53 protein-coding genes, 3 pseudogenes and 1 riboswitch (1 of these 57 running past the window's edge) are annotated in these 57,671 nt (G+C 37.8%); of the genes and pseudogenes, 38 read left to right on the top strand and 18 right to left on the bottom strand.

Annotated features, from left to right (window positions below):
* On the bottom strand, positions 1 to 436 hold the 5' end (the start) of the coding sequence (locus BTR25_RS12580; RefSeq protein WP_075688414.1) for a chloride channel protein. It extends 866 nt beyond the left edge of the window; only the first 436 of its 1,302 coding nucleotides appear in the window; its start codon is at positions 434 to 436; its stop codon lies beyond the left edge, outside the window.
* A 411-nt stretch (positions 437 to 847) separates the two neighbouring features.
* Here BTR25_RS12580 and BTR25_RS12575 point away from each other — a divergent pair, with 411 nt between their 5' ends.
* The 6 genes from BTR25_RS12575 (at position 848) to BTR25_RS12550 (ending at position 5,771) form a co-directional block, all read left to right on the top strand.
* The gene (locus BTR25_RS12575) at positions 848 to 1,945 is read left to right on the top strand and encodes a Fe(3+) ABC transporter substrate-binding protein (RefSeq protein ID WP_075688413.1); all 1,098 of its coding nucleotides are present in this window, start codon (positions 848 to 850) and stop codon (positions 1,943 to 1,945) included.
* A 120-nt stretch (positions 1,946 to 2,065) separates the two neighbouring features.
* Complete coding sequence (locus BTR25_RS12570; protein ID WP_075688479.1) at positions 2,066 to 3,688, top strand: ABC transporter permease; 1,623 nt, start codon at positions 2,066 to 2,068, stop codon at positions 3,686 to 3,688.
* Positions 3,688 to 4,425, top strand: coding sequence for an ABC transporter ATP-binding protein (locus BTR25_RS12565; protein ID WP_075688412.1), 738 nt, complete (start codon positions 3,688 to 3,690; stop codon positions 4,423 to 4,425). Before BTR25_RS12570 ends, BTR25_RS12565 begins: the two co-directional genes overlap by 1 nt.
* A 199-nt stretch (positions 4,426 to 4,624) precedes the next feature.
* Positions 4,625 to 4,852 carry a helix-turn-helix domain-containing protein gene (locus BTR25_RS12560; protein WP_075688411.1) on the top strand — a complete coding sequence of 76 codons (228 nt, stop codon included), beginning with the start codon at positions 4,625 to 4,627 and terminating at the stop codon, positions 4,850 to 4,852.
* Positions 4,853 to 4,863: 11 nt separating this feature from the next.
* Positions 4,864 to 5,058 carry a hypothetical protein gene (locus tag BTR25_RS12555; RefSeq protein ID WP_075688410.1) on the top strand — a complete coding sequence of 65 codons (195 nt, stop codon included), beginning with the start codon at positions 4,864 to 4,866 and terminating at the stop codon, positions 5,056 to 5,058.
* A 188-nt stretch (positions 5,059 to 5,246) separates the two neighbouring features.
* On the top strand, positions 5,247 to 5,771 hold the full coding sequence (locus BTR25_RS12550) for a type 1 glutamine amidotransferase domain-containing protein (protein ID WP_075688409.1): 525 nt from the start codon (positions 5,247 to 5,249) through the stop codon (positions 5,769 to 5,771).
* 206 nt (positions 5,772 to 5,977) lie between these two features.
* On the opposite strand, the gene BTR25_RS27970 is transcribed toward BTR25_RS12550, so the two are convergent.
* The 3 genes from BTR25_RS27970 to BTR25_RS12540 are packed head-to-tail and all read right to left on the bottom strand — an operon-like array spanning position 5,978 to position 6,666.
* Positions 5,978 to 6,187, bottom strand: a complete 210-nt coding sequence (locus tag BTR25_RS27970) for a PIN domain-containing protein (RefSeq protein ID WP_217696969.1) — start codon at positions 6,185 to 6,187, stop codon at positions 5,978 to 5,980.
* A gap of 24 nt (positions 6,188 to 6,211) precedes the next feature.
* On the bottom strand, positions 6,212 to 6,415 hold the full coding sequence (locus BTR25_RS27965; protein WP_217696968.1) for a PIN domain-containing protein: 204 nt from the start codon (positions 6,413 to 6,415) through the stop codon (positions 6,212 to 6,214).
* Positions 6,412 to 6,666, bottom strand: a complete 255-nt coding sequence (locus BTR25_RS12540) for a type II toxin-antitoxin system Phd/YefM family antitoxin (RefSeq protein WP_254842703.1) — start codon at positions 6,664 to 6,666, stop codon at positions 6,412 to 6,414. Before BTR25_RS12540 ends, BTR25_RS27965 begins: the two co-directional genes overlap by 4 nt.
* Positions 6,667 to 7,012: 346 nt before the next feature.
* On the opposite strand from BTR25_RS12540, the gene BTR25_RS12535 reads away from it, so the two are divergent.
* Positions 7,013 to 7,741 carry an oxygen-binding di-iron domain-containing protein gene (locus BTR25_RS12535; protein ID WP_139311231.1) on the top strand — a complete coding sequence of 243 codons (729 nt, stop codon included), beginning with the start codon at positions 7,013 to 7,015 and terminating at the stop codon, positions 7,739 to 7,741.
* 293 nt (positions 7,742 to 8,034) lie between these two features.
* On the opposite strand, the pseudogene BTR25_RS28625 reads toward BTR25_RS12535, so the two are convergent.
* Positions 8,035 to 9,065: pseudogene (locus BTR25_RS28625) on the bottom strand (sodium-dependent bicarbonate transport family permease).
* Between the two features lie 450 nt (positions 9,066 to 9,515).
* On the opposite strand from BTR25_RS28625, the gene BTR25_RS12525 reads away from it, so the two are divergent.
* A complete protein-coding gene (locus BTR25_RS12525; protein WP_075688406.1) occupies positions 9,516 to 10,427 on the top strand; it encodes a beta-propeller fold lactonase family protein in 912 nt (303 codons plus the stop codon).
* Between the two features lie 163 nt (positions 10,428 to 10,590).
* Here the strand turns inward: BTR25_RS12525 and solA are convergent, their stop codons facing one another.
* The 4 genes from solA to BTR25_RS12505 all read right to left on the bottom strand — a co-directional run bounded on the left by solA (position 10,591) and on the right by BTR25_RS12505 (position 14,359).
* Positions 10,591 to 11,733: an N-methyl-L-tryptophan oxidase gene (solA, locus tag BTR25_RS12520; protein WP_075688405.1), complete on the bottom strand. Its 1,143-nt coding sequence runs from the start codon at positions 11,731 to 11,733 to the stop codon at positions 10,591 to 10,593.
* Between the two features lie 63 nt (positions 11,734 to 11,796).
* Positions 11,797 to 12,633: a MetQ/NlpA family ABC transporter substrate-binding protein gene (locus tag BTR25_RS12515; RefSeq protein ID WP_075688404.1), complete on the bottom strand. Its 837-nt coding sequence runs from the start codon at positions 12,631 to 12,633 to the stop codon at positions 11,797 to 11,799.
* Positions 12,634 to 12,666: 33 nt separating this feature from the next.
* On the bottom strand, positions 12,667 to 13,329 hold the full coding sequence (locus tag BTR25_RS12510; protein WP_075688403.1) for a methionine ABC transporter permease: 663 nt from the start codon (positions 13,327 to 13,329) through the stop codon (positions 12,667 to 12,669).
* Positions 13,319 to 14,359: a methionine ABC transporter ATP-binding protein gene (locus BTR25_RS12505; RefSeq protein WP_075688478.1), complete on the bottom strand. Its 1,041-nt coding sequence runs from the start codon at positions 14,357 to 14,359 to the stop codon at positions 13,319 to 13,321. The genes BTR25_RS12510 and BTR25_RS12505 overlap by 11 nt, the downstream gene beginning before the upstream one ends.
* 75 nt (positions 14,360 to 14,434) lie before the next feature.
* Positions 14,435 to 14,538, bottom strand: a riboswitch (SAM riboswitch).
* 388 nt (positions 14,539 to 14,926) lie between these two features.
* Between BTR25_RS12505 and BTR25_RS12500 the strand changes: the two are divergent.
* From BTR25_RS12500 to BTR25_RS27960, 4 genes and pseudogenes are all read left to right on the top strand, one after another.
* Positions 14,927 to 16,814: pseudogene (locus BTR25_RS12500) on the top strand (bifunctional metallophosphatase/5'-nucleotidase); the annotation flags it as partial.
* 192 nt (positions 16,815 to 17,006) lie between these two features.
* Positions 17,007 to 17,093 (top strand): LPXTG cell wall anchor domain-containing protein, encoded by an 87-nt coding sequence (locus BTR25_RS28760; protein ID WP_254842704.1) that lies wholly within the window; start codon positions 17,007 to 17,009, stop codon positions 17,091 to 17,093.
* A 271-nt stretch (positions 17,094 to 17,364) separates the two neighbouring features.
* The gene (gene hprK, locus BTR25_RS12490; RefSeq protein WP_075688400.1) at positions 17,365 to 18,297 is read left to right on the top strand and encodes an HPr(Ser) kinase/phosphatase; all 933 of its coding nucleotides are present in this window, start codon (positions 17,365 to 17,367) and stop codon (positions 18,295 to 18,297) included.
* A gap of 552 nt (positions 18,298 to 18,849) precedes the next feature.
* A complete protein-coding gene (locus BTR25_RS27960; protein WP_075688399.1) occupies positions 18,850 to 20,658 on the top strand; it encodes an HD domain-containing phosphohydrolase in 1,809 nt (602 codons plus the stop codon).
* A gap of 167 nt (positions 20,659 to 20,825) precedes the next feature.
* On the opposite strand, the gene BTR25_RS12480 is transcribed toward BTR25_RS27960, so the two are convergent.
* Together BTR25_RS12480 and BTR25_RS12475 are read right to left on the bottom strand one after the other, a co-directional pair.
* A complete protein-coding gene (locus BTR25_RS12480) occupies positions 20,826 to 22,256 on the bottom strand; it encodes a carbon starvation CstA family protein (protein ID WP_075688398.1) in 1,431 nt (476 codons plus the stop codon).
* Positions 22,257 to 22,710: 454 nt separating this feature from the next.
* Complete coding sequence (locus BTR25_RS12475; protein ID WP_075688477.1) at positions 22,711 to 23,412, bottom strand: Dps family protein; 702 nt, start codon at positions 23,410 to 23,412, stop codon at positions 22,711 to 22,713.
* A 746-nt stretch (positions 23,413 to 24,158) separates the two neighbouring features.
* Between BTR25_RS12475 and BTR25_RS27590 the strand changes: the two genes are divergently transcribed.
* From BTR25_RS27590 to BTR25_RS12460, 4 genes are all read left to right on the top strand, one after another.
* A complete protein-coding gene (locus BTR25_RS27590) occupies positions 24,159 to 24,308 on the top strand; it encodes a hypothetical protein (protein ID WP_175596770.1) in 150 nt (49 codons plus the stop codon).
* Between the two features lie 671 nt (positions 24,309 to 24,979).
* Positions 24,980 to 26,224, top strand: coding sequence for a TerD family protein (locus BTR25_RS12470; RefSeq protein ID WP_075688397.1), 1,245 nt, complete (start codon positions 24,980 to 24,982; stop codon positions 26,222 to 26,224).
* A 553-nt stretch (positions 26,225 to 26,777) separates the two neighbouring features.
* Positions 26,778 to 28,010, top strand: a complete 1,233-nt coding sequence (locus BTR25_RS12465) for an endo-1,4-beta-xylanase (protein WP_075688396.1) — start codon at positions 26,778 to 26,780, stop codon at positions 28,008 to 28,010.
* Positions 28,011 to 28,676: 666 nt separating this feature from the next.
* Positions 28,677 to 31,490, top strand: a complete 2,814-nt coding sequence (locus BTR25_RS12460) for a DEAD/DEAH box helicase (RefSeq protein ID WP_075688395.1) — start codon at positions 28,677 to 28,679, stop codon at positions 31,488 to 31,490.
* A gap of 18 nt (positions 31,491 to 31,508) precedes the next feature.
* On the opposite strand, the gene BTR25_RS12455 is transcribed toward BTR25_RS12460, so the two are convergent.
* Positions 31,509 to 31,907 carry a (deoxy)nucleoside triphosphate pyrophosphohydrolase gene (locus tag BTR25_RS12455; protein ID WP_075688394.1) on the bottom strand — a complete coding sequence of 133 codons (399 nt, stop codon included), beginning with the start codon at positions 31,905 to 31,907 and terminating at the stop codon, positions 31,509 to 31,511.
* Between the two features lie 489 nt (positions 31,908 to 32,396).
* On the opposite strand from BTR25_RS12455, the gene BTR25_RS28440 reads away from it, so the two are divergent.
* A complete protein-coding gene (locus tag BTR25_RS28440; RefSeq protein WP_303046830.1) occupies positions 32,397 to 32,519 on the top strand; it encodes a hypothetical protein in 123 nt (40 codons plus the stop codon).
* Between the two features lie 34 nt (positions 32,520 to 32,553).
* On the opposite strand, the gene guaC is transcribed toward BTR25_RS28440, so the two are convergent.
* Complete coding sequence (gene guaC, locus BTR25_RS12450; protein ID WP_075688393.1) at positions 32,554 to 33,543, bottom strand: GMP reductase; 990 nt, start codon at positions 33,541 to 33,543, stop codon at positions 32,554 to 32,556.
* Positions 33,544 to 33,805: 262 nt separating this feature from the next.
* On the opposite strand from guaC, the pseudogene BTR25_RS12445 reads away from it, so the two are divergent.
* From BTR25_RS12445 to BTR25_RS12355, 19 genes and pseudogenes are all read left to right on the top strand, one after another.
* Positions 33,806 to 34,755, top strand: a pseudogene (locus BTR25_RS12445) (alpha/beta hydrolase).
* A 114-nt stretch (positions 34,756 to 34,869) separates the two neighbouring features.
* Positions 34,870 to 35,241: a hypothetical protein gene (locus BTR25_RS12440; RefSeq protein WP_083652351.1), complete on the top strand. Its 372-nt coding sequence runs from the start codon at positions 34,870 to 34,872 to the stop codon at positions 35,239 to 35,241.
* Positions 35,242 to 35,609: 368 nt separating this feature from the next.
* Positions 35,610 to 36,665, top strand: a complete 1,056-nt coding sequence (locus tag BTR25_RS12435) for a TRAP transporter substrate-binding protein (protein WP_075688391.1) — start codon at positions 35,610 to 35,612, stop codon at positions 36,663 to 36,665.
* Positions 36,666 to 36,762: 97 nt separating this feature from the next.
* Positions 36,763 to 37,251: a TRAP transporter small permease gene (locus BTR25_RS12430; RefSeq protein ID WP_075688476.1), complete on the top strand. Its 489-nt coding sequence runs from the start codon at positions 36,763 to 36,765 to the stop codon at positions 37,249 to 37,251.
* Positions 37,248 to 38,522, top strand: a complete 1,275-nt coding sequence (locus BTR25_RS12425) for a TRAP transporter large permease (RefSeq protein WP_075688390.1) — start codon at positions 37,248 to 37,250, stop codon at positions 38,520 to 38,522. Before BTR25_RS12430 ends, BTR25_RS12425 begins: the two co-directional genes overlap by 4 nt.
* A gap of 74 nt (positions 38,523 to 38,596) precedes the next feature.
* Positions 38,597 to 40,228 (top strand): PucR family transcriptional regulator, encoded by a 1,632-nt coding sequence (locus BTR25_RS12420; RefSeq protein ID WP_075688389.1) that lies wholly within the window; start codon positions 38,597 to 38,599, stop codon positions 40,226 to 40,228.
* 69 nt (positions 40,229 to 40,297) lie between these two features.
* Positions 40,298 to 41,590 (top strand): Zn-dependent hydrolase, encoded by a 1,293-nt coding sequence (locus BTR25_RS12415; RefSeq protein ID WP_254842700.1) that lies wholly within the window; start codon positions 40,298 to 40,300, stop codon positions 41,588 to 41,590.
* The gene (locus BTR25_RS12410) at positions 41,548 to 42,330 is read left to right on the top strand and encodes a dihydroorotate dehydrogenase electron transfer subunit (protein WP_075688388.1); all 783 of its coding nucleotides are present in this window, start codon (positions 41,548 to 41,550) and stop codon (positions 42,328 to 42,330) included. The genes BTR25_RS12415 and BTR25_RS12410 overlap by 43 nt, the downstream gene beginning before the upstream one ends.
* A gap of 2 nt (positions 42,331 to 42,332) precedes the next feature.
* Positions 42,333 to 43,253, top strand: coding sequence for a dihydroorotate dehydrogenase (locus BTR25_RS12405; RefSeq protein ID WP_303046829.1), 921 nt, complete (start codon positions 42,333 to 42,335; stop codon positions 43,251 to 43,253).
* Between the two features lie 16 nt (positions 43,254 to 43,269).
* Entirely contained in the window at positions 43,270 to 44,670 is a 1,401-nt protein-coding gene (allB, locus tag BTR25_RS12400; RefSeq protein ID WP_075688386.1) for an allantoinase AllB, read from the top strand.
* Positions 44,670 to 45,968: a CapA family protein gene (locus BTR25_RS12395; RefSeq protein ID WP_075688385.1), complete on the top strand. Its 1,299-nt coding sequence runs from the start codon at positions 44,670 to 44,672 to the stop codon at positions 45,966 to 45,968. The genes allB and BTR25_RS12395 overlap by 1 nt, the downstream gene beginning before the upstream one ends.
* An 89-nt stretch (positions 45,969 to 46,057) precedes the next feature.
* Positions 46,058 to 46,249, top strand: a complete 192-nt coding sequence (locus BTR25_RS12390; RefSeq protein WP_075688384.1) for a hypothetical protein — start codon at positions 46,058 to 46,060, stop codon at positions 46,247 to 46,249.
* Positions 46,250 to 46,972: 723 nt separating this feature from the next.
* On the top strand, positions 46,973 to 47,176 hold the full coding sequence (locus BTR25_RS12385) for a hypothetical protein (protein ID WP_075688383.1): 204 nt from the start codon (positions 46,973 to 46,975) through the stop codon (positions 47,174 to 47,176).
* A 334-nt stretch (positions 47,177 to 47,510) separates the two neighbouring features.
* On the top strand, positions 47,511 to 47,678 hold the full coding sequence (locus tag BTR25_RS12380; protein ID WP_075688382.1) for a YezD family protein: 168 nt from the start codon (positions 47,511 to 47,513) through the stop codon (positions 47,676 to 47,678).
* Positions 47,679 to 47,896: 218 nt separating this feature from the next.
* On the top strand, positions 47,897 to 48,979 hold the full coding sequence (locus tag BTR25_RS12375; protein ID WP_075688381.1) for a sulfate ABC transporter substrate-binding protein: 1,083 nt from the start codon (positions 47,897 to 47,899) through the stop codon (positions 48,977 to 48,979).
* Between the two features lie 93 nt (positions 48,980 to 49,072).
* Positions 49,073 to 49,906 carry a sulfate ABC transporter permease subunit CysT gene (gene cysT, locus BTR25_RS12370; protein ID WP_075688380.1) on the top strand — a complete coding sequence of 278 codons (834 nt, stop codon included), beginning with the start codon at positions 49,073 to 49,075 and terminating at the stop codon, positions 49,904 to 49,906.
* Positions 49,907 to 49,921: 15 nt separating this feature from the next.
* Complete coding sequence (cysW, locus tag BTR25_RS12365) at positions 49,922 to 50,809, top strand: sulfate ABC transporter permease subunit CysW (RefSeq protein WP_075688379.1); 888 nt, start codon at positions 49,922 to 49,924, stop codon at positions 50,807 to 50,809.
* 1 nt (position 50,810) lies between these two features.
* Entirely contained in the window at positions 50,811 to 51,881 is a 1,071-nt protein-coding gene (locus BTR25_RS12360; protein WP_075688378.1) for a sulfate/molybdate ABC transporter ATP-binding protein, read from the top strand.
* A 163-nt stretch (positions 51,882 to 52,044) separates the two neighbouring features.
* Positions 52,045 to 52,404: a hypothetical protein gene (locus BTR25_RS12355; RefSeq protein WP_075688377.1), complete on the top strand. Its 360-nt coding sequence runs from the start codon at positions 52,045 to 52,047 to the stop codon at positions 52,402 to 52,404.
* Positions 52,405 to 52,469: 65 nt separating this feature from the next.
* Here the strand turns inward: BTR25_RS12355 and BTR25_RS12350 are convergent, their stop codons facing one another.
* Positions 52,470 to 53,030, bottom strand: coding sequence for an HAD hydrolase-like protein (locus tag BTR25_RS12350; protein ID WP_254842699.1), 561 nt, complete (start codon positions 53,028 to 53,030; stop codon positions 52,470 to 52,472).
* Positions 53,031 to 53,158: 128 nt separating this feature from the next.
* On the opposite strand from BTR25_RS12350, the gene BTR25_RS12345 reads away from it, so the two are divergent.
* Positions 53,159 to 53,866 carry a DUF421 domain-containing protein gene (locus tag BTR25_RS12345; RefSeq protein WP_075688375.1) on the top strand — a complete coding sequence of 236 codons (708 nt, stop codon included), beginning with the start codon at positions 53,159 to 53,161 and terminating at the stop codon, positions 53,864 to 53,866.
* Between the two features lie 9 nt (positions 53,867 to 53,875).
* Here BTR25_RS12345 and BTR25_RS12340 read toward each other — a convergent pair whose 3' ends face one another.
* The 4 genes from BTR25_RS12340 to BTR25_RS12325 all read right to left on the bottom strand — a co-directional run bounded on the left by BTR25_RS12340 (position 53,876) and on the right by BTR25_RS12325 (position 56,585).
* The gene (locus tag BTR25_RS12340) at positions 53,876 to 54,322 is read right to left on the bottom strand and encodes a ferritin-like domain-containing protein (RefSeq protein WP_075688374.1); all 447 of its coding nucleotides are present in this window, start codon (positions 54,320 to 54,322) and stop codon (positions 53,876 to 53,878) included.
* A gap of 213 nt (positions 54,323 to 54,535) precedes the next feature.
* Entirely contained in the window at positions 54,536 to 55,516 is a 981-nt protein-coding gene (locus BTR25_RS12335) for an alpha/beta hydrolase family protein (protein ID WP_075688373.1), read from the bottom strand.
* Between the two features lie 279 nt (positions 55,517 to 55,795).
* A complete protein-coding gene (locus tag BTR25_RS28755) occupies positions 55,796 to 56,212 on the bottom strand; it encodes a hypothetical protein (protein ID WP_175596769.1) in 417 nt (138 codons plus the stop codon).
* A 118-nt stretch (positions 56,213 to 56,330) separates the two neighbouring features.
* Complete coding sequence (locus tag BTR25_RS12325) at positions 56,331 to 56,585, bottom strand: DUF3949 domain-containing protein (protein ID WP_075688372.1); 255 nt, start codon at positions 56,583 to 56,585, stop codon at positions 56,331 to 56,333.
* A gap of 172 nt (positions 56,586 to 56,757) precedes the next feature.
* Here BTR25_RS12325 and BTR25_RS12320 point away from each other — a divergent pair, with 172 nt between their 5' ends.
* Positions 56,758 to 57,288, top strand: coding sequence for a YcxB family protein (locus BTR25_RS12320; RefSeq protein ID WP_254842698.1), 531 nt, complete (start codon positions 56,758 to 56,760; stop codon positions 57,286 to 57,288).
* The last annotated feature ends 383 nt before the right edge of the window (positions 57,289 to 57,671 follow it).

The raw sequence follows: 57,671 nt of genomic DNA, 5'->3' as shown, positions 1-57,671 counted from the left end.
TATCGAGTTGATTGACTTTAAAAAATTTAATCACTGCTGAAGCGACACTACCTCCCATTTGGACAGCTGCTCCTTCTCTTCCTGTAGAACCTCCAAATAAGACTGTAAGAAAAGTACCAAAATAGACAATCAGTCCCATTCTCCGTGGTACCATTTTTTCCCCATGAACGGAGTCAATCACGAGATTATTTAATTCTGCAGAATCGTTTAATATGTTATTCACGAATACCTTTCCGTAGTTCATATAAATGTATCCTATAATGATTCCAGCAAAGGGGAGAAAGAGGAATAGCCAATCCCTTTTCATCCTTACATCCCCAAGATAATCATTTGTTTCCAAAAGGAAAGTAGTGGTCGAACCAACGATGATACCAATTACGCTTCCGAGAAAAATCCATTGCCCAAGAATTAAAATAAAGTTTTTATATCTACCCATTTTGCAAACCTCAATTTCTGATTTTTGGAGTTATCTAATTTATTGTTTCCTATTGTCTTAAAATGATTATTAAAATAACTAAACAAAAGGGAAGTGGGCTGTCCAGGTTACATCATCTATGAAAAAATATTTCAGAGATGAAACTAGTTAGTATAATCTATCAAAAAACTTCGTCCATCCTTGTGTTTTAAAAATGATTTGGAGGTGAAGAGGATTGGAGTGTTTGTTCTATTGTTAATATCATTTGAGTTTCGTGACCAATTTTTCACCTGACATTTTAAATATTAACAATTTGTGAACGTTAGTATTTTTAATTAACTTCATTATCAGAATTTCGTTGACTTGAGAATGATAATCATTAATAATAGTAGATGAGAGTGATTCTCATTATTAATTAAAACGGGGTGCAATATGAGAAAGAAATTAATTAGTTTAGGTCTTATCTTATTATTATCAATAGTAGCATTGGTTGGCTGCTCCAGTTCTGAAACACAAAACAAGACAACAACAGGATCAGAATCCAACGCTTCGAAAGAAGAAGTAGAAAAAAAAGAGCCAGGTGTTGTTAATCTATATACAAGCCGTCATTATGAGTCAGATGTTGAATTATATAAAATTTTTGAAGAGCAAACTGGTATTAAAGTAAATGTTGTTGAAGGAAAAGGCGACGAGTTAATGGAACGTTTAAATATTGAGGGAGAATCAACAGAAGCTGACCTATTCTTTACAGCTGATGCAGGTAATTTACATGTTGCGAAAGAATCTGATTTACTTCAATCTGTAAAAAGTGATGTTATCACCAAGAATATTCCTGAAAAATTACGTGATGAGGACAATACATGGTTCGGTATGGCAAAAAGAGCACGTGTGCTTGTGTACGCAAAGGACCGTGTAAATCCTTCTGAATTGTCCACTTATGAGGCGTTAACACAGCCTGAATGGAAAGGTAAAGTTGTTTCTCGAACTTCTGAGAATATGTACAACATTTCATTATTGTCTTCCTTTATTGAAGTGATGGGTGAGGAAGGCGCTAAAGAATGGGCACAAGGCTTTACAGATAACATGGCAAGAGAGCCGCAAGGAAATGATCGTGACCAAGCAAAGGCAGTTGTGGCTGGTGAAGCAGATGTGGCAATTATGAATACGTACTATATTGGTCTAATGTTGAATTCTGAAGACCCTGAAGAAGTAAAAGTAGCTGAAAATGTTGGCGTGTTCTTCCCTAACCAAGAGACAACTGGGACACACATTAATGTAAGTGCAATCGCCGTTACGAAGCATGCGAAAAATGTAGATAATGCAATTAAATTTATAGAGTTTTTATCAAGTGAACAAGCGCAAGGCCAATTTGCTGAGGTAAACTATGAATTCCCAGCTAACCCAAATGTAGAAGCCTCTGATTTACTGAAATCTTGGGGTAAGTTTAAAGAACAAGATATTAAACTATCAGTCTTAGGTAAAAACCAACAGCAAGCCATCAAAATTTTTAATGAAGTTGGTTGGAAATAGAATTGCTCTAACAAATACTTGTACCGTATCATAATTGATGATACGGTACATATTTATTCATATCCCAATAGGTAAATAAATATAAAATAGGATGTGCTAGCATTGAAAATTATCCGTCAGATGAAACAGCAACTAAATATATGGTCAATGCTTAGCCTCCTACTCGTTACGATCATTTTAATCCCCAACCTGCTAATAGGTTTCCAATTATTTACAGAGCCAAATGAAAATTGGCAGCATATTAAAGAATTCTTAATGAGAGATTATATAGGTAACACCGTCACGATCATACTATTTACAGCTATTGGAACGACAATAATCGGCACAAGTCTAGCATGGTTAGTAACGATGTATCTATTCCCATTTAGGAATTTTTTAAAATGGACATTGATCTTACCCTTGGCCGTACCTCCCTATATCGCAGCATACACCTACCATGGAATCGTTAACTATACAGGGACGATCCAATCAACCTTAAGAAATTCCTTTGATGTTCAAGTAAACCAGAGCTACTTTAATATTATGACAATTCAAGGTGCAATATTTATTTTCTCCATGTGCTTATATCCCTATGTATACACGATTACGAAAAGCTTTCTGCAAAATCAGTCAGCATCGGTTATTGAAAATGCCACGCTGCTTGGGGCAAGTCCATTCGGAGTCTTTTTTCGGGTTGCCTTGCCGATTTCAAGAGGTGCGATTGTCGGAAGTGTAACTTTGGTTATTCTCGAGGTTTTGAACGATTATGGCGTTGTCAGTTACTTTGGGATCCAAACCTTCAGTACTGCTATTTTTCGTACATGGTATGGAATGAAGGACCTCGATTCTGCGCTAAGATTAGCAGGTACATTAATGGTTATTGTTATAACCGTATTAGTGTTAGAAAAAATAATTAGAGGACGGAAACGCTTTAGCTACTCTACAACGAAGGTGAGGCCAATCCAACCGAAAAAATTAATAGGAATAAAAGCTTGGTTAGCATTCGCTTATTGTTTTGGTATCTTCAGCATCGCCTTTATTGTTCCGCTATTGCAATTACTGAAGTGGGCAATGATGACGTACGAGAAGGTTTTCAATAGAGGTTTTATCACACTGGCATTCAATTCAATCTTTGTGGCTTTAGTTGGGACAGTCTTTATCGTGCTGATTTCTTTAATTATTTCTAACTATACCCGTCTTCATCAAGGAACGATGACGAAGGTTATTTCAAGAATTACAACTCTCGGCTACTCTATACCCGGTGCGGCGATTGCCATTGGAGTCATTTCACTCTTTTTAGCACTAGACAGCTATATTTTTAATATTTTGGCAAAGTTCAATTTAGAGCCAGGTCTTGTATTGAGAACAAGTCTGGTAATGTTAGTGTCTGCTTATATTATCCGCTTTTTGGCCATTGGCTATAATTCTATTGAGTCAGGCTTTGAAAAAGTCGGAAGCAATTTTTCAGAAGCATCGAGAATGCTAGGTTCATCAAGCGTTCAAACCTTCTTTATGATCGATATACCGATGTTAAGAGGGGCGATCTTTAGTGGTTTTATTCTTGTATTTGTCGATATTTTAAAAGAATTACCGTTAACCTTGTTTTTACAGCCGTTTAACTTTTCAACCTTGGCAACGCAGGCCTTTAAGTATGCTAATGATGAAAGAGTACAAGAAGCTTCCATAGCATCTCTTATGATCATTTTAATAAGCGGCCTTTGTATTTTTGTTTTCCATAAAGTACTAGAAAGGGAGTATAGCTAATGTTTGTACAAATACAAAATTTGCTGTATAAATACCGAAATACAAAAGAAGCTACGATTAAGGATTTTTCATTAGATATTGCAAATGGTGAGATTATTTCCATTCTAGGTGAAAGCGGAAGTGGAAAAAGCACTATTTTAAGATTGATCGCCGGGTTAGAAACACCTAATAATGGTTCGATTATGATTAATGGCAGGGTTGTGGTGAATGATCTTCATTTTACTCCGCCAGAAAAAAGGGGAGTCGGAATGGTTTTTCAAGATTATGCTCTATTCCCTCATATGACAGTCGCTAAGAATATTACATTTGGGTTGAGAAAAATGAGCCGAAAGAAAAAGGAAGAGCATCTTGAAGAAATGTTGACGCTTATCAACTTAACAGATTACAAGGATCGGTATCCATATGAATTAAGCGGAGGGCAGCAACAACGGGTGGCGCTCGCTAGAGCACTTGCACCAGAGCCTTCGTTATTACTATTAGATGAGCCATTTAGTAACCTTGATGCCAATCTGCAGGAAAAGATTAGAGATGAACTGAAAACCATCCTAAAAAAGACAGGGATTACTTCCATCTTTGTAACTCATGATCATGCTGATGCAGAAGCTTTGGCAGACAGGATTGTGTATATCGAAAATGGGAAGGCTAGCAATGTCATCATAAATGCTTATTCTCAAATATTAAAAAGTAAAAGCAAAAGGTCTAAAACAAGTAGTAATAAAATTAGCAGTACATTTTAAATGGGAAAAGTACCTTGAAGAACTAAATCCTATTAATAAGAAGTCACTAATTCCAATTGGTGGCTTTCTTTGTGGTTAAAATCATCATATATGCTGCATCATCTATGAAAAAATATTTCAGAGATGAAATTACTTAGTATAATCTATCAAAACTTTGTCCATCCTTGAGCTATAGAAAGATACTTGGAGGTGTAGGAATTTGGAATGGTTTGGCCTGGGGAAAGAGCGATCAAAATTAGGCCAGTTTATTGATCAACGCGGGATCAGTCAAAAGGAATTGGAGAAATCAGGTGTTAGTCCTGCCACCATAAGCCGTTTATGTTCAGATGACGGCCATCAACCCACAATGAGCACAGCCAAGAAAATCATCCATTTTCTGAAAAAATTTGATCCAAATATAAACTACGATGACTTTTTTGATATGTAGGAGGATGAACGATGGGGAAAGAGGAGTTAACTAAGATTATAGCAGTAAAAAAGATGGATTTAGAGGAATGCGAATTGGAACTTAACAGCCGTTATTACCCTTCAATAGTAAGAATGGCGATGATGAATTATATAAAAGTCCTACAAGCACAATTAGCGAGGTATAATAGCGATCTCATTAATTTGAAGAGAATGGGCTCTCATTAGTGGACATTGAAAGTTAAAACCACAATGAATTAATATGATCGAAGCGCTAGGGGAAGCACCGCTTTGTTTTTGAGAGGCAGGGCGGTTGCAAAATCCTACAGATTAGACTATTTTGTCTTTAAGGCCATGCTTAAAAAATGGACTTTCTAAGGTAGAGTTTTACAATTGTTTAGAAGGGAATTGATTTTATGAGATTAGAAGGAAAGAAAGTGATTAGCCTAGTACATCATGATTTTGAAGACTTAGAGCTTTGGTATCCTATTTACCGACTTCGGGAAGAAGGAGCCGTCGTCCATCTTGCAGGAGAAGTGGCCGGCAAAGAATATATAGGGAAATATGGAGTTCCCGCCCAATCTGATTACGCTTATTACGATGTAAAAGCTGATGATTACGATGCGATTTTAGTACCAGGGGGATGGGCTCCGGATAAAATCCGTCGTTTTCCAGAAGTACTTTCACTTTTACAGGAAATGAATGCAAGTGAAAAGGTAATTGGTCAAATTTGCCATGCTGGCTGGGTGCTCATTTCTGCAAAGATTCTTAATGGTAAAACCATAACAAGTACACCTGGAATCCGGGATGATATGGAAAATGCAGGAGCGACTTGGTTAGACGAGCCAGTAGTAACAGACGGACACCTAGTATCAAGCCGCCGTCCGCCGGATCTCCCTGATTATATGAGAGAATTCATCAGTGTATTAGAACAAAGATAAATGTGTGAGTACGTCACTGCAGGAAATCTGTAGTGACCGTACATTATTTTGAGAAACGTGTAACACAAGGGCCCCCCCTATTTCTAATCAAACGGTTAATTAGTAACAATGTAAGGTAATCAAACGTTTAATTAGATATGCTGAATCGGCTGCTATGTAAGGCTTTGGTCCACCTCTTTAGAATAAACTTTGTAATATAGTTGGTATTATAAATCACGATAGGCCTCATCCCATGGGTTAAAAACAGGAGCGTGACAACGCTCGATATCATTTACCTTTCGTGTGACAACTGTTAGATTATGAGCTATTGCCGTTGCTGCTATCAAACTATCCATTACAGGAAGTTTTATTCCGCTCTTTTCTGAAATCCCTTGGACTCTCCCCCATGTGAAAATAACATCCAAATCTATAGGCAAAATACGTTCCTTAAAACCAGTTCTTCAATCCTGATCTACCCATTTTTTTATCCGTTCAGCCCGAGCTTTATCGCTTAATTTACTAATGCCTTTCTGAAACTCACCAAATGTAATCACGCTCAAAAACAAAGAGGCTTCATCACGGTCATCAATCCAGTGTAATACGCCCGGATGAGGATCCTTTTTTACGAGCTCTGAAATGACATTGGTGTCTAAAAGATATCTCATAATTCAACCTCTCTTACTCGATCAGCACTTCTTTCTAAATCAAGTTCAATATTTTGTATTGGAGATTCCTTAAAGAAATTCGTCAGCCGGGTTTTGGGTTTGGTCAACCGCTGATATCCATCTACTGACAAGACAACAGCAGCAGGCTTTCCCCGTACACTAATAATTTGTGGCCCTTCATCCGTTGCTTTTTTAACTAAGTGACTCAGTCGATTTTTTGCTTCTTGAATTTGCCATTGCATACTCATCATAATTCCTCCTATTCATCCGGACTGTCTAGCTAGAAAATTATAACCATCATGCTACTATACGTCCATTTTACATGAATTTTCTGCTAAAGCCCTTTTATTAAAATTGGACGCAAGGGAAACAATTTATTTCAAAAAGCAGGATCCAAACGACACCGGAAGAATGACAAGTCGCCTTCACGAATATGATGGAAATCGCATTGGAGCTTGCCGGTATGTGAGGTGCGGTGAACCGTATCATAGTGAGGACTAAAGGCTTAGATAAAATGTATTAGTTTAAGCATTTCCCGAATATTATTTTAATGTTGATTAGTTATTCAACTAAAAACTAGTTAAGGGGATGTTGTATTTGGCACGAATTGAAGAAATAGCACCGGATATTTATCGGATTTCTATTTTTGCTCAACAGGTGGGTATGCAATTCAATCATTTTTTAGTAAAAGATGATGAACCACTTTTATACCATGCGGGGTTAAGAGCGATGTTTCCAGAAATGAAAGAAGCTCTGTCTCGTATTATCAACCCAAGTACCCTGCGCTGGATCGGCTTTAGTCATTTTGAATCAGATGAATGTGGTGCGTTGAATGAATGGTTGACAATCGCACCGAATGCGACAGCAGTAACGGGATTGGTTGGTGCTCTCGTCAATGTAAATGATTTTGCCTTACGTCCTGCACGTATACTTCAAGAGAATGAATTACTAATCACAGGAAAAAAAGAATTTAGGCATATCCGAACTCCTCATGTTCCTCACGGTTGGGATGCGGGATTATTATTCGAGGGGAAAGATAAAACATTGTTTACGTCAGATCTTTTTCATCAAAATGGGGATGTTGAGGCTTTGACAGAATCTAGTTTATCCGATCGTTGTCGGGATTTATTACGAAACTACCAACAAAGTCCTTTTTCAGAATATATTCCATATAGTTCATCAACCGAAAAGATTCTCCAAAATCTAGCCGAACTTAATCCCTTAACCCTAGCTACTATGCATGGGTCATCTTTTAGAGGGGATGGAAAAAAGGCAATAAAAGAACTAGGAGAGATCTGGAAGGAAGAATTAGGCGAACGTTCATAATACCTATCGTTAAGGATTACCGCTGATTAATACGTACCGTATCATAAGTAAATGAGGTTTTTTCATTCTTAGGAAAAAGCCAAAAGTATCAAGTTATGAATAAAGACTTGCATATTTTTGGCTCACATAAAACATTTGTTATTTAATGATGGCTCTTCCGTTAGTTTAGGATTTCACTAATCAGTGGGTCTTCTATCTCAAAAAGGGAAGGCAAAACTAGATAATTTGTTCCATCATTTTCTCATTTGCTTTTATTACGTATAATAATTTTCTTCAATTCTCTTCCTCCTTAACTAGTAAATAAATTTAGCCATTTCAAAATATAAAGGTAATCCAATGGTTAATTTAAAAGGAAAGGTTATTCCTAACGATAATCCTAGATAAATAGACGGATTCGCATTAGGGATGGCTGACTTAATTGCGGCAGGAGCGGCAATATAGGAAGAGCTGGCAGCTAGAACCCCCATAAGCAAAATACCTCCTAACGATAATTCAACTAATTTGCCAATCAAAATACCGATCATTCCAAAAAAGAGAGGGAATACAATAGCTAACCCAATTAGCTTCCATCCAAATTTTTTTACTTCTGAAAGTCTTTCACCTGCCATTAGACCCATTCCAAGTAGAAAAATGACTAAGACGCTTTGATATAAATCTATAAATAAAGGTTTAATAATAGGAACTCCATTCTCTCCCACAATATACCCAATGGCTAAGCTCCCTGTTAGAAGTAAAATACTTTTACCAAACAGGCTTTCCTTGATTATGTGCGGATTGAGAAGGCTGCGAAAGTTCATGGATGTTGATCCATTCCCTAGTTCTTTGGATGAGTTTTTTCTCATCCGAAGCCAATGTAGCAAGATCAGCGAAACAATAATCGATGGACTTTCTAAAAGAACCACGATGGCTGTCATAAGCTTTCAAACTTAATCTGGGACATTTCCAGAAATGAAATGGCAGCTGCAAAGGTCACAATGCTTACAGAGCCGTAAGTAGCCCCTAGAGCAACTGAATTTTTTATATCTAACTTGATTAATCGGCAGACAAAAATGGTCATTATCGGAATAAAGGTTCCTAAAAATAAAGCTCCGATTACGGGTTGTATTAACTCATTACCTGCATGATGAGAAAGTTCTATGCCGCCTTTTAATCCAATAGCGACCAATAAATAAATGCTTAAGGCTTCACTAAGGCCTTTTGGAAATTTTAAGTCAGATTTGTTTGTAAAGATTCCATAAAAGAAGGCAATCGGCTGTTTAACCAGATTTGTAGACTTAAGCTTACGGATCAGTTGTTTAAACGCCCGGATGCTTATGCTGAGCATACCATTTGAGTCTTGATCACACTTAAAACGAAAAGCAACGATTTTGACCATATGCCAAAATTCTTCAATCGTTTTTGCATCAGGAAAGAAGCATTTTATCACCTGGACAAAAGCCTGTGGAACTCTTTCATTTGTAAAAGTACGATCTAACTCTTTCCGAAAGGAAAGATAAGGGTACCTTAGAGAAGTGTGCTAGATACTTCTATGTATCCACTGTACCCTAGACCCCCACTGCTTTAGCTGTGGGAGTTATCAAGAAAAAGATTCCTTACTATCTGTTAATTCAACGCTAGTCCAATCAAATAAAGCAATTTCTTCATAAAGTATTATAAAAACTTAAGCTATGCCCCAGTCTAAGTAATACTACAATTTGGTATGCTTTCAGGGGGTTAATCCATCTACTATCTATGAATGGAAAAAGAGGGCTGATGGAAAAAGGAGATGATTTGTTTGGGTATTCGCCGACAAAAAACTTTTTCGTATGTATCAAATGCAGGTGATGGTACCGTTTCAGTGATCAATACTTCCACCAATATGGTTATTGATACGATACCCATTGGTAATCTACCGACTGGAATAGCTATTACACCTGATGGTACACGAGTATATGTTTCAACAGCAGGTAATGATTCAGTAGCAGTGATCGATACCACTAGCAATATGGTGATTGATACAATCATGGTAGGAGATGGTCCTGTAGAAGTAGCTATAAACCCCAGTAGTACAAGGGTTTACGTAACTAATAATAATGTAAATTCAATTTCAGTTATCGATATTAGCACGAATATGGTGATTGGTACAATTATGGTAGGAAGTGGGCCACAAGGCATAGCTTTTACACCAGATGGGACATTAGCCTATGTAGCAAATGCAGGTGATAATACCGTATCAGTGATTAATACAGCCACGAATGTAGTAATCGACAGCATAATGGTCGGTGTTGGACCACAATTTATAGCATTTACACCAGATGGGACATTGGCCTATGTAACAAATAGTGGTGATGATACCGTGTCAGTCATAGACACCACCACAAACATGGTGATTGATACGATCACGGTTGGGAATTTTCCTATCGGGATTGCAATCATGCCAGATGGGACTAGAGCTTATGTTACCAATAATACGGATGATTCCGTATCTGTAATAAGCACTGCCACGAACATGGTGATTGAAACCGTCATGGTTGGAGATGGTCCTCAAGAAGGAATAAGCTTCACGCCAGATGGGACTAGATTATATGTCTCAAATGGTAATGGAAATACAGTTTCAGTTATTAATTCAGGAACGAATATGGTGATTGATACAATCACGGTAGGAAGCCGTCCTTTTGATTTAACAATAGGTACTGTGTATCTATAATACAACTTGTAGTGTATACAGGTGGGATTAATAGATGTAATACTCTAAAGCTAAAATCCTTGGAATGATGATTTTAATTAGTTTCTTGGATTAGATAGGAACAATAAAAAGGGATGACCATGGAAATGGTTATCCCTTTATGTTGATTGCTATTCATTGTGTGTCACAAACCAAATCTCTTGAGAGAGAATATTGAAATGTCATATTCGCTTTGTCCTTTTATTGCCATCTGGCTCAGTACTTCACCCATTACACTTCCAAATTTAAAACCGTGTCCGGAAAAACCGCAGGCAATGATGACGTTGTTATTTTCAGGGTGCTGATCGACGATGAAATCATGGTCGCTGGATAGCGTATATATACAAGTTTTTCCTTGCTTTAACGTCCCATTTGCTTCAGGCATATAGGCTCTAAGAAAATCACGAAGATCTCCTTCATCTGTATCATATTTTCCGAAGTTTTGTTTGTGTTGGTCTGGATCAATTTCTTGTCCGCCATCGGTTCTTCCTACCTTAAGACCCGCACCATTTATACTAGGAAATCCATAAAACATTTTATCCTTATCATCTACATAAAAAGATGGAAAATGACTAGAGTCATATAGGCCTTCAAGTGTCTCAAACCAGCCAACTACCTTACGGACCGGTTGAATCGGCAGGTTTAAATCAGGCAGCAGTTTGGCTGCCCATGCCCCTACTGTGACGATGATCTTTTTAGCCGTAAAAATGGTGTCTGATGTTACAATTTTTACTACTTCCTTACTGTTCATGCCGATTTGCTGAACGGGTGTATTAGTGACTAGCTGTGCCCCATTCTTGATTGCGATTTCCTTATAAGCCTGTATGGCCTTTTCACTATAGATTAATCCTGATTCCCCCTCAAAGCAGCCTATATAGTTATCCGGTATTGAAATACCTGGCCATTTTTCTTTTACCTCATTGGAACTTAACACCTGTAAAGGCAATTCATATTTTTTAGCAGCCTCAATGGTTTCATGAAGAAAGGAAGAATCACTTGGGCCAAGTCCGAGGACACCAGTTTTTTCAAAAACTTTATAGCCGCTTTCCTTTCCTAGTTCCTCCCATAACTGCTGGGCCCGTTTCACCAGTGTAACGTACTGCCGGCCTTCACCATATGCGTGCCTAATCATGCGCGTATCTCCGTGATGGCTTCCATGATTATGAGGCGGATCAAAGGCATCAATTAATAGGGTCTTTACATTTTGCTGTGCTAAAAAAGCGCCGGCTGCCATTCCCATTGTGCCAGCGCCAATGATAGCTACATCATAAACGGTTTCTCTGGTCATTTTATTGGCTCCACTCTTCATAATAGTTCTGGCCTGTTTAGAAGTAAACAGGCCAGTTCTTAATTAGTTTTGCTTATAGTCATCAAGGTAAGAGATTGGTTCTATGACTGGAACCGCCGCACCTTTAAAGTGTGATTGGATAAAGTCTGTAACCTCTTTGGAATGATAAATGTCTACAATTTCTTGGAATGTTTTGTTGTCCTTATTCTTCTCATGAGCAGCGATGATATTAACGTACGCTTTATTGCTCGCATCTTCTCTAAAAATTGGATCATTCGTAGGGTTTAAACCAGCGTTGATGGCCATATCACAGTTGATAACTGATGCCGCTGCGTCATCCAGACCACGTGCTGTTTGACCGGCATCAACCGGAACGATATCCAAGTTCTTTGGATTACTTTCAATGTTTTCTACTCCGCCAGCACCAGTAAAGCCTTCTTTTAATGTAATTAAACCTGCTTTTTGGAGCAATAGAAGAGCTCTTCCTAGATTTGTAGGGTCTTTTGGAATAATGATTTGGTCTCCATCCTTGATGTCATCGATGGATTCCACTTTTTTAGAATAGAGCCCCATTGGCCAGATATTGGTTGTCCCAATTGCAGCAAGCTCTAGATTACGGTCTTCTTTAAATTGATCAAAATAAACGACCGTTTGGAACGCATTTAAATCTACTTCTTCGGTATCAAGGGCAAGGTTTGGCTGCACATAGTCATCAAACTTAACAATTTCAATATCAATGTCCTTTTCACTCGCAAGCTTTTTAACTAATTCCCATGTTGGGGCTTCAGCGGATGTTGTTGCTACTTTGACTGTTTTATCATCGCTGCCACCGCTGGATTGAGAGCTGCATCCTGCTAGTAAAAGCAGTAAACCTACTAAAATAATTGCAAATTTTTTCATTGATATGATTCCTCCATGTTGTTTTTTAAAAGACTATTTTCTTCGTAACTTTTTAGAAATGAGGTTCCCCAATGATTGAACAAGTTGAACCATAATTACTAGTGTAATAACGGTTATGACCATTACCTCAGTTTTGAACTGGTTATACCCATAGGTAATGGCAAGGTCACCGATACCTCCGCCGCCAACTGCTCCTGCCATTGCTGAAGCGCCTATTAAACCAATAGTTGCAATAGTCATTGACAATACGATTGAGCCAAGAGCTTCCGGCAGGAGAAATCTCCAAATGATTTGCCAGGGAGTTGCACCCATTGCCTGTGCCAATTCAATTGTGCCTTTATCGACTTCAAGTAGTGAGTTTTCAACTAACCGCCCTATATAAAAGGCCGTATATAAGACCAGCGGCACGATGGCAGCTGTAGTACCAATGGACGTTCCCACAATAAAACGAGTGAAAGGTATGATGGCCACAACCAGGATAATGAATGGAATGGAACGAAAAATATTAATAACCACATTCAGAATATTGAAAACAATGGAATTCTGCAGTATGCCGTTTTCTCTTGTGATAACTAAAACTACACCTATCGGTAAGCCAATGAGGACGGAAATAATAAGAGCGGCTATGACCATATAAAGAGTCTCATTAATAGAACCAAAGAACTCAGGCCAAAACCATGACCAATCAAATGGCATCCTCCGTCACCTCCCTAATGACAGCGTTATGTTCTCTTATATAGTCGACAGCACGCTGGATTTCTTCTTGATCACCTTTAAATTCAACCAGCAGGTTCCCAAATGGACTACCTTGAAGCTCGGTTACCATACCGTGAAGCACATTTAAGTCAATGGAAAAATTCTTTGCTGTATTTGAGATTAATGGCACACTGGTCGAGCTGCCTTTAAAGATGATCCGATAGATGTTATGGAGACTCGTCTGACTGCTTTCCATAATTATTTTTTGAATCGACTTTGGTATGTTGTCGTTCAAGACAGTTCGCACAAAGCTTCTGGCAATCTTTGTTTTTGGCTCGGTGAAAACATCAATGACAGCCCCCTGTTCCGCAATTGTCCCATTTTCAATAACGGCAACTTTATCGCATACGTCACGAATCACGTTCATTTCGTGGGTGATCATTAGAATGGTAACGCCGAATTCAGCCCTAACCTTGCGTAATAGCTCTAGAACAGCCTCAGTTGTATTAGGGTCCAAGGCGGATGTCGCTTCATCGCATAATAGGATATCAGGGTCTGTAACTAATGCCCTTGCAATTCCGACTCTTTGCTTTTGACCTCCCGACAACTGCTCGGGATAATGGTTCATCCTGTCCCTCAAGCCGACGAATTCAAGTAACTGTTCCACTTTTTGCCTGATCTCATTTTTTGGTCTTCCTTCCAAGATAAGAGGCATGGCTACATTGTGGAAAATAGTTTTTGAGTGTAATAGATTATATTGTTGGAAAATCATCCCAATCTTTTTTCTTTGTTTGCGTAATTCCTTGGGAGTCAGGGATAAAAGATCGATACCATTTATAAGGACTTTTCCTGAGGTGGGGCGTTCCAATAAGTTTACACAACGGATCAGCGTACTTTTTCCAGCACCGCTAAAACCGACCACACCAAATATTTCACCTTTATCAACTTGAAGGCTTATTCCTTTCAACGCTTCCACTTTTTTCTCGTTGCCTTTTCCATAGACTTTATGGACGTCTTCAAGTATTAACATGCTATGAAACTCCTTTCCGACCTTCTCATTCATACAAAAAACCTCTCTCATTTAGAAAGAGGTTTTTATCCTTAAACCGTATCTTTCAGAATGAAACACCCTGCAGGAATTAGCACCTTTCTTTAAATGATGGTTGCTGGACGTCCTCGGGCCAGTCCCTCAGTCTCTCTGGATAAGCTATTTTTTATATATTAAGATAATATTTAAAATTAGGACAATTGTCAATCATATTTTCACTATTTATATGTTGTTTACTGTGTTTATTAGACTTTTAAAAAAAATGGAGCCTTAATTATTGGTTTTTTAGAAATCTTAAATAAAACGAGAATGAAACAATCACAAGCATTGCATATCCAATCCTGTATTACGGATAAACTAACTGAAATGTTACATATTACATAAATTTTCATCAGTATTCTACAAATTTATTGGAATTTTGCTATTATAATACTAACTACCTTTTCACTAGACTGGTAGATTAATTTTCTTTATTGGAAGGAGCAGGTTATTCTGAAAGTGCTAAAACAGAAACTAAAACAACTCTTAGCCACTGTAACGACAACCGCTTTGATTTTCGGTGCAGCAGTTGGGACAACACCGCTAAAGGCAGAGGCAGTTACAGGAGGGGAACCTGAAGAAACAAAGATTACCATCCTTGGTACATCTGATATTCATGGCCGGTTTGTTCCATGGGATTATGACCTTGATGGAGCCAATACAAGCGGCAGTCTTACACAGCTTTATACGATTGTGAAACAGGTAAGAGCGGAGAATCCGAATACGATACTAGTGGATATAGGCGATATGATCCAGGGGAATTCGGCAGAATTATTTAACGCCTATCCAATGTCCTCAGCTGCAACAGCCATGAATGCAATGGGCTACGAACTCTGGACCATGGGAAACCATGAGTTTGATTTTGGACTGGATGTCCTTAAGAAAATTACTGATCAATTCACTGGCAGCCTTCTTGCTGGAAATGTCTATAAAGAGAACGGTGACAGATACTTTCCTGCACATAACATTATTGAAAAAGCCGGGATCAAAATTGGTTTTATTGGAATGACAACCCCGATGACAGCAGTATTTAAAAAGGGTAGCGATAAAATTGCCGGTATTGAATTTAAAGACCCGGTTACTGAGACTCAAAAAGCTATTGATGAGATTGAAGGGCAAGTTGATGTGATGGTCGGCATCATGCATATGGGCGTAGATAATGAGAATGGTGTAGCGAATACAAGTGTAACGGATATCGCAAATGCTAACCCTGAACTGACAGCAATTTTCGCTGGTCATATGCACAAACTTGTAAAGAGCCAAGAAATTAATGGCGTTCTTGTCACAGAACCTGACAAATATGGAACACATATTTCAAGAATTGATCTAACTTTTACAAAACAAGATGGAGAATTTGTTTTAAAAGATAGAAGTACGACTGCAATCCCTGTTAAATCAAGTGATGGAACGATTGTAAATTCAGATGAAGGGCTTCTGGAGCTGCTTCAGCCGTATCATGAGATTGCACGTGCCGATGCCAATACGGTTATTGCTGAATTAAAGGGCATAAATATGGTTCCTAAAAATGAAATTAAAGGTATTCCAAGTGTGCAAACTCAAGAAACTCCTTTAGCGGCTTTCTTTAATGAGGTTATGCTTCATTACGGAAAAACCGATGTAGTTGCACACCAAATCGATAACGATAATGCAAAACTTGATGTAGGAGCTATTAAGAAGAAGGATATATCCTACAATTACCAGTATGCAGGCGGGGAAGTTTCCGTTTATAACATAACAGGTAAAGATTTGAAGGATTATATGGAGTGGTCTGCAGGTTATTTCAATCAGTCAAGACCTGGTGATGTAACCATTAGCTTTGACAAAACACGCCGTGCTTCAAAATATAGTACAAACGATTTCTTTGGTGGAATCACGTATGAAATTGATTTGACAGAGCCATATGGCAGCCGAATCAAAAACATTCGTAAACTGGACGGTACTCCAATCAAACCTGAAGATGCTTTAACAATTGGTATGAACGCATATCGTATGGATTTCTTAGTATCCAATCAAGGTCCAATGGCAGGACGTACTTTTGAAAAGGTATGGTCTACTCAAGATGAGGATTCTTTCGGTGATACGGAAGGTACCATCCGCAGACTAGCAGTTCGTTATTTACAGGAAGTTAAGAATGGTGTGTATACAGCAGTTCAGCCAAATAATTGGAAGATTGTCGGCGTTGATATGACTTCTGATGTTCATAAAGACGTTACGTACTTAATCAACCAAGATTTTAATGGTTCCTAAAACAGCTGACGGCAAATATACGAATGTTGCCTCTATTAATGTATTAGATCCTGTAACACAAGAAGAAATCAATGACTTGTCTACTATAGCAAATGTGGATCCAAGTGAATTTGTTAATCTTAAGACCAAAGGTGAATTCTATTCACTGCTTGTTCAAAAATTAGCTGGTACAACTCCAGATGAAAATGAAGGTAGCCAACCTGTCCCTGGTACTAACCCTGAGGAAGAAAATGGGGACACGAAGGACCCAGTTGGAACAACTCCAACTCCAACTGAAGACACTACTGGAAATGATAAATCAGCTAAGGACACTAATAATAAACTGCCAAATACAGCAACTAATATGTACAATCTGTTAGGCTTAGGGCTTTTATTGTTAGCTGTGGGTGCGGCTTGGCTTGTTAGACAAAGAAGAGCAAGAATGGAGTAATAAAGTTTGATTTAATTTAAGTAAGTCCGCTTCGTGTTATAACGAAAGGGGCTTACTTTTTTTGTGTTATTTTTGGTGCAAATAAATAAGTAGAGGCAATTTCAATTAATAATATATCTGTAGGAGGAGAATGATGGTTTTGATCATTTCTTTTTCTTTTTTAACTTTAGCAAACTTATTAGCTGCTCATAAATCGTTCCTAGATGGATGACGGTCCCAATCAATTTAAGTATAATCAAATTATTAAAGGCTAATAGGACGTGAGTATAAAGTGAAAAAGGTAACGGTTAAAGACTTAGTTCGGAGGTTTTCCTTGAAGGTACTGGCTGGTGAAAACCAACTGGAGAAAGTGATTACACAATCAAGAGTGCATCGACCGGGATTGGAGTTTGTTGGGCATTTTGATTTTTTTCCAACCGAACAAGTTCAAATTTTAGGAACAAAGGAAATTACCTATTTACATAAATTAAGTAAAGAGGAACGGAAAGTTCGAATCGGAAATATTGTTCAATATCATCCGCCATGTTTTATCATAACAGCTGGTGAAGTAGGACTTACCTACCTGATGCACCATTGCACAGAGCAAGGGATCCCTTTGCTAATAACGAAACAGCCGGAGACTACTTCAGAATTTATCCCCAAAGTGGATGCATATTTAATAAAGGAATTAGCACCACAAATCACGGTACATGGGGTTTGTATGAATGTGTCTGGTATTGGGATTCTAATTCGTGGTAGTTCAGGGGTAGGGAAAAGCGAGACGGCCCATACGTTAATTCGCCGAGGACACCGGCTTGTTTCGGATGACATCGTTGTCCTTAAGAAGCTGAGTTCCCAAACGATTTTGGGCACTCATGATGAAAAATCCAAGGAATTCTTGGCTCTTCGCAGTATAGGGTTGTTGAACGTGGTCCGTATTTACGGCCGCAAAGCTTTTCAAGACGAAACCCGAATTGCCCTAGATATTCATTTAACCAAATGGGAAAAGGATGCCTTGTATAACGATCTGGAACAAGAATATCTCACTACCGACTATTTGGGTGTTAAAATTCCTTCGATTGAAATCCAGCTTCAACCTGGACGTGATGTGGCGGGGTTAATTGAGGCAGCAGCAAATAACTGGTATTTAAAACAGCTGGGATATAGTGCCGCGGAAGAATTCATGAGCAGGATTGAGGCGGAGATTACGGAATCTGATAACTAAAAAACCTATTTTGGTAAATTACCGTGAGCCTTACCATAAATAGCAGGCAGCTTAATTTTGATATGAATTGCCATCTTCTTTCATTAACCCACGTCTTTTCAATTAAAGGGCTAGTTAAGTTCATGGTAACTTGAATTCAATTTGGTTAAATTACTTGTAAAAATAGGAGATTTCTCTATGTATGACTATTTGATCTTCGCCAGTTTATGCGTCATCATTTAGAAATCGTTACGGTACTATCTGCTATATTGTTAATACGTTCGGGTGAAGCAGAGAATCTATTCTATGCATATTAAGTGCATAGAAAGTTTTTTTTCAAATAGGCGTGAGCGTTTCTGCATTCAGCAGGAACGCTTTTTTGCTAATGTGGCAGTAGAACAATTTTGTAAAATAAGAGTTGATCATAGATTAGAAATTAGAAATAGGAACCAATTTTCATGAATAGGAATCATTGGTAATTTCATTATTTTAAGGAAATAATATATAAGGTATTGTGGAATAGAACAAACAGAAGAATAAAAAGAGATATACCAATTTATAGGAGTAGGTTGCATGCAAAATAAATTGCTTTATATTATATTGGTTTCCTTATTCCTTATCTGTTTGACAGGTTGTCAAACAGATAAGGATAATGAAATAAAAAATAGTGAAGTATTTATACAGCCTAATGATCAAATGGTTCGCTTAAATGGAAAATGGGATTTTTATAGTAACCAATTATTGTTACCAGATGATATCCCTAAAATAAATCATTCAGCTGCACAAACAATGGAGGTCCCTGGAACTTGGGATATAAGAAATGGTTATGGTACTTACCATTTGATTATCCATTTTCCTGAAAATAGAATAGGAAAACCCCAAGCCTTGTACTTGCCCAAAATTTACACTGCTAATCGACTCTATATCGATGAAGAACTTGTTTCAGAAATTGGGAAAATAGCCATGGCAGAAAAGGGGAGTGTACCATTTGGCAAGCCCAGCATTACTTATTTTAATCCATCTCAAAAGAAGGTGCATGTATTATTACAGGTTTCAAATTATTATCATCGTAAAACAGGGATAACAGGTTCCGTTTATTTAGGAGATCCCAATAATATTGAAGAAAAAATGAAGTTGAAAATTTTTCTTGAATGGTTTAGCATTGGTGCACTAATTGCAATCGGTATAAATCAGTTAAATCTGTACTTCAATCGAAGAAAAGACTCCGTATCCTTATATTTTAGTTTGTTTTGTCTTTTAGTAGGGATTCGGGTGTTATTAGTTGGGGATTCCTATATCTTTCACATATTCCCAGCCCTTAGATGGGATTATGCTTTCAAATTAAACTATATCATTGTATTTTTATGTATTCCTCTATTTATAAAGTATTTTTCTGCAATTTTTCCTAATGAAATGAGAAGGACATTTCTAGCAATTTCAGTTGTGAGTTCATTAATTTGTATCCCAATTGTGATTTTTACTACTCCAATAATTTTTACAAATACTGTTTATATTCTATATTTATTATTACTATTATTAATTCCATATTTCTTACGTGTATTAATAAAAGCTATCATTCAAAAACATGAAGGAGCAAAGGTAATAGGAGTGTTTTTTGCCGTTCTTATAGCAACCGTTATTAATGATATCCTTTATAATGAACAAATGATTCATACCATGCTTTTAATGCCAATTGGATTAGTTGCATTTTGTGCAGCTCAGTCGTATTTGGTTTATAAAAAGTTTTCAAAAGCATTTGAGGATGTGGAAATTCTTTCAAGTCAACTCGAAATTACCCAGAAGGAAATAGTTTTTAGATTAGGAGAAATTACGGAAACAAGGTCTAAAGAAACAGGTAATCATGTAAGGCGTGTTGCAGAATATTCCCAATTTCTTGCATCAAAATATGGTTTACAAAGCGATGAGATAGAGTTAGTGAAACTTGCCTCTCCTTTGCATGATATTGGTAAGGTTGCTATTCCAGATTCAATTTTGAATAAACCAGGTAAACTAACGAATGAAGAATTTGCTATCATAAAAACTCATACAGAAATAGGGTATCAAATGTTAAAACATTCAAATACAAAGCTTATGGAAACAGCAGCAATTATTGCATATACCCATCATGAAAAATATGATGGCACTGGGTATCCTAGAGGATTAAAGAAGCAAGAAATCCCTTTGTATGGGAGAATTACAACAGTATCAGATGTATTTGATGCTTTAAGTTCTAAGAGGACATATAAAAAGTCTTGGGAAATCAAAGATATTATAGAGTATTTCAAATGTGAAAAAGGTAAACATTTCGATCCTATTCTAGTAGAGATATTCCTTGATAATGTGAATGAGTTTTTAAGAATTAAAGAAAAGTTTAAGGATTAATCGATCTGAAAAGGAGAGGTTCATGCGAAAGGAGGCATAGGCGAGGAATGAATTAATATCTTTATTGCAACCATAAGTAAATGAGGTTTTGCGAAATATTTTAATTTGAGAAAAGGCAGGGTCTTATAAAGGACTCTGCCTTTCTAACTATCAATTTGCTATAGACTTTAAGCTGCAGTTCTAGTTTCGAATGTTTGTTGCTGTTTTCGGAGTCGTATTTGGTTAACGTACCAAAATGTAACTGCCAATGTAATGAAGCAGCCGATGATCATGGATAGTTGATAGTTTAGTTTAAATCCTTCCGGTGCGTAGAAGATATAAGAGCTGACAACTCCTGTCATGAACAATGCCGGAATACCGCATATCCAATGGAACTTACCATGACGCAAGCAATAGATCGTCGCAGTCCATAAGGTAACTGTCGCGACAAGCTGGTTAGACCAACCCACGTACCTCCATAAGAATGAGTAATCAATGGTAGATAAATAAAGTGCAGGGAGGGTAACTGGGATCGAATAAAGTAATGCTTGCTTCCAGTTTGTTTGCTTTTTTGCTCCAACCATCTCACTTAAGATCATCCGTGACGAACGTAGTGCTGTATCTCCTGTTGTTATTGGCAAAATAATTACACCTAATATCGCTAAGATTCCGCCCATTGTACCTAAAAGAGAGGTAGATATTTCGTTTACTGCACCAGCAGGTCCGCCGGCCGCTATGGCTGCTTGCAATCCTTCTGTACCATTAAAGAACGTCATTCCGGCTGCAGCCCAGATTAGGGCAATGATTCCCTCACCGATCATCGCTCCGTAAAATACTTTGCGCCCGTCCCGTTCATTCTTCAACGTTCTGGCAACAATGGGGCTTTGTGTACAATGGAACCCTGAAATCGCTCCACACGAGATGGTAACCATTAACAATGGCCAAATTGGCAATTTCTTTGGATGAAGATTAGCGAATGTAATATTTGGGATCGTTTTGCTGCTAAATAGTAAAGCTACTGCAATGGCTACAGCCATAAAAATTAAAATGGCTCCAAAGAGAGGATAAATTTTTCCGATTACTTTATTTACTGGTAAAACAGTAGCAATTAAAAAATAGACAAAAATGATAATAAGTGCTGCACCGAATGATATTGGTGTGACTTGTGCAATCAATTGTGCCGGTCCTGCAGTAAACGCAGCCGCTACTAGAATCATTAACACGAGTGATACGATATTAATGATTACTTTCATGTTTTTACCTAAATAGCGCCCTACAAGTGATGGATATTGTTCACCGTTATGTCGGAGTGACATCATTCCGGAAAAATAATCATGAACCGCACCTGCAAAAATAGAGCCGATCACAATCCAAATGAAGGCAATAGGCCCAGATAATGCTCCCATCAATGCACCGAAGATGGGGCCTAATCCGGCGATATTTAATAATTGAATAAGCCAGCCTTTCCACCAAGGCATTGGAACAAAATCAAGTCCGTCTTCTTTCGTATAGGCAGGTGTTTTCCTATTAGGATTTATGCCAAAAATTCGCTCAACCAACTTTCCATATAGCAAATAACCTAAGATTAATAGAGCGATTGCTGCTAAAAATGTTAACATGATTGAAACCTCCTGATGTCAGTAATAACAATTTTCTGAAAATATGTATTTATATTATCAAAAAACGAAAAATCTATCAATTCATTATTCTGAAAAATCGAATGATTCGAATAAAATTATTGGAAAATAGCAATTAAAGAGAGTGGATTCTTTCGTTTAAAAAGTGAAAGGGCCGTATAAAGTTAATGGACTAGTGGTAGGTTTTGTTAAGAATGTAATGATGTTATTATTTAGGGGAGAGTATTACCTTCAACTGCAAATCATTGGTATTTTAAAGCAGCAAAAATAAAAAGAAATAAGCTGAACAAGTCATTTTATTTTATGACATACCTTGGCCAGCTTATCCGACATAATTCTTCCGTTCCAAAAAAGAAAAGTCCACATACATAGAAATAAGAAGTAATCAATACGTTGCAATTTTTAGAAAAAGAGAGCCGAGTGGCTCTCGAACAACTCAATTAAGCTTGTCATTTAAGTGACGGTTTGATGCAATATCTCCATTATTGTCGAGGAGATGTGTCATGCCTCTTACCAGCGTGTCATCTTCAAGCAGGCTCCAAATGTGGTATCCTAAGTCTTCTCTTTTTAGTAATACTTCTTCTAAGACTTCAACAGTACCAAAGTCATTAAGATCGTGTGCACGTTTTATCGTTTTTCTTAACATTCCTTGAATCTTAATTTCATGCTCGAGGTCATTTCGAAGATAGTCACGCATTGTATAGCGTCCTTCATTTTCATGTTTTATATATGATATTTCATGCTGAGTAACTGGATGAGCAGTTGGTACTACTCCTAATCGTGCAACTCGTTCTCCAACCTTATCGATGTGATCTTGAGTCACATCTATATGCTCATCTAAAATATGATGCAAGCTGCCAAAGGATTCAGCTCCCTCTGTTAACCAATGATGCTTTGTATACTGGTGTAAGGCTACATTTAAAGCACATAAATGTTCATCAAGCATTAATCCCATCTCTAACCGTGTATCATAAGGGAGACTAATGCCGCTGCCTTCCTTTCTAGCAGTTCTAGGCTCTTGCCTTAGAATCATCTCATTTGAATGAGGACTGGTATGCCCCGGCATATTCGGGTCAAAGCCTGATTTTGACAGCTTAAATTCATCTGGTGACATACCTTGTAGATCGTGGTTTTGCAATAAAATCCCTCTTTTCTTAAAATATAATTTCACTACTATATAAATTCTCCCCTTCAATTTCTTTCTCCCTCTGGTACTTACTACCAAATTCATTAATTATCGATTACTGATTTATTTAAACAAAATCAAGGAGCATTCTATTCCAGTAATGAGTTAAATGTAACGGTAAGAGACTGACCATCTATGTGTTCAAATGAGCTTACTCAATAAACCTGACCCGTTACTTCCATAAAGTAAAAATGTACAAATGATAATTGACAAGTTCTGTAAGTACTTTATTTCTCCGCGGTACAATAAAGATAAATATACTTGCGGTAAGGGTCAGTCCCCACTAAGTTAAAGCAGTGGGGGACTGACCCCAATTTTTTTGATTGATTTTAATAAGAACAGTCGTCTACTAACGAGTCAAACTCCCTCTTGTATTACCTAGTAGACTTTATACTGAGCATAAAATAGTTCATTTTCAGGTGACTTTGTGAAAAGATGCACCTAAACTAACGTGGCAGGACCTTTAGAAGAGAGCTGAACAAGAAGTAGAATTATTGAGGCTTATCAAGTGTCAAGGCATATTATTTTGATTATAGCAATGAAATGAATACCATTTGGCGATGAATTATTTTACTAAGTTTTTATTGTTTTTACTGATATATGCAAAGTTAGCAGTACATAATAAAGTAATAAGGTTTACTTCTGTAAAATAATGTATATTATATTCTCTTTTAAGACAAGAAAAGTAGGTGAACAAAGTGGGGAAATATCAATTGGATACCAAAGGTCAGGTAGCTGTGACAAAGTTTCATGAAAAACAGAGGCCTTCCAAATTTGATAAAAAGCAGCAACTTGAAAAAATACGTGCGGAGTATTTGAAAAAGAAGCAAAAACAAACAGATAAATAATATGAATGAAAACATAGGAAGACTAAAATCTCCCTATGTTTTTCTTATTCGAAGTTCTTTTTCAATTGTGATAGGTTTATTATTCTCATAAATTTCAGATCCGGTGACAAAAAACTCGTCATAAGATACCCATTCCTCACTAAAAATCAGTGGTAGAATCAATAGATCAGCCGTTATTGGATACACCCGTAATCCCGAGCAGAAATTTTAAAACATTATCAAGAAATATAATGTTGGAAGTTGCAAGGTCAATGAAATAATTTATAGAACTAACGTGTGCGATATTGGAACAAGGTCCTGATGGATCTTTTACTGCACAGTACAACCTTACTATTCAATTGAATGAGGAAATAAACAATCTGTTTTCGAAATTTTTAAAAGCAGATACGGTCATGTTTGAAAGTTATTTATTTGAACATAAATATCGGAAATTTGCAAGATTCGCATTTTAATACGCTAACTAATTTTTACCATGAAAAAACCTCACTTAGTTCTATAATGGTGTGCCGCATCACAAGTAGATGCGGTTTTTTTATTTTCTGTATTAACTGGTTATTTATTGGAAAACTTTATAAAATAGAAAGGGGAGACAAAGCAGTCGATATAACAAGTTAGGATAGATTAATAGAATCTAATCGATGCAAGGCATAGGTCTGGAAGGAGTGGTTTAAATGAATCAAATGCTTCAAATGGGAGCAAACGCTGCTTTAAGTTCTCAAAAAGGTAATGTTACGGTTAGCTACGAAATTTCAAATACGATCGATATTTCTTTAACAGCTTTCCTTTTAACTGATTCAGATAAGGTGCAAGGAGATAGTGGGATCATATTTTATAATCAACCAAAGGGCCCTTTTGGAGTGGCCACCCTTATACCACCTGTGAACGTGAGGGATACAAAAGTACATAAAATGGAATTTGACATGAGTAAAGTCCCTGAAGGTATTACTAAAATAGCTATTACGCTTACAGAGGATAATGGTAATGGTTTTTCAAATGTAAAAAACTTAAAGGCCGAGATCGTTACGGATGGCGGCATTATCCAACTCATCCCGTCTAGTTTTGCAAATGAAAATGGAATAGTAGTATTAGAATTATATCTAAGAAATGGCCAAACAAAGGTAAGGTCAGTATGGCGTGGATTTGATTCTGGTCTTGAAGGCTTATGCAAAAATTATGGTGTTGAGGTTGGTTCTGAGGAGCAAAATCCATCTGAACCTAAAGCTAATGATGAAATAGTTATGAAAGAACCTGATAAAACCTTGACAGTACCTGAAATGAAAACTAGTCAAAATGCCTTGTCGGCGATCAGCCTTGAAAAAGTAAAGGGGAAGATAAGTCTCGACAAAGGTCAAAAGCCAGTCATTATTGAAAAAACACCAGAAATTACGGCAACTGTATCTTGGAAGACTGGGACAGATTATGATATATATGCTTTAGTTTATACAAAGAATGGTAAGCAGATTGATGTAGCTATGTTTGGAGCGAAGGGAACACCTCCTCTCAGACGGTATGGTAATGGCGCAGTGGAACATATGGGCGATGTTGGCAGAAACAGTTCATCAGTGAAAACAGAAATCATTAAATTACGGTTAACGGACGATATTCTCGCAGTTGTTCCTGTGGTTTATTCTGCTCAATCAAATGGAACAGGCTCCTTCTACAGGTACCAGGTGTCCATAAGTATCGATAATCATAGTGGAACTTCCGTGACCATATCTGCTAAGAATGCAAACAATAATGATAGAATTTATACATGTGTGCCCGGAATGCTTCATAATACGCATGATGGAGTGATCATCAGTCCCTTAGAACTTTATAGTAAGCCAAACTCAGAGCATCGGCCAATACTTAAGATGGGTGCCTCCAATATGGTAGAAGTGATAATGGATAAGGGACCACTAAATGATTACAAGTAGATATGCGGTTTTTAAAGATACCATTATTAAAGGTGATACAGTTTTTTGTATCACCTTTTTGGCTGTGTTAATTCTCCCCCCTTCACATCTATATAGAACGAATTTGTCTTAATGAAGGGAGACACCAGAAACCTTATCAATGTTTATGTAATTCCTATCATCGGCATTAAATTGGATCCACTTCTGGGATTGATTGAATACAAGTCTACATACCCATTTGCGAATGCTATTATCGAGAAGTATGTTAAAGTTGCTAGATTATCTCGATAACTATACGTGTGTTTTGCCTTATCAATTTAAGACTGACTAGCTTGACACGTTCATGATAAATTTGGAGCGTTTTTTTATTTTCCCAAAAGAAATGAGTTTGCTTCCAATTCTGTGGGAAGAAAAAATATTTATGATAACAACAATAACTTTAATTTTTTAAATAAAATGTTTAGTTAACAGGTTTGCTTCTTAAATTAAGCTTGTTAAAATTTATCTAATAAAGAAAAAGCGCTTTCTTTAATAAAAGCAATGCAAAAACACTAATGAAAATGGAGGGAATAGAATGGGGCAAACAAATGAATTGGTACATAGAATGGCGAGCAAAACAATTAAACTTGTGGATGCATTCGGAAATCCTGTTACAGGAGAGGAAATTCAAATAAAACAGACCAATCATAAGTTCTTATTTGGCTGCGGCATTTTTGATGCAATCGATGTAGCAAACAAAAATGTACCAGCAGACAGACTTGCATTTCAGGAAGTAAAACTGGATATGTTCTTAGACGTATTTAACTCTGCCACACTACCTTTCTATTGGGGAATGTTCGAGCCTGAAAAAGGAAAACCACGCACAAAAGAATTAAAAGCAGCTGCTCAGTGGTTAAAGGAAAGAAACATAACCGTAAAAGGACACCCGCTTTGCTGGCATACCATAACTGCTCCATGGCTTCTTGATATGAGCAATGAAGAAATCCTGAAAGCACAGTTTGCTAGAATTGAACGGGATGTAACAGATTTCAAAGGGCTCATCGATATGTGGGATGTGATCAATGAAGTTGTGATCATGCCAATATTTGATAAGTACGACAATGGCATTACAAGGATCAGTAAAGACCTTGGCCGTGTCGGCATCATAAAAGAAATGTTTGCAAAAACACGTGAATACAATCCAGGTGCGACACTATTATTAAATGACTTTAATACATCTATTAATTATGAAATCTTAATTGATGGATGCTTAAACGCAGGCATCCAAATTGATGCGATTGGTATTCAGTCACATCAACATCAAGGATATTGGGGACGTGAAAAATTAGAAGACGTATTAGACCGTTTCTCGCATTTCGGTCTTCCGATTCACTTTACAGAAAACACATTGACATCCGGACATCTGATGTCACCTGAAATTGAAGATTTGAATGATTATCAGATTCCAGAATGGCCATCTACACCAGAATTCGAAGAACGTCAGGCGAAAGAAGTAGAAGAAATGTATTCTATATTGTTTAAACATCCTCTTGTAGAAGCGATTACGACCTGGTCCTTCAGTGACGATGGTGCATGGCTTGGTGCTCCCGCTGGATTTGTCAGAAAAGATAACAGCCCAAAACCATCATATGAGGTGTTAAAGAAACTAATCAAAGGTGACTGGTGTACAAATGTAACTGCTAAAACTGATGACAACGGAATGGTATCATTTGAAGGATTCCTTGGCGATTACGACCTTTTATGTGGTGGTAAAAAGTTAAGCGTCAAATTAGAGAAAAATGCTGAAACAGTACAGTTTGTAATCTAATAAAACAAAGCTATTCCATTGTTGTCGGGAATAGCTTTTTATAATCTATTTTGTTTGATGAAAATATCACTATGTCTAATAGAGTAAAGGTATATCTTTTACCACAGGCATATCGATGGAACAAGTTTTAGTCGACAAGGCTACATCGAGCCGATTGAAATTCAGATTGATGGAACGATACCTCAAGTAGAGATGACATCTTGTTGACCCAATGGGGGAACGCGGGTCGGACGTGGGAAATATCCTGCTTATCTCGCATGCAATCTTTTCTGTAAAGATGAGGAAATGTAGTCTGGATATTTCGGTGCTTGGATGGATGGGAAATTCCTGAAAATTACCCAAGATGGAAAAGATGGTGCCGAGAATGGGATATATCGCCAATAGGATTCAGCTACGGCTGGATTTAAATATTTCGATTGTAAAGGGATTCATAGAGTGAAAATCAAGGTTCGAAGGTAATGCCGTGGAATCTTCGAGGTAAAAGCTTCTTGAAACGGACCAACGTTCGCTACTGCTGCATAAGCAGGTGAGGTGAACCGTATCATAAGTCAAAGATCTTCTTTTCTTAACAGAATAGAAGATCTTTTTATTTATCCACATTTATTGTACAATTTTTATATATCCATTAAATTACAATAGGTAAGTACATAAGTCAGGGGAAAAACCATGGAGTCTATTAAAAAAAAGTTAATCGTGAATTCCGATAAGGGGAACTTATTGAGAGAGTTAGTTAAATCGATGAATGAGTGTGAGCGGTTTTATTTTAGTGTTGCCTTTATTAATTTTAGCGGACTACAGCTTCTATTAGATCCCTTGAAAGAAGCAGAAGAAAAGGGCATTAAAGGGAAAATTATTACTTCTACATATCTTAATTTTACCGATGCTAAGGCTTTAGAGAAAATCAAAGAGTTTAGTAATGTTAATTTAAAGGTGTTTGTTACAGATAAAGAGATTGGGTTTCATACAAAAGCATACATATTTGAGTACAAAGATAGCTACAAAGTGATTATTGGTTCCTCTAATATTACTCAGAGTGCTCTTAAAAGCAATATTGAGTGGAATGTAGAGATTATTACGAAAGAGAAAGGTCGCTTTATTCAGGATGTACTTAAGGAATATGATTATCTTTGGAATATGAGTACGGATGCAGACCAAGATTTTATTAATAGATATGAAGAGTTTTTAAAGAGCTTTAAGAATACGCAAAAAACGCACCAATTGATTTATGAAAATAAACAATACATTGTTGCAAATCGTATGCAAAAGCGGGCGATGGAAAATTTAGAGAGATTACGAAGCTTTGGAGAGAGTAAAGCGCTTGTTATAGCTGCCACTGGTACTGGAAAAACATTTATGTCTGCCTTTGATGTGAAAAATTATAAGCCTAAGAAACTTCTTTTTGTTGTCCATAGGGAAGAGATTCTCAAAAAAGCTAAGGAAACCTTTGAATTACTTCTTCCAAACGCAGGTCTTACATTTGGCCTATTAACAGGTAACCATAAGCAGAAAAAGGTGGATTATGTTTTTGCGACGATTCAAACCATTTCTAAATGCTTTCAGGAGTTTGAAAGAGATGAATTTGATTACCTAATTATTGATGAAGCCCATCATGCAACGAGTCCAACCTATCACACGATTCTAGAGTATTTCAAACCTAAATTTACGTTGGGGATGACAGCCACACCTGAACGAAGTGATGGGTATAATGTCTTTGACCTTTTTGATCATAACGTTGCTTTAGAAGTTCGCTTACATGAAGCTTTGGAAGATGACTTGGTGATTCCGTTTCATTATTTTGGGATAACTGATATTGAAGGTATTAACCTTAGCGATGTTAATATTGACGATATTACAGAAATCACTAAGAGGTTAAAGGTAAATGAACGAGTGGACTTCATCATCGAGAAAATGGACTTTTATGGTCATGATGGTCAGAAAAGAAAAGGACTTGGTTTCTGTGCTAGTATTGAGCATGCTCAGTATATGGCTAGTGAATTTAATAAAAGAGGCTATCAAAGTGTTTGTTTATACGGTGCTGATTCACCGGGAACACGAGAACGCTTTATTAATAGGTTAGAAAATGACCAAGACGAATTAGAATTTATTTTTACTGTAGACATTTTTAATGAAGGCGTCGATATTCCTTCAATTAATACTGTACTTATGTTAAGACCAACTAATTCACCGATTGTATTTATACAGCAGCTAGGTAGAGGTCTGCGTAAGTATGCGAATAAAACCTTCTTAACTGTACTTGATTTTATCGGAAATCATAATAAAACTTTTCTCGTTGCCCTCGCACTTAACGGTAGCCGATACTACGATAAGGAAAGCTTAAAGGTGGCTATTGCAACAGGGTTTGCTAATATTCCTGGGTGTACTCATATTCAAATGGATAAGATATCGCAGGAAAGAATTTTGGCTCAGATTGATAATGAAAATTTTAATTCTATGAAATATTTGAAGGAAGAATACTTCGAGTTTAAGAAGCTCAATCAAGGCCGTATTCCTTACCTTTTACTAGATTATTTGAAATATGATGGCGCACCTGATCCTGTTAAATTCATTGATCGTGAAAAAACATACTTACAATTCGTGGCAAAGATAGAAAAAGACGATTTCCTAAAGGACTGTCTAAATAATGAAGGGTTTGAAGGGGCTTTAAAAGAATTATCAAGTAAACTGCCAATCAAGCGAATTCATGAGTTTGTAATCCTCCGATATTTATTAGAAAACGAAGAGATTGATCTAGATATTGCAAAGCGAAAAATTCTAAAAATGATAGACTCAGTGGATGATGATAGTATTGTTCATGCTTTTGAATGCTTAAATCAGAACTACTATGATAGTATCCAACTAAAGAATAAGCCTAAATTAGTGCGGTATAGCAGTGGGAGATTAACGAAGACGCAACTTTTTAAAGAACTATTAGAAAATGAAGAATATAAGAAGTTTATTGAGGATCTTATTACCTATGGTATTTTCCGTTATGAAAAGGAATTTAAAGCTGAGTACTATGGGGTTCCACACTTTAAACTGTATGAACAATATCAAATGGTGGACACTGCTTTACTTTCTAATTATCGAAAAATTCATAGTTCCTACAGGGGTTCTGGACTACTGACAAATGGAAATGACTACTTCTTATTTATTGATCTGCATAAAGAAGAGGATATAAAGGAGAGCATTAAGTATCAGGATAAATTTATTAATGAAAGGTACTTCCAATGGCAAACGCCAAACAGTACCTCTCAAAATACGGATAGAGGGCAAAATATTATTTATAATAAGCGCCGTTCTATAAATCTTCACTTATTTGTAAGGAAGTACAGAGAGATAGATGGTAAGAATGAGCCCTTTATTTATATTGGTAAAGGAGATACGGTTAAATTTAAGGGTGAGAAACCGATTACGATACTTTTAAAATTAAAGCATGAGATTCCGGTTCCCTTATTTACCGAGTTCACTAAAAAAGTATAGTCTTCTCATTGGAGAAGACTATTTTTCATCTATTAGTTGCTCAACTGCTGGAATATCAGCCGGTGCCCACTTTAAAGAATTTAAGTTTTCTCTCTTCAGCCAAATTAGCTTTGAATGTTCACTTGGTGTTGGAACTCCTTCCATTACTCTACACTTAATTGAGATTAAGTTGATGATAAATGTTTCGTATTCATGTGTGTTATCGTTAAATACCTCGTTCATTGTCGCAATTCTACAACCTAATTCTTCATCAATTTCTCTTTCTAGTGCTGTATAAATATCCTCATTTGCTTCTACTTTCCCACCTGGAAACTCCCACATATTTGGAATCGCCATATCCGGAGCTCTTAAAGCACATAGAATTTCTTGATGTTCATTTTCAATAATTGCCGCAACCACTTTGACTAGTTTCTTCATGATAGCCTCCTATTAGTAATCCTAAAATAAATAATAACATTTTTTTAAAAGGTTATTTTACAAAAGAATTTTTTAAAAAAAGTTACTGTCAACCCGTAGAGGTCATTACTATAATTATCATTGGCTCTAAGACTACTTTATTAAGAACTTCGCAGTTATTTTACCGCTATGAAATGAAAAAAAGAGCATCATAAAAAAAGCTCTTAAAATGAAATTACCTATTTCATATGGCGGAGATTCATACTCAACGGTTCTTGTGCGGGCAACAACAGGCTGTTACCGGATATATTCAATAGGATCCAGCAGGTGAAAACTAGTTAAACGATTGATTAAAAGGTGCAGAACTGTTGATAAATATACCTTTCTGAGATTCCTCCTAGATCAAAAAGAGGACCGGAGGCATAGCAAACGAATAAAAAAGCAAACTAATACAGTGGGTGCATCATGCACCCTTGCGGAAGAAGAAACTATCTACAAGGTGGTGAAAGCATGTCTAAGAAAAAGAATAAGCAGCGTCAGCATAATAATGCTATGCCTAAAACAGATGTTGAATTTGCTCAAGATGGACTTGAGAGAGTAGCGTTAAAAGCCCAAGAGAAAAATAATAAGTAATAACTGAGGGTGTCCCTAGGACACCCTCAGTACGTTAGTAGGTCCGATCTCCATTAAAGATAGAATTTTTCACAACGACGTAATCGACATGACGGATAGCGTCTAGCTTGCTCCCACCTGCATAGGAAATAGAGGATTGAAGATCTTGCTCCATTTCTATCAATGTATCCTTCAAAAATCCTTTATGCTCTACTAACATTTTTTTCCCTTCGACATTTTTTCGTTCTCCTTTCTGAAACTCTGAGGCTGAGCCGAAGTATTCTTTATAGAGCTTACCATCCTTCTCATCTTCAATGGTTTCACCCGGTGACTCTTCGTGACCTGCAAATAATGAACCAATCATCACCATCGTTGCTCCAAATCTAATTGATTTTGCAATATCTCCATGTGTACGGATTCCGCCATCGGCAATAATCGGCTTGCTGGCTGCTTTTGCACACCAGCGAAGGGCTGCCAATTGCCAGCCGCCGGTTCCAAAGCCTGTTTTAATCTTCGTAATGCAAACCTTGCCAGGTCCAATTCCTACTTTAGTCGCATCGGCCCCAGCATGTTCTAATTCTCTTATTGCTTCTGGTGTCCCAACATTTCCGGCAATCACAAAACTACTTGGCAGGTGTTTTTTGATATGTTGAATCATCTTGATTACAGCATTTGAATGGCCATGTGCGATATCGATGGTAATATACTCTGGAGAGAGCTTTTCAGCTGCTATTTGTTGGATGAACTGATACTCATCTTCTTTGACGCCCACGCTAATAGAAGAGTATAGCCCACGAGTATTCATATCTTTTATAAAAGCTAGCCGCTTTTCTGGTTCAAAACGATGCATAATATAGAAATACCCATTTTCCGCTAAGTATGTGGCGATTTTTTCGTCCATAATGGTCTGCATATTTGCTGGCACCACAGGCAACTTAAATTGACGGCCTCCAAAGAAGACCGTCGTATCACATTCAGAACGGCTATCTACCATACTTTTTGCTGGAATCAATTGAATATCTTCGTAATCAAAAACATTTTCCATGGTACTCCTCCTATAAAACCGTATATGAAGTTTAATAAAATGCTCGCTATTTCAAAGATAGGTTTGTCGGTTTCATTGCGAGTTATACATTATGGATCCTAATAGATGCCGAGATATAGCTTTTAAAGTATTAAAAATAATAGGTCTAAAGTCTACTAATACGTACTAACTTAAAATGAAAAACATATGATTACTGTACGAGCTTCTGATAACTCATAAAAAATATAGTGTATGTAGATACGATCATAGGAGGTTATTTTGTATGGATTTTATGAATAGGGTTGCCCCAGAATTGAGAGAAATGCTTACGGTTTTCCCGCCGCTTAATCTTCCCGAAGTTTGGAGGCAGCAAGGCAAGCTCCAGCGTTTCCCATTGAGAAGTCTGTAAGCGTTAACATTAATGCGCGAAACATACCTGGTGGGGATGGACAGGATATGAAGGTGAAGATTTATGAACCAGTATCTCGAAATGGAGCAAAACTTCCAGCTTTGTTGTTTATCCATGGAGGAGGTTATGTATTAGGAGATGTGGAGGGCTCTGATGGGGACTGCCAACTCTTTGCGGAGAAGGCCGAGTGTGTAGTAGTCTCTGTTGATTACCGTCTTGCCCCAGAGTATCCATATCCTGCACCACTTGAAGACTGTTATGCTGCTTTGGTATGGATGACAAACTCCGCAGCAGAGTTGAATATCGATGTGTCGCGTGTTGCGGTGGCAGGTCAAAGTGCTGGGGGTGGATTGACAGCCGCTTTAAGTTTGTTAGCCCGTGATCGTGGGGGCCCGGCCATCTCATTCCAAATGCCGCTGTACCCTATGATTGATGATCGTAATGTAACACCGTCCAGTTACGAAATTACAGACCAACGTGCCATCTGGAATCGTGGAAACAACTTAGCTGGCTGGAGAATGTATTTAGGGGAACATGCAAACGGAGAAATTTCACCCTATGCGGCACCGGCCAGAGCAAAAAATTTGTCTAACCTGCCGCCAACGTTTACTTGCGTGGGTCAGTTGGATCCCTTCCGTGATGAAACGATTGAATATGTAGCGAAATTGGCGCAAGCCGGTGTTCCAGTAGAATTTCACCTTTATCCTGGTGCCTATCATGGTTTTGAACTCTTAAATCCGACTTCGGAAATAGGGAAACAGGCAAAAAATGAATATGTTCAGGCGCTGATTAAAGCTTTCCAACCTCAAACAGTTGAGGTATAGGGAAATATCACTTACTAGTTGGTTATAGTGATTTATAGTACGATATATATGATAGTAGACATGAGAACAGTGACAGTCACTGTTCTCTATTTTTTACGACGAGGAGGGGGAATTTTGAAAATAGTTTTAATAGTAGTGTTGCTGTTCTTTTTGTTAATTTTTAGTTTAGTAGGATTAAGATTTGGAAGTGCCTTAACTCAAGAAGGCAATCCTATTCCGTATTTAGTCGCAATTAGCAAACATGAACTATCCAATAATGGATACGAAAAAGTGTTAGAAACAACGAACGTAATCAGATATGTATCTGAATATGAGGAAAAGTATCCTTTAGGTATGGCTAAGGAGTTTATGAAAGGTGAAGGTTGGGTATTTAAAGAACAAATGGGTTCTGGCCTGGTCTTTGAAAAAAACAAAAAAGTGATCACTATTAGTACAAGACAATATTCAAGGCATTATTTTATATGGGATATTCCCAAAGAAGTATAATGAAATATATCATGCTAAATAATATATTAGTGGGGATTAGAGAAATGTATAAGGGAGTTAACTGAAAGGAATATGAAAATTGGAAAATAATAATGCCTTTAATGATCTATTTTTATCTATAAATAAAAAATTCAGAAATATATGTCTATTTGGATAATTTTCTATTGTTTATTTTGTCTATATCAACTATGAAGTTTTGATCTGGTTCATGGTATGATAAAAACATAACATTTGGTGTTACATTATATGACATTATTCGGAATTGAGTAGAAAAAGGCGCATTTTTTTGTAATTAGATGAGAAATTTGTTGTTTTTCGTCTAAATTACCTATAAAATTAAAAAAATCAGAAAAATCGGGGGGAAAACAGTGAAAAAGTATTTGATTTTAATTTTCTCAGCATTACTAGTTTTTAGCTTGGCAGCGTGTAATAGTAATAGTGGTGGTTCTGACTCTGCTTCAAACGAAGGAACTAAATCAGGAGAATTTGAAACTTTAGAAATTACCTTCAGTCATAATCAGCCGATTGAAAGTCCTGAACATGTAGGGGCAGAACAGTTCAAAAAAATCGTTGAAGAAAAAACAGGAGGTAAGGTAACTGTAAACATTTTTCCTGCCTCTCAATTAGGAAGTTTGCGTGAGCAAGTTGAAGGAACTCAAATCGGTGAAATCAATATCACCATGCAGCCGACTGCAGTTGTTTCACCGTTTGTTGATGATATTAAAGCGATTGACCTTCCTTATCTATGGCCAGCAGATAAAGAACAAACTTATGAAGTGTTAGATGGTGAAGTTGGAAAAGAGTTATTAGGAACCCTTGACAAAGGTGGATTTAAAGGTCTTGGCTACTGGCCGGGTGGATTTAAACTATTTACTACAGGTAAGAAGGAAATCCATATGCCAGAAGATTTTAAAGGACTGACCATGCGTGTAATGGAATCCCCGCTCTTAATTGCACAATATGAAAATTGGGGAGGAACTGCTATTCCTGTTCCGTATTCTGAAGTATACAACTCACTTCAACAGGGTGTAGTTGACGGACAAGAAAACCCATTACAAACTATCTTCTTAAATAATTACCATGAAGTACAAAAGAATATTATCCAAAGCTACCATGGCACGATGACATATGTGCTTATGGCGAACAAGCCTTGGTACGATGGCTTATCGGATCAGTTAAAGGAAGTTCTTGCTGAAGCGGAAATAGAAGGACATAATGCAGCAAGAGAAAAACTAGCTTCCGTTGAAGCGGATTATATCCAAAAAATTAAAGACAGTGGTGTAAATTATTATGAATTAACGGAGGAAGAAATTGCTGCATTCCGTGAAGCATCATTGCCTATGCACAAAAAGGTTTATAATAAGCCGGAACAATTGGAATTGTTAGATAAGCTATACGAAGCAATTGAAAAAGTGCAAAAATAATTAAAAACCATGTAAAACAAGGGATTAGTCAATGAATATTGCTATTCCTTCTTTTACTTTATATGGAATATTTGAGACGGAAGGGAGAATAAGCGGAATGAAATGGCTAAAAAGAATCGAGGAAGCCTTTTTAGGGACAAGCATTGCTCTAGCGACATTGGTATTATTTGTTAACATTGTCCTACGCTATGTATTTAGTGCAAATACCAATTGGGCAGAGGAATTCATTAGATATGTGATGATTTGGATCACCTTTATTGGATGCAGTGTTTGTTTTAGCAGAGGGTTGCATGTGGGTATTGATTTCTTCCTAGAATTCGTCTCGAAAAAATGGAACAATGTGATTGGGATCCTTGTTAATATTGTATCGATCATTCTTATGATTTTCTTAGTTAGGTATGGAACAGAGCTGGTGAAGTTCAGCATGAATACGGGGCAAATTACACCTTCACTTCAAATAAAGATGTACTGGGTGTACTTAGGGATTCCAGTGGGTGCTGCTTTATCTTTGATTCATCTCGTTTCAAATGTATTTAATCAATTTAAAAACTTTACAACCAATTCCATCGAGGAGTCTAAGATATGATTTTACTTTTAATAATCTTAATATTCTTCTTTTTATTTAGTAGTACTCCCATATTTGTTGCTCTTACCATCTCATCTTTCTTGACCGTTTTGTTCATGACGGATATTCAGCCTATGATCTTAATTCAACGCCTCTTTGGCGGTATTGACCAATTTGCCTTAATGGCCCTTCCGTTTTTTATTTTTGCAGCTAACATCATGGAAGTTGGTGGGTTATCTAAACGTATATTGCGTTGGGCGCGAGGATTAGTAGGGCATTTAGCGGGGGGGGTCGCAATGACGACCCAAATATCGAGTATGTTCTTTGGTGCTCTATCAGGTTCGAGTCCGGCAACTGTAATTGCCATTGGTAAGATTATGTATCCGGAAATGCTTCGCGGAAAATATGATAAATGGTTTGCAGCTGGATTATTAGCCTCATCAGGTGCGGTTTCGTTAATCATTCCGCCTAGTATTACCTTAATTATCTTCGGTTCTGTAACAGGAGTTTCTGTGGGAAGCTTGTTTATTGCCGGGATTGGTGCGGGTCTTATATTTGGATTATCGTCCATCTTGTATATCTATATGTATGCGAAAAGAAATAACCTTCCTAGAGATAAGAAGGCTAGTGCGAGTGAAGTATGGGACTCCACTAAAAAGGCAGTATGGGCGTTAATGATTCCTGTTATTATCCTTGGAGGAATTTATGGAGGAGTCTTTACCCCAACGGAAGCGGCGGGTGTATCTGCCGTGTATGCTCTATTTATTAGCTTATTTGTATACAAAGAAATGAATTTAAAAAGCCTTTATAAGGTATGTGTGGATTCAGCGGTTCTTTCCGCACAAGTGCTTGTCTTAGTGGCATCTGCCCAGGTTCTTGGCTGGATGTTAACGAGAGGTCAAGTACCACAGCATATCGCCATGTGGATTACTTCGAATATCGATAATTCAATCATGTTCCTATTGGTGCTAAACTTTGTTCTTCTGATTCTAGGTATGTTTATGGAAGGAGTCGCGGCGATTATTATTGTGGCACCTTTAATTTTCCCAACTGCTGTGGCAATGGGAATTGATCCTGTACATCTAGGAATCATCATCATCTCTAACTTAGCGATTGGAATGTACACACCGCCCTTTGGATTGAATTTATTTGTTACTCAAGGATTAACCAATTTAAAGATCCAGGAAATGATGCCGGGAATATTAAGATTTTTTGCCTTCAACTTTGTTGGTTTATTAATTATCACGTATGTTCCAGATGCTTCTTTGTTTCTGCTTAGATTAATGGAATAAAGCTTTACAGCTTGTTTACATATTCCAACCAAACTAGTGTAGTTGGAAAAATCTGCGTTTTTGGGAGGGATTAGATGGGTATTCCTTTGAAAAATTTATTAAAAGTAGGCGGGCTGCGAGAATGTAAGGTGATAGCTGGTCATAGCGGGATTGAAAGTTTAGTAACCTACGTAACTGTTATGGAGGTCCCTGATATTGTCAACTGGTTAAAAGGGAATGAATTGTTGTTGACTAGTCTCTACCCAATTAAGGATGACCCCGGGGCTCAAATTCAGCTTATCGAAAAGCTGAATGCAGTTGGTACAACAGCATTAGCCATTAAGCCAATTCGTTTTATTGATGCAATCCCTCAGGGAATGATTGATAAAGCGAATCAGTACGGAATTACTCTCATTGAAATACCTCAAGAAGTCAGTTACTTAGATATCTTATCCCCTGCCATGAATGCAATCTTTAATGAAAAAGTCGTTTTACAGGAGGACTTAGAACAGGCTACTAGGCTATTAAATGAAATATCAATTACGAATAGTGATTTCAATCAATTCATTAGTACTCTATCTTTTTTAACAAAAAGCAAGGTTTTATTGGAAAGCCATATCCCATATATCCAAGTTTTAAACAAAGAGGAATGCTTAATGCCAATGAACGCGGAACAAATAAAAGAGATAGAAGTCATTCAGCGTCCTATTAGGATGATTCGTCAAAACCGTGAGGGGCAAGATGAATCGTGTATTGTGGCTCCAATTATAATCGATGGGGATCTTTATGGGACCATCACCTGCTGGAATTATAGTTTAGAGTTCATGGAAGTTGATCTCGCCATTCAAGAGAAAGCAGCATCACTGCTTTCTCTTGAATTTTTAAGGAAAAAGGTTCGATACGACATTGAACGGCAGTACAAAAATGATTTTCTTCGGGATTTACTATTCAATCAAGAAATTAATCTCCAGGACTTGGTAGAGAGAGGGAAAACATTCGGTCTTAGAGAAAAGGACTCCTATGTATGCGTCATTATAAGTGAGAAAGAACAGTTCAATAATGAGGTGATTTCCAAATCCTTAAGTGAAATTGAAGCTTCCATACGAGTCGTGGAGTCGGAGGCTTTGGTCGGAACCATCAGGAGTTCCATCCTGTTGTTACTACCTCGAAAAAATAAATCAGATCATGAACTCAAAAAAATAATCGGACGTATTCCTGTTTTGGTTGAGCAGATTGTGCAAGTTGGGATCAGACTTGGTATAGGTTCTGAGGAATTAGGAGTCAGAGGTTTAAGAAAGAGTTTCCGGGAAGCAGAAAAGGCGATCACTCTCGGTTCAAAATTATGGAATCAACAATCAATCATTTACTTTAGTAATCTTGGGGTATATCGGCTAATTGGTTTGATTGAAGATCACCAAGAGCTGAAACATTTCTATAACGAAGCCATGAAGAAGCTTATTACCTTTGATGAGGAAAACGAATTGGCATTAATACCCACATTAGAGAAGTACTTTTCATGTAATGAATCCGTTAAGGAAACAGCGAATCAATTATTTATTCATGTGAATACACTTAAATATAGGCTGCAAAAAATTAAACAAGTCACAGGACTGAGCCTCCAAAATTCGGAAGACAAACTAATGTTGCAAATGGGGTTGAAAATCCATCAATACTATTCAGTTATTATCGAAAAGGACGAAAGAATAACTAATTTATCGTCTGATTAGCCAAATGTTTAAGAGGTCCCTTTATCGTATCTTAATAGTAGAGAGATTATTGGGAATGGGGTGACTTCTTTGAATATTTCGAGAGTGATGGAAACGTTGAATAGTATAAATGAATATGGAAATAGTGATCAGGGCCATTTTAGATTGGCATATACAGAAGAGGAACAAAAAGCTAAACAATACTTAATCCAAAAGTGTAAAGACATCAATATGAAGATTACGATTGATCCAGTCGGTAATATTATCGCGCGGCGTGACGGGGTCGATCCAACATTACCTGCTGTTGCTATCGGTTCTCATCTCGACACGGTGTATAATGGTGGACGATATGACGGAGCTCTAGGAGTTGTTGCAGGTCTTGAGGTCGTCACTAGTTTAGTGGAGCAAGAGGTTTCCACACTCCATCCGATTGAGATTATTGTTTTTTCTTGTGAAGAGTCTTCTAGATATAACTTTTCAACATTAGGCAGCAGGGCGATGATTGGGGATTTGGATGGAGAAAAGCTTCAGCACTTAAAAGACCGTGATGATATTTCTTTAAGGGAAGCTTTCGAGAGTCAAAACTTAATCCTAGAAGACTACAAACTGGCTGAAAGAAATGCTCATGAAATAAAAGTGTTCTTTGAGCTTCATATCGAACAAGGAAGCAAATTGATTGATCATGATAAAACCATTGGCCTCGTGACGGGGATTGCTGCTCCGTTAAGATTAGCGATCACAATTGAAGGGAAAAGCTCACATTCAGGTACAACTGGGATGAAGCAGCGCAGTGATGCTTTATTAGCTGCAGCGGAGCTTTCCTTAGTAGTAGAGAAAGCTGCCATAGCAGAAGAGCAATACGAAACGGTTGCAACTGTTGGTGTCCTAGATGCGTATCCTAGTGCAATGAATGTAGTACCGGGATTGGCCAAAATCAAGGTTGATATTCGCAGCACAGATCGCGATTCTAGAACTCGAGTCTTAACAAAGGTCAAAGCTGCGATAGAAAGCATCAAAAAACACAGAGGGGTCACCATCTCCATTGATTGGATGACGGAAGAAGAACCCGTTATGTTAGACCAGTCAATTACCAAGATTATATCGAATATTTGTAAAGATTTAGGGATTAGTCATATGTTAATGCCAAGCGGTGCTGGCCATGACGCTATGAACATGGCGAAACGCTGGCCCACTTCTTTAGTATTTGTTCCTTCTGTCGATGGTTTAAGTCATCATCCAGATGAATTTACTTCTCAAGAGGATATTGCAAGCGGGGTTAAATTGTTAGAGGAAGTAGTAAAGTTACATGCCATCATTGTAGATGAGGAAGGAGAATCATCATGGAAGCACGTCAAGTCAGAATCATCTCGAATGAGCAAGTAAGTGATCGCTATTGGCATATGACAGTTGATACAAGTGGTATAAGCGAGACAATTGAGCCAGGTCAGTTCTTTAATCTTCTTTGCGGTGACAGTATTTATCCGTTATTACGGCGTCCATTAAGCGTATACCGAATAGACGAAGACAATAAGACTCTTGAATTTCTCTACTTGGTGAAAGGCCTAGGAACAAAGAAGATGACGGAATTTAAGGCAGGGGGACAAATAGATATTTTTGGCCCGCTTGGGACAGGGTTTCAATTAAAGCCGTCGGAAGAAACCATTCTTCTTCTTGCTAGAGGTGTAGGTATTGCGACCCTAGCAGCACTAGCCTATAAAGCAGTTGGTGAAAATAAGCAGGTCATCAGCATCCTCAGTGCCAGAAGTCAAAATGATCTTTTAGCAGCCGAATACTTAACTAGTATTGGCGTGAAGGTTTATAAAGTAACAGATGAAGAAGGAACGAGTGAAGTTAACAAGGTTGAGAGATTAATAAACAGGATCCTTGCTGAGAATGAAATTCATGCCTTGTACACATGCGGCTCGAAAAGATTGTCCCATCTAATGCAGAAAATTTCAATAAGAGAGGGCTTACGAGGGGAAATTGCCCTTGAGGAACACATGGGATGTGCCATGGGAGTTTGCTTTGCTTGTGTTTGTACGATTAAGGATGGCAAAGAAACGAAAAGTGTTCGCGTTTGTGTTGAAGGTCCTGTATTTCCTCTAGAACAGGTGGTCTTATGATAATGAAAACAGCTGTTAATATGAGTGTAGATATTGGTGGATTAGTTTTAAAAAATCCGATCATGCCGGCTTCAGGTGCATTTGGACCTGAAATGGACAGAGTAATAGATTTCAATAAGTTGGGTGCACTTGTCCCAAAAAGTATTACAATGCTGCCTCGTCCTGGTAATGCTACTCCGCGAGTGTGTGAAACACCTGCAGGAATGATTAATTCAATCGGGATTCAGAGTAAAGGAATCAACTATTATATGGAAAACATTGTTCCTTACTACTCCAAATATGATTCTCCCCTCATATCAAGCTTATCTGCAGATTCCATTGATGAATTTGCTGAGATAGCTGAGATTGTCACCAGTAGTAAAAACGTGCATGCCATTGAGTTAAATATCTCATGCCCAAATTTGAAGGGGAACGGAGTGGCGTTTGGGATGGATGCAGACTTAACCTTCGAACTAGTAAAGAAGGTTCGTTCTGTAACTGATAAACCAATTATCACAAAGCTTACGCCAAATGTAACAAGTATACAGGAAATTGCTCTTGCTGCAGAAGAAGCAGGGAGTGATAGTCTAAATGTTGCCAATACCCTATTAGCTATGTCGATTGATGTTCACACGAGAAAGCCTAAAATAGGGAATATTATGGGGGGATTATCAGGTCCGGGAGCAAAACCTGTCATCATCAGAATGATTTATCAGGTAGCTCAGGTTGTTAATATACCAATTATTGGCTGTGGTGGGGTGATGAATGGTGAAGATGCCATTGAAATGATCTTAGCAGGTGCAACAGCCGTTCAAGTTGGTACAGCAAGCTTTATTCAGCCTGATGCGATGCTTACCATCCTTAGGGAGATGGAAGACTATATGGAACAGTATCAAATTAATGATATTCGTGAGTTAATCGGACAGGTAATCATAAATAATTAGCGAGGTGGCCAGATAAATGATGTACGATGTATTGATAAAAAATGGTACCATTGTGACTTCAACAGAAGCATATACAGGGAATATTTATATTAAAAATGGCAAGATAGAGGCAATCACGAACGATGTATTGACCAGTGATGTTCATGAAATCATTGATGCAGAGGGACATTTCATATTTCCAGGTTTTATCGATACACATGTTCATTCCAGAGATCCTGGTGCTACCTACAAAGAGGATTTTTATCACTCTACCCAAGCGGCGGCTTCAGGCGGGGTGACAACCATTTTTGAAATGCCAAATACGAACCCGCCGATCAATAATGTAGAGAACTTTCAGAAGCAGGTTGTTAATTTGCAGGAGAAGGCCTTCGTAGATTTTGGCATCTGGGCGATTTGTCTAGGACATTTAAATCTTAAAGAATATGAAGAGCTTAAAAATGCTGGGGTAATTGGCTTTAAATTTTTCTGGGGATATGCTGTACATGCTGAAACCTTCCAGCTTATGTATAATTACAAGCCAGGTATGGAGGATGTCATCCCACCATTTACAGACGGTCAAGTATTTGACATGTTCCAAGAAGTAGCTAAGACAGGACAAGTGTTTGCTATTCATGCTGAAAATAGCGATCTCATCCAGCATCTTACTCAAAAGGTGGAAGATCGTAACGGGCGTACCTACCTTGATTTATTAGAAGGAAGACCGAATCTTGCTGAGGAATTAACCATCCAATCTGGAATTTCGATGGCTAAGAAGACAGGGGCCCGCCTTCATATCCTTCATGTCAGTAGTGCGGAGGGAATTGAATTGGTCAGACAAGCGCAAAAGGAAGGCTATCCAATTACGGCAGAAACATGCCCTCACTATCTGTTTTTATCAGCCGAAGATTATGATCAAATTGGACCGCAGATGAAGGTGTATCCTCCGGTTAAATTCAAAAAAGACCAAGAAGCACTTTGGGATGCCTTGCTCGACGGGACGATCTCCCTTGTTTGTTCCGATCACGCACCACATACTGAAGCTGAAAAAGACGGTGATCTATGGTCTATCCCAGCTGGGATGTGCGGAGTCGAGACGCTGGTCCCATTAATGTTAAATGCAGTTAATAGCGGCAGTATTACCATCCATGACATGGTCCGCCTTTTATCTGAAGGCCCGGCAAAATTATTTAATGTTTACCCTAAAAAAGGAGCAATCCGGGTGGGGGCTGACGCAGACATCACCATTGTTGATATGGAAAAGGAAACAATAATAAGAAGAGAACAGCTTCATAGCAAGAGTAAGGTAACCGCGTTTGATGGCTTTAACATTAAAGGAATTCCGGTCCGTACCATCGTTAGAGGTACGACAGTCATGAAGGACGGCCAAATTGTAGGACAGCCAACAGGAAGTCTGCTAACGCCTCAGGTAACAAGCTGATGAAAGACAGTAACAAAGAAATTAGTTTTGCAGCCACAGGTGATAGTTTTATAACCAGGCGTCTTTCAAAGCAAGATTTTGATCCGCAGGTTGCTGCGTTAATAGGAAGTGCAGACTTTCGCTTTACCAATTTAGAAATAACGCTACATCGAAATGAAGGATATCCCTCTGCTTTAAGTGGCGGGACGTGGGCAATGGCAGACCCAGAAGTATTAAATGATTTAAAGAAATATCATTTTAATAGTATGACATGGGCTAATAATCATACGCTAGATTATCTATACGAAGGCTTGCAGGCAACTGAGTGCAACTTAGATAAGGCTGATATTGTCCATGCGGGTGTTGGAGAAAATCTAGCAGCCGCAAGCTCTCCTAAATATGTGGACTGTGACTCGGGGCGGATTGCTCTGATTGGCGCAACCTCTACATTCCATGATTTTTGGAGAGCGGGGGAGCAGCGTGCTGATATGCAAGGACGCCCGGGGATCAATCCGCTTCGGTACTCTACCAAGTACCAAGTGACCTCGAAAAATATGACTATTTTGCGTGAAATTGCTGGGAGTACGGATATTAACGCAGAAAATAATTTGGCGATTAAGGAAGGCTTTTCAACAGATAGTGATCTATTTAAGTTTGGCTCCTATACCTTTACCATAGGGGAACAAGAAGGAATGGTTAGAGAACCTCATCCTGAGGATCTGCAGAGGATGACAAAAGCAATTCATGAAGGCAAGCGCCAGGCTGACTATGTGATTGTAAGTATCCATTGCCATGAGATGAATAAGGATCAAAAAGACCAGGCTCCTGACTTTTTAGAAGCCATTGCCCGTCATTGTATTGATGAAGGTGCCCATGCCGTTATTGGTCATGGACCTCATATCCTCCGTGGTGTAGAGATTTATAAGAATCGCCCTATTTTCTATAGCTTAGGCAATTTTATTTTCCAGAACGATACGGTTCAGAAATTGCCAAGTGATTTTTATGAACAATATAATCTACCTGCCACTGCAACGGTTGGTGAAGCACTTGACAAGCGCAGTCAAAATAATACAAAAGGGCTTGGCGTGAACAAAGCTGTTTGGGAATCTGTTATCCCATTTTGGGAAATGAGAGAGGGAGTTCTTACAAGTCTAAAATTCTATCCAATCGAATTAGGATTTGGACTACCACGATATCAAAGAGGCTGGCCGAAAATAACTACAAATGAAGAAGTATTAAAGAGTTTAGAGGAGCTTTCAAAACAATATGGCACAGAATTTGTCATAAAGGATGGAATGGCTGAAGTTATATTAAACTAAAGAAAATTTTGAACATTTACTTGTCATTATTAGTAACTATCTTTATAATTCTTATAAACTTAGTAATACTCAGGAAAAGGGTGGTTATAATGAATAAAGTAGAAAAAGTAAAAGTATTTAGTGAGTTATTTGAATTGGTTAACTACTACTATGAGAATCGTGACCAACCGGTTCATGCTGGTTTCAATTTTTCCGAGAAAGTGGAAGAATGCTGTGAACTGCTAGGTTTAGATGTTAAAGAATTTTTAAAGGAATTTAAAATTAATAAGGAACTATCTTAAATTAATGATGAAAGCTATCGGAAAAAAGTAAGTTTTAAAGCTTCTCGCTTTAGAACTTACTTTTTTTTGTAAAAATACAGCAATAACTCTTAACTTTAAATTTTTTTATTTATGTCAAACAGCATTAAGTGATTTTTCTATACTATTTGAAGGTCCAATTGTTATTCGATGTGAAATCTAATATTATTCCATGATTTTACATCATACATATTTCTGGGGTTATTCTGTGCAAGAGCCGGTGAACCAGTGATTAGCATGAAACCAATACAAGAAATGATAAGTACAAATGGTCTTTTCATATAGGCTATCCTATCATGATGGTTTAACGAAACTAGCAAAGACAAAATAGCTATTCATAGTGTGCAGGTACAGTTGAGGATTTATTCTAAGGGATTAATTTTTTGTCGTAAGTACCTCGGGGTGGACAATTTAGTGCTTGTTTCAGCGGACTTTGTCCCGCGATTTCCTCGGGGCAGACAATCTAGGACTTGTTTCAGCGGACCTTGTCCCGCAATTTCTTCGGGGCAGACAATCTAGGACTTGTTTCAGCGGACCTTGTCCCGCGTCTTCCCCGAGGCAGACAAACAACACTTGTTTCAGCAGACTTTGTCTCGCGCCTTCCTCGGGGCAGACAATCTAACGCTTGTGTCAGTGGACAAATGCCCTTGTTAAAACCCATTACCTAAAAAGAACCACTATGCTATATAAAAGGAGGGAGAGCTCGTGATAAAAATAACCGGGTCACAAACAGAAGCAAAGGTGTTTTCCAATTATCCTCAGGAAACCACGCTTGAGCAGATTAAAGAGCTCTGTAATCAAGCCTTTTTAAAGGAAACGAAGATCAGTATTATGCCAGACTATCATGGGGGAAAGGCTGTGTCATTGGCACGACCGACCATTCAGTTAAAGGATAATCGACTTTGTTGATAATAGAAAAAAGAATTGCTGAATGGAATTTAAAATCATACTTGACAGGTCGGAAAAGTCAGAATAAAATATAAATAATTCATAGAAATCTAAAAATCAAAATTTAGCTGATTGGTCAACCAAAAGCTTATATCCATTTTTGGCGTATAAGCTTGATTTTCATTCAAGGGGGAACTGATATTATGATTTTTCCGATTAGTAAGGGGAGTCCACACTGTTGCCCTTTGTCCCGCACTTTTCATCTGGTTTATGTACATGAATTTAATTCATGTAAATTTTTTACCCTAAAACCAAGTATTCTTATATGATATAGCGGAATAGAGGAGGTGGTTATATGGCAGTTGTTGATCCAATTAAAGCCAATTTGATCCTATCCGCATTAAAGGATATGGAATATGGTTCAGTCATCATAACCGTTCATGACGGTATCATCACTCAAATCGATAAGACAGAAAAAACACGATTTGGGATTAATAAGTCAGTTTCTAAAGAACAAAAATAACAAAGAAAAGTATCACACTACTAATCAATCATATCTAAAGCTCCATGAATATATTTGCCGATCAGTCATACTGAAGGCTGTTTATTTTTAAGACAATGCGAATTAAAGCTTGTTGATGATCCGGACTTGTTTCCGAAATTCAACAAGAGTTTTCTTTTCGCATGTTGGCTTAAAAGTAGGCAGCCTTTTTATATGAAAAATAAAAGGGAGGAATTACCATGTTGTTTAAACAAAAACCTTTTTTCAAATTTACTTTGATACTTATTTTTCTGGCGCTTAACCTTGTAGCCTGCTCACCAAATAAAGCGAGTAATCAAGCTGACAACAAAACAGTTGAAGGTAACGACCAAGAAGTTATAAAGAAGGAACCTGTTCAGTTATTAAATGTGTCATATGATCCGACTCGGGAACTATATGATGAATTTAATAAGGAATTCGCTAAATATTGGGAACAAGAAACAGGGCAGGAGGTTACCATTCAACAGTCACACGGTGGTTCTGGGAAACAAGGGCGTGCTGTTATTGACGGTCTTGAAGCCGACGTCGTCACCCTAGCCTTAGCCTATGACATTGATGAAATTGCAGAATTGGGTCAATTACTGAATAAAGAGTGGCAAACGGAATTTAAGGACAATTCAACACCCTATACATCTTCTATTGTTTTCTTAGTCAAAAAGGGTAATCCAAAGGCTATCAAGGATTGGGATGATTTAATCAAGGAAGATGTCTCTGTCATTACCCCAAATCCAAAGACATCAGGTGGAGCAAGATGGAATTACCTAGCAGCATGGGCATTTGCCCAAGAAAAATTTAACAATGATGACGTTCAAATAAAGAAATTTATCAGTCGATTATATAAAAATGTTGAAGTGTTAGATTCGGGCGCACGCGGTTCAACGACTACGTTTGTTGAGCGTGGTATTGGTGATGTTTTAATTACTTGGGAGAACGAAGCATTCCTAACACTTAATGAACTAGGAAAAGACAAATTTGAAATTGTCGTTCCGTCCATCAGCATTTTGGCAGAACCACCTGTTGCGATTGTTGATAAAGTAGTAGATAAAAAGGGTACGAGAGAAGTAGCTGAAGCGTATTTAGAATTTTTATACACGGATATTGGCCAGGAATTAGCAGCCAAACATTATTATCGACCTCGGAATGAGGCTATTCTCGAAAAGTATGCTGATCAATTTCCAAAGATAAATTTGGTTACGATTGATGAAGACTTTGGAGGCTGGCAAAAAGCACAAGAAACGCACTTTAGCGACGGTGGAACGTTTGACCAAATCTACCAGCCATAAAATCTAGTTAGCACGTGTAAGGGTGTTCCATATTCACAGGACTTTTGTGAACTGGTACACCCCTAATGAATCACTTCGGAAGGGGTCAACCTCATGCCTCGTATACAAAGCATGAAATTGAAAAAAAATAGTGTGTTACCTGGATTCGGTCTATCCCTAGGGTTTACGATGCTGTACATTAGCATTCTCGTCATTCTGCCTTTATCGATGATATTTTTAAATTCCGTGACGGTTGAATGGTCAAAAATCTGGGGAACTATTTCTGATCCCAGGGTGGTAGCATCCTATCGGCTTAGCTTCGGGGCATCATTTTTAGCAGCACTAATCAATGTTGTTTTTGGCGTGTTAATTGCATGGGTCCTGGTTCGTTATCGTTTCCCAGGAAGTCGAATCATTGATGGGCTGGTGGATCTGCCGTTTGCCTTACCAACTGCGATTGCTGGTATTGCCTTAACGACTCTGTACGCTGAAAATGGCTGGGTCGGACAATTCTTAGGTTTTAAAGTGGCATTTACTCCAATTGGGATCACGCTGGCCTTAACTTTTATCGGATTGCCTTTTGTGGTTCGAACGGTGCAGCCAGTTTTACAGAGCTTAGAAAAAGAAATTGAAGAAGCCTCTGCTTGTTTGGGGGCAAATCGTCTCCAAACCTTTGCTAGAGTGATTTTTCCAGAATTACTTCCTGCTGCACTTACAGGCTTTGCTCTTGCCTTTGCCCGTGCACTTGGAGAATATGGATCGGTGATTTTTATTGCAGGGAATATGCCGATGCGTACAGAAATCACCCCACTATTAATCATGACAAAGCTCGAACAATATGATTATGCCGGGGCTACAGCAATTGCCGCTGTCATGCTTATTTTTTCTTTTATTATTCTTTTGAGTATTAATCTATTGCAATGGTGGACTAATAAAAAATTTATTTAGTGATGGGGTGTATGAATGGCTGGAAATGTTTCATTGCAATATTCAAGTCCACCAGTGCCGAATACCAATCAAACCTCTGAATCACGGTTTGTACGTTGGGGACTTATTACAGTTTCTTTAGGATTCTTATTTTTGTTTCTCGTTTTACCGTTATTAGCTATTTTTGTAAAAGCCTTTGAAAAGGGTAGTGCAGTTTTTTTCGCAGCGATAAGTCATCCGGATGCCTTATCGGCAATCAAGTTAACGTTGCTCGTTACCCTGATTGTCGTTCCGCTTAATGCTATATTTGGAATTGCAGCGGCCTGGCTCGTTACAAAGTTTGAATTTAGAGGGAAGAGTATCTTAATTACGGTTATTGACCTTCCTTTTGCGATCTCTCCGGTTATTGCGGGCTTGGTGTTTGTATTATTATTTAGTTCTCATGGCCTGTTTGGGCCCTGGCTCCTGGATCATAATATTAGAATCCTTTTTGCTGTACCGGGGATTGTGCTTGCAACCCTTTTGGTAACTCTACCATTTGTAGCTCGAGAACTCATACCGTTAATGCAAGCACAAGGAACGGCGGATGAAGAAGCATCAGTAACGCTTGGCGCGAGTGGATGGAAGACGTTTTTATTTGTGACCCTGCCGAATATTAAATGGGGCTTATTATATGGGATTATTCTCTGCAGTGCCCGTGCCATTGGCGAGTTTGGGGCGGTATCAGTCGTTTCAGGGCATATTCGTGGGTTAACAAACACGATGCCTCTCCATATTGAAATTTTATATAATGAATACCAATTTTCAGCAGCCTTTGCCGTTGCTTCCATCATGTCCTTTTTCGCCATTATTACGTTAGTTGTGAAAAATTTTATTGAATGGAAAGCAAAAAAATCATTTATTCCAGAAGGAGGGGGTTCCTAAGATGAGTATTCAAATTAACAACATCTCAAAATCATTTGGGGCATTTAAAGCCCTTGATAATATTAACTTTGATATTAAAACAGGTGAACTGGTTGCGCTCCTTGGACCCTCTGGTTCTGGAAAAACATCGCTGCTTCGAATCATTGCCGGATTGGAAGCGGCGAATCAGGGAGCCATTTTATTTGAAGAAGAAGATATGACTCATATTCATACAAAAGAGCGAAAAGTAGGCTTTGTTTTTCAACATTATGCCTTGTTCCGACATATGACTGTGTTTGAAAATATCGCTTATGGATTGAGAGTACGTCCACGAAAAACCCGCCCCTCCAAGCAAGAGATTGCAGAAAAGGTATGGGAATTACTGAAACTAGTCAAGTTAGAGGCCTTTGCGAATCGTTATCCGTCCCATCTGTCAGGGGGGCAACGACAGCGCGTGGCATTAGCGAGAGCGTTAGCAGTTGAGCCAAAGGTTCTTTTGTTAGATGAACCGTTTGGAGCATTAGATGCGAAGGTACGGAAAGATCTTCGCAGGTGGTTACGAAGGTTGCATGATGATTACGAAATCACCAGCATTTTTGTAACGCACGATCAGGAAGAGGCCCTAGACGTAGCGGATCGAATTGTGGTTATGAATGAAGGGAGGATCGAGCAAATAGGAACCCCAGAGGAAGTCTACGAAAAACCGAATAGTCCGTTTGTTTATCACTTTTTAGGTAATGTAAATTTGTTTAAAGGGCGCCTGGATAAAGGGAAATTACGTCATGGGAATTTTGAGGTTGATGCACCTGAATTTTTGGAAAAAGAGGATACCGAAGCAGTGGGGTTTGTCCGACCACATGATATAAGCATTGAACGGGTACCAAGCAGGGACGCAGTCTCAGCTAAAATAAGTCATGTCCATTTGGTCGGAGCTGTTGCACAATTGGAGCTAGTCCGACATGATACAGGCGAGTTTCTGGAAGCAGAACTAATGAAAGAACACTTTCGGAGTCTACATTTAAAAACTGGAGATGAAGTGTATGTAAAGCCCAAACATCTAAGAGTGTTCATCCCTGAGGACTATTCCATCTAGCTTCTAGTGTGTTGGGTATCAAATCATATTTCAATCTTATATAGAAAACCAATCTATTCCAGGAAAAAAAGAAGATGTCCTTCATCGATGATCTAAAAAATGTAACTTAATAAAAATTCTACCGACTAATCATATAGATGGATTAAAATGGGGGGTAGATATTGTGCTGAAATGGAGAAAACTGGCGTTAGTGATGGTTTGCTTCTTGATGTTGTCATTCTTAGGTGCTTGTGGGGTTAGCAAAGATCAAAACGAGGAAACTGGTGAAGAAACAGCAGGTAATGCAAGTGGTATCATGCTTGCTGGGCAAGAAGCCCCAGAAATAGTTGGAATCCTAAAGAGTATCGAAGCTAACGATGAGGTTATGATCACAGTAGAAGGTCAAGATGTACAATATCGACTATCAGAAGAAGCTAAAAGTCAAATTGATAAAAAAGAAGTGGAACTAGACAGTGAGGTTACCTTCACTACCTTCTCAATTGGAGACGACAAGGAAACGGTTGCTGAATTTATCATTGAGTAGTATTCAAAAGGTATTTAGAAAGAGCTCTTTTCTGCAAAGAGCTCTTTCTCTGTGGTGTGCCCATATTATAGGTGATTCAAGACTGTATCACGAAAATCAGCATAGTCATCAATATGAAAATCAGCCTCGATATTTCGATTTTGAAAGGCAACGGTTTTGATCCCTAATTCTCTTGCAGGAATTAAATCTAAATCACGGTCACCGATAACTAAATCGATAGGATGGATTTTTATCACATGCTCATAAGAAGAAATATGAGGCTTTCTCGTAAAACCTTGTTCTTCCACCGACACGATTTCTTTAAAGTATTGAATTAACTTAAATTTTTCTAAGAGGAAGATCGTTGATTCTTTATCCCGATGTGTAACGATAAAATTATCATCGGCAATCGATAATACTTCTTCTAAATGCTTAAAAGGCTTACTGCTAAAAGAATATTCGTTATATAACTTTATATACTCCGCACGTCTGCTTTCATCAATCCCATAATGCTTAAAGGCTTCTTTTGAATTGATTTTCAGCCAGCGTAGCACTTCGTTGGGCTCTAGTTTCCGCCCGCTTAAGTGAATGAAACCTTCGACAAGCGCTGGATAGGTGTCAAATAATGTTCCGTCAAAATCCCACAATATATTTATGGTAACCCCTCTTCTCTTTGTTGTTTAGTGTATCTACCATTATAGAAATTCCGTATCAGAAAATAAAGTTTTTTCTTTAATTGGATATGATATGAATATTGCATATGAAGGAGAAAACAATGAAGGACTTACTTATCCCCATTTTGAGAACAGGTACTAGTTTTATTATACTAATGTTTGTTACATTTTTTATCGGAAAGCATATTAACAGCCACAAAAACCACTATAGCTTTGCTTTGTCGGTAACAATTGGTTCCTTTATTGCAAACATGGGATTTGATACTAGTATAAAGTTCAAGGAAATGTTAGCTTCATTCTTGAGCTTAGTATTAATGTATTATTTATTCATGGTGGTTTCTTCAAGAAGCAGGAGGATCCGGAAGTGGGTATCTGGGAAACCGACTGTGCTCATTGAGAAGGGGAAATTACTTGATGAGAATATGAAAAAGGCAAAGTTTTCACTTGACGACCTCAATCAACTTTTACGTGAGCAGGGGATTTTTAATATATATGAATTGGAGTATGTATTGCTTGAAGTCAGTGGGGAATTGTCCATTTTAAAAAAACAGCCCTACCAAAATCCAGTAAAGCAAGACTTCAATATGGCACATTCTTCGGTGTCACTGCCTATTGAGTTAATTATGGACGGAGAAATTATAGAAAAAAATACGGCCGGCAAATACAACAGGGAATGGCTTGAAGTGGAGTGCCAAAAAAGAAATTTACAGATCGATGAGATTTATTATGCGGTCATCAATAGTAACGGGACTCTCTTTATTGACAAGTATGAAGATCAATTATCATCAACAACTACTCTTTCAAAATGAAAACCCAGTCTATTGACTGAGCATTTTGGACAAGAAATATAAAAACCATACAGCATGATTTTGTTCGTCGGCAGAGGCTCTGCGAAAAGTGTCTTTAATAAATTGATTATTTGCTTGATCAGCAATATCTAGATAAAAGTCTACAGTTTCTTGTTCATCCCGGAAGGCAAGTTCAACGCCTTCTTTATAGACAGATGGGCACTCCTCCGTAATCTTTGGCTGATATTGCCTCCCAGTAAGACTAGTATAAATCTGCAAGAAACTTTCCAAGTGTTTCTGTTCATCCGCTCGTATTTCTTGGAGTTGCTGTTTTTCATCTTGTCTTGAAGCCAGTTTAGCAAGTTGGTCGTAGCACTGAACCGCACTGTATTCTCCGTTAATCGCTTTCTCAATATTGCTAACCAACAATTCCATTTGTCTATACAGTTCTTCGTAATTATTCATGTTAGGGTACATCGAAGACCTCCTTCTCAAAGTCCTTGTATACTATGAACAAGGTTCTTCTAAAGTGTAAGTCTAAAAATAATCTTATGGTATATACCAATCGAATAAGCGATAGAAGTATGGAATGCATCCACTAACACCCAATACTTGGTTTAAATTAATTTTTGGAAAAAGAACATGCCTTGGGCATCGTAGAAGTTGAACGATGCCCAAGGGTTTTACTATTTATTTTACCAACATTTCGAATTGCGCTACACTCACTTCTCTATTCTTCCAATTTCGTAGCCATGACGCCACTTTGTCTTTTAATTCACGGTCCACAGGCTTTTTAAGGTTTTTCTTATAGTCATTCATGATTTTACTCATGCTGTACGCTGCATCGGTTTTACGAAGCATATGGTTCATATCTCGAATGATATGTGTTTCGCATTCACCTTGAACAAGTACTTTGATTTTCTCTAAATCACTAACCTTTGCATTGATATCCTTCGTTCCAGTAATGGCAAGGACAGAGCAAGTTACTTTTGGGAGCAATTTTGAGACATCAATATCTGCATGCTCGCGGTTCCACTTCGCATTAATCTTTTTCCCTTTGTATTTAATCACAGGTTTGTCCGTTCCTAATATCGCCTTTGTCAAATCTTCATTCATTTTATGAATCTTTTGATCAATTTTTAGCAATCTTGTAATCCAGCCCTCGAAGCCTTTTAATGAACGTATGTCTTCAGCAATTTGTTCTCTTTGCCAAGCGGTTGTCTCTTCTAAAGGCTCGGCTGTTCCAGCAAGTAGAATCATCCCATCTACTGAGACTCGCTCATTTACATATGGGGCAATAATACAGCCCTCACTGTGCCCTAGTAGAATAATATTTTCTTCATCAATGTTTGGATGACTTTTCGCGAATGCTACAACGGCCTGTGCATCGTCAATTAAATCGTACACTCCTGTTTCAAGATAGTTCCCTTTGCTTGCCCCTATGCCTCTTTTATCGTACCGAATACTAGCAAAGCCTTCTTCTGTCGCTAACTCACTTAATTCCTTAAATACATTGATTGGCATTCCTTTTGCATTAGAATCGCGGTCAGTCGGTCCGCTTCCATGTACCATCACGATTAGAGGATATTTTTCTAGACTTCCGTCCGGAATGGTTAATGTTGCTCCTAGCGGGTACTGACCTTGTACGATCACTTCAAATTCTTTACTCATTAATATCCTCCACCTTTTTTATCTATCATTCTCGTTATAATTTATTAGCTAAAGATATTACGACCTAGGTAGGGGATTCGTTCAAATTTTTTCCAAAAATAATTTCATTTAGGAAAAAGTAAGAAATAGACTAACTGAAATGACTTAGAAACGGCATCTATGTAAGAGAGATGATAAAACTAATCAAACGTTTGATTGAACTCGCAAATCCTAAGGACCATATGGGTTTAATGCTGCTAATCAAACGTTTGATTAAATTATGGTGAATTAACAGGATTATTAATAATATCCTTCGCCATAACCGCCACCATAACCTCCACCGTAATATGGATAACGGAGTAATCTTCTTAATAAATAATAAGGGAAATGTTGGCGTCTGTAGCGTCGATATCTCCTTCGAGGATGTCCATATCCGTCATGACCGCCACCATAACCTCCGTAGCCTCCATAACCGCCATTTCCGTTATAGCCCCCATCAAAACCTCCACCATAACCGCCGCCAAAGCGCATATCGTCTTGGTCTGCATCTACGTCTTCAGGAACTAACATTGTCACACCTTCGTCATCCATGTCTTCAATAATTCCGTTCATTTGTGAACCATCAGTAAGCTCACCCATTACATGATAATTCATATACTGCTGACATAGTCCTTTTATTTGGCTGTGCTGCTGATTGCCGCCTTGATAAGGATACATTGGAATACCACTCCTTTCATATACATCAGTATGGTATTCCCAAAGACTTGGGCAATGTTACTAAAAATAAAAAACCAAGGTCTCATATGAAGACCTTGGATTTATGATTTTAGTGCTATTAACGGTGTTTAACTTTATATATTATTGTCGCTAAAATATTGGCTAAAAAGAAAAGCATATTACCCTGCGCATTGGCATGTAATACTTGATGTTCAAACTCCATCTCCTCATACATATCACCTTGGCTTTTCTTCTTTGCGTTATTTATTATTCTCATTTCTTCTAACTGTTTTATATACCTGTATTGGAACGGCACCAAAACCAACGATAACACAATATAACCTATAACAAACCACATCATTATTTGAGTCATGAAGCATCTCTTTCTTAATAAACCTTCCTATAAATACCTACGAATGAGGAAATTAAAAGTTTCCTTTTTTTACTAATTCAAGTCTAATTAACCGTTTCTAAACAAGTACGTTTGATATAATAAAGAGTAGTTAATCTAATTTTATTTATAGTTATATTGATAGGGGAATGTGATGGGAATGGAAATTAAGTACAATTTGTCCGAAGAGGATTATTTGAAGTTTAATCTGTTTCATGTTAAAAATTCAGAGACTGCAAAAAAATCGCTTAAAATGCAACGATATGCAACACCAATTATCTACATAATTATTGCATACGTTTTTGCTAATCTTGCAGATATTCCCTTTCTCTACACCTTTCTTCCGTTTGCTTTTATTGGCGGACTTTGGTCGATTTTTTATCCTAAGTATTTTTATAACCATATTAAACGTCAAACTAAAAAAATGATTGCTGAAGGTAAAAATGATGGGTTATTGGGACGTCATACGATGAATTTATCAGAAGAAGGAATTGTTGATACGACCGCTAACGGAGAAACCAAGGTAAACTGGTCGGGTATCATCAAGTACAAGGAGGACGATGCGACCCTTTATCTCTATAATAGTTCTGTAAGTGCTTATATCATTCCTAAACGAGACATACCTAATATAGAGGAACTCAAAACATTTCTAAACGAAAAGTTATCACATAGGGAAAAACCCTAAATCTTAGGGTCAGGCTGTCGAGAAACTTTCGACAGCCTCTTATTTTTATGCAAGTATTTTAACGATTCACCGCGTTAATTTGTTATAATATTATTATAAAAGGCTTTGAAATATGTCTGTTGAATTGCGCTCCAGGCACTTCGCTTTCCGCGGGCGGTCGGTGAGCCTCCTCGTCGCTTGCGCTCCTGCGGGGTCTCACCCTGACCTTCTAGTCCCGCAGGAGTCTACGTGCCTTCCACGCAATTCAACAGAGTTTAAATCTATAGTGTACAGCTCTCTACATAATTAAAAATTAAATAATAAGTGGTGAAATATATGTTTAAACCAAAAGTATCAACCCAAAATGAATTTGAATTTGTAACTATTGATGACTTGGTTCCTGA

Source organism: Bacillus sp. MRMR6 (genome assembly GCF_001940785.1).
GTDB lineage: Bacteria > Bacillota > Bacilli > Bacillales > Cytobacillaceae > Neobacillus.
Note: the sequence above shows the minus strand (reverse complement) of the source record. Positions and strands in the feature narration are given on the sequence as shown.

Bases quoted from the DNA above. Each gene is read 5' to 3' on its own strand.
- BTR25_RS12470 (WP_075688397.1), top strand. From the start codon at position 24,980: ATGAATCAAATGCTTCAAATGGGAGCAAACGCTGCTTTAAGTTCTCAA.
- BTR25_RS12345 (WP_075688375.1), top strand. From the start codon at position 53,159: ATGAAGGACTTACTTATCCCCATTTTGAGAACAGGTACTAGTTTTATT.
- BTR25_RS12395 (WP_075688385.1), top strand. From the start codon at position 44,670: ATGAAAGACAGTAACAAAGAAATTAGTTTTGCAGCCACAGGTGATAGT.
- cysT (WP_075688380.1), top strand. From the start codon at position 49,073: ATGCCTCGTATACAAAGCATGAAATTGAAAAAAAATAGTGTGTTACCT.
- BTR25_RS12420 (WP_075688389.1), top strand. From the start codon at position 38,597: ATGGGTATTCCTTTGAAAAATTTATTAAAAGTAGGCGGGCTGCGAGAA.
- BTR25_RS12320 (WP_254842698.1), top strand. From the start codon at position 56,758: ATGGGAATGGAAATTAAGTACAATTTGTCCGAAGAGGATTATTTGAAG.
- BTR25_RS12430 (WP_075688476.1), top strand. From the start codon at position 36,763: ATGAAATGGCTAAAAAGAATCGAGGAAGCCTTTTTAGGGACAAGCATT.
- BTR25_RS12515 (WP_075688404.1), bottom strand. From the start codon at position 12,633: ATGAAAAAATTTGCAATTATTTTAGTAGGTTTACTGCTTTTACTAGCA.
- BTR25_RS12390 (WP_075688384.1), top strand. From the start codon at position 46,058: ATGAATAAAGTAGAAAAAGTAAAAGTATTTAGTGAGTTATTTGAATTG.
- cysW (WP_075688379.1), top strand. From the start codon at position 49,922: ATGGCTGGAAATGTTTCATTGCAATATTCAAGTCCACCAGTGCCGAAT.
- BTR25_RS27965 (WP_217696968.1), bottom strand. From the start codon at position 6,415: ATGAGATATCTTTTAGACACCAATGTCATTTCAGAGCTCGTAAAAAAG.
- solA (WP_075688405.1), bottom strand. From the start codon at position 11,733: ATGACCAGAGAAACCGTTTATGATGTAGCTATCATTGGCGCTGGCACA.
- BTR25_RS12425 (WP_075688390.1), top strand. From the start codon at position 37,248: ATGATTTTACTTTTAATAATCTTAATATTCTTCTTTTTATTTAGTAGT.
- BTR25_RS12540 (WP_254842703.1), bottom strand. From the start codon at position 6,666: ATGATGAGTATGCAATGGCAAATTCAAGAAGCAAAAAATCGACTGAGT.
- BTR25_RS12455 (WP_075688394.1), bottom strand. From the start codon at position 31,907: ATGAAGAAACTAGTCAAAGTGGTTGCGGCAATTATTGAAAATGAACAT.
- BTR25_RS28440 (WP_303046830.1), top strand. From the start codon at position 32,397: ATGTCTAAGAAAAAGAATAAGCAGCGTCAGCATAATAATGCTATGCCT.
- BTR25_RS12460 (WP_075688395.1), top strand. From the start codon at position 28,677: ATGGAGTCTATTAAAAAAAAGTTAATCGTGAATTCCGATAAGGGGAAC.
- BTR25_RS12465 (WP_075688396.1), top strand. From the start codon at position 26,778: ATGGGGCAAACAAATGAATTGGTACATAGAATGGCGAGCAAAACAATT.
- BTR25_RS12405 (WP_303046829.1), top strand. From the start codon at position 42,333: ATGAAAACAGCTGTTAATATGAGTGTAGATATTGGTGGATTAGTTTTA.
- BTR25_RS27960 (WP_075688399.1), top strand. From the start codon at position 18,850: ATGCAAAATAAATTGCTTTATATTATATTGGTTTCCTTATTCCTTATC.
- BTR25_RS12555 (WP_075688410.1), top strand. From the start codon at position 4,864: ATGGGGAAAGAGGAGTTAACTAAGATTATAGCAGTAAAAAAGATGGAT.
- BTR25_RS12375 (WP_075688381.1), top strand. From the start codon at position 47,897: ATGTTGTTTAAACAAAAACCTTTTTTCAAATTTACTTTGATACTTATT.
- BTR25_RS12575 (WP_075688413.1), top strand. From the start codon at position 848: ATGAGAAAGAAATTAATTAGTTTAGGTCTTATCTTATTATTATCAATA.
- BTR25_RS12410 (WP_075688388.1), top strand. From the start codon at position 41,548: ATGGAAGCACGTCAAGTCAGAATCATCTCGAATGAGCAAGTAAGTGAT.
- BTR25_RS12570 (WP_075688479.1), top strand. From the start codon at position 2,066: ATGAAACAGCAACTAAATATATGGTCAATGCTTAGCCTCCTACTCGTT.
- BTR25_RS12510 (WP_075688403.1), bottom strand. From the start codon at position 13,329: ATGCCATTTGATTGGTCATGGTTTTGGCCTGAGTTCTTTGGTTCTATT.
- BTR25_RS28760 (WP_254842704.1), top strand. From the start codon at position 17,007: ATGTACAATCTGTTAGGCTTAGGGCTTTTATTGTTAGCTGTGGGTGCG.
- BTR25_RS12340 (WP_075688374.1), bottom strand. From the start codon at position 54,322: ATGTACCCTAACATGAATAATTACGAAGAACTGTATAGACAAATGGAA.
- BTR25_RS12565 (WP_075688412.1), top strand. From the start codon at position 3,688: ATGTTTGTACAAATACAAAATTTGCTGTATAAATACCGAAATACAAAA.
- guaC (WP_075688393.1), bottom strand. From the start codon at position 33,543: ATGGAAAATGTTTTTGATTACGAAGATATTCAATTGATTCCAGCAAAA.
- BTR25_RS12335 (WP_075688373.1), bottom strand. From the start codon at position 55,516: ATGAGTAAAGAATTTGAAGTGATCGTACAAGGTCAGTACCCGCTAGGA.
- BTR25_RS12480 (WP_075688398.1), bottom strand. From the start codon at position 22,256: ATGTTAACATTTTTAGCAGCAATCGCTCTATTAATCTTAGGTTATTTG.
- BTR25_RS12550 (WP_075688409.1), top strand. From the start codon at position 5,247: ATGAGATTAGAAGGAAAGAAAGTGATTAGCCTAGTACATCATGATTTT.
- BTR25_RS12360 (WP_075688378.1), top strand. From the start codon at position 50,811: ATGAGTATTCAAATTAACAACATCTCAAAATCATTTGGGGCATTTAAA.
- allB (WP_075688386.1), top strand. From the start codon at position 43,270: ATGATGTACGATGTATTGATAAAAAATGGTACCATTGTGACTTCAACA.
- BTR25_RS12505 (WP_075688478.1), bottom strand. From the start codon at position 14,359: ATGTTAATACTTGAAGACGTCCATAAAGTCTATGGAAAAGGCAACGAG.
- BTR25_RS12380 (WP_075688382.1), top strand. From the start codon at position 47,511: ATGGCAGTTGTTGATCCAATTAAAGCCAATTTGATCCTATCCGCATTA.
- BTR25_RS12325 (WP_075688372.1), bottom strand. From the start codon at position 56,585: ATGACTCAAATAATGATGTGGTTTGTTATAGGTTATATTGTGTTATCG.
- BTR25_RS28755 (WP_175596769.1), bottom strand. From the start codon at position 56,212: ATGTATCCTTATCAAGGCGGCAATCAGCAGCACAGCCAAATAAAAGGA.